The sequence below is a fragment of the Streptomyces sp. NPDC050988 genome (assembly GCF_044456225.1).
Taxonomy (GTDB): domain Bacteria; phylum Actinomycetota; class Actinomycetes; order Streptomycetales; family Streptomycetaceae; genus Streptomyces.
Genome location: NZ_JBITFQ010000024.1, coordinates 114,056 through 164,557 on the forward strand (window position 1 = coordinate 114,056; position 50,502 = coordinate 164,557).

General features: G+C 69.8%; 50 protein-coding genes (1 of these 50 running past the window's edge). 20 read left to right on the forward strand and 30 right to left on the reverse strand.

All coding sequences use genetic code 11. The annotated features are described in order from the left end of the window. From ACIBEI_RS35930 to ACIBEI_RS35960, 7 genes are all read right to left on the reverse strand, one after another. A protein-coding gene (locus tag ACIBEI_RS35930) for a cell division protein FtsK (RefSeq protein WP_398894613.1) crosses the window boundary here: on the reverse strand, positions 1-2,132 show its 5' portion. The gene continues 106 nt to the left of window position 1, outside the view; the window shows 2,132 of its 2,238 coding nt (coding positions 1-2,132); its start codon is at positions 2,130-2,132; its stop codon lies off the left edge, out of view. Between the two features lie 165 nt (positions 2,133-2,297). Further along, the gene (locus ACIBEI_RS35935) at positions 2,298-2,681 is read right to left on the reverse strand and encodes an RRQRL motif-containing zinc-binding protein (protein ID WP_398894615.1); all 384 of its coding nucleotides are present in this window, start codon (positions 2,679-2,681) and stop codon (positions 2,298-2,300) included. Then, a complete protein-coding gene (locus tag ACIBEI_RS35940) occupies positions 2,681-3,331 on the reverse strand; it encodes a GGDEF domain-containing protein (protein WP_398894616.1) in 651 nt (216 codons plus the stop codon). Before ACIBEI_RS35940 ends, ACIBEI_RS35935 begins: the two co-directional genes overlap by 1 nt. Beyond that, the gene (locus tag ACIBEI_RS35945) at positions 3,328-4,344 is read right to left on the reverse strand and encodes a DUF2637 domain-containing protein (protein WP_398894617.1); all 1,017 of its coding nucleotides are present in this window, start codon (positions 4,342-4,344) and stop codon (positions 3,328-3,330) included. The genes ACIBEI_RS35940 and ACIBEI_RS35945 overlap by 4 nt, the downstream gene beginning before the upstream one ends. After that, on the reverse strand, positions 4,341-4,787 hold the full coding sequence (locus ACIBEI_RS35950) for a Pycsar system effector family protein (RefSeq protein ID WP_398894619.1): 447 nt from the start codon (positions 4,785-4,787) through the stop codon (positions 4,341-4,343). Before ACIBEI_RS35950 ends, ACIBEI_RS35945 begins: the two co-directional genes overlap by 4 nt. Next, a complete protein-coding gene (locus tag ACIBEI_RS35955; protein WP_398894620.1) occupies positions 4,784-5,074 on the reverse strand; it encodes a hypothetical protein in 291 nt (96 codons plus the stop codon). The genes ACIBEI_RS35950 and ACIBEI_RS35955 overlap by 4 nt, the downstream gene beginning before the upstream one ends. A 112-nt stretch (positions 5,075-5,186) precedes the next feature. Continuing rightward, on the reverse strand, positions 5,187-5,960 hold the full coding sequence (locus ACIBEI_RS35960) for a DUF4097 family beta strand repeat-containing protein (RefSeq protein WP_398894621.1): 774 nt from the start codon (positions 5,958-5,960) through the stop codon (positions 5,187-5,189). Between the two features lie 607 nt (positions 5,961-6,567). On the opposite strand from ACIBEI_RS35960, the gene ACIBEI_RS35965 reads away from it, so the two are divergent. Further along, complete coding sequence (locus ACIBEI_RS35965; protein ID WP_398894622.1) at positions 6,568-7,335, forward strand: helix-turn-helix domain-containing protein; 768 nt, start codon at positions 6,568-6,570, stop codon at positions 7,333-7,335. After that, positions 7,335-7,808: an NUDIX domain-containing protein gene (locus ACIBEI_RS35970; protein ID WP_398894623.1), complete on the forward strand. Its 474-nt coding sequence runs from the start codon at positions 7,335-7,337 to the stop codon at positions 7,806-7,808. Before ACIBEI_RS35965 ends, ACIBEI_RS35970 begins: the two co-directional genes overlap by 1 nt. On the opposite strand, the gene ACIBEI_RS35975 is transcribed toward ACIBEI_RS35970, so the two are convergent. From ACIBEI_RS35975 to ACIBEI_RS35990, 4 genes are all read right to left on the reverse strand, one after another. Beyond that, positions 7,796-8,365 (reverse strand): HD domain-containing protein, encoded by a 570-nt coding sequence (locus ACIBEI_RS35975; protein WP_398894624.1) that lies wholly within the window; start codon positions 8,363-8,365, stop codon positions 7,796-7,798. The genes ACIBEI_RS35970 and ACIBEI_RS35975 overlap by 13 nt on opposite strands. Positions 8,366-8,376: 11 nt before the next feature. Then, the gene (locus ACIBEI_RS35980; RefSeq protein ID WP_398894625.1) at positions 8,377-8,823 is read right to left on the reverse strand and encodes a GntR family transcriptional regulator; all 447 of its coding nucleotides are present in this window, start codon (positions 8,821-8,823) and stop codon (positions 8,377-8,379) included. A 71-nt stretch (positions 8,824-8,894) separates the two neighbouring features. Continuing rightward, positions 8,895-9,872 (reverse strand): hypothetical protein, encoded by a 978-nt coding sequence (locus tag ACIBEI_RS35985; protein WP_398894626.1) that lies wholly within the window; start codon positions 9,870-9,872, stop codon positions 8,895-8,897. A 215-nt stretch (positions 9,873-10,087) separates the two neighbouring features. Continuing rightward, positions 10,088-10,219: a hypothetical protein gene (locus ACIBEI_RS35990; RefSeq protein WP_398894627.1), complete on the reverse strand. Its 132-nt coding sequence runs from the start codon at positions 10,217-10,219 to the stop codon at positions 10,088-10,090. A 135-nt stretch (positions 10,220-10,354) separates the two neighbouring features. Between ACIBEI_RS35990 and ACIBEI_RS35995 the strand changes: the two genes are divergently transcribed. The 3 genes from ACIBEI_RS35995 (at position 10,355) to ACIBEI_RS36005 (ending at position 12,845) form a co-directional block, all read left to right on the forward strand. Continuing rightward, on the forward strand, positions 10,355-11,083 hold the full coding sequence (locus ACIBEI_RS35995; protein WP_398894628.1) for a TIGR02391 family protein: 729 nt from the start codon (positions 10,355-10,357) through the stop codon (positions 11,081-11,083). Positions 11,084-11,497: 414 nt separating this feature from the next. Then, complete coding sequence (locus ACIBEI_RS36000; RefSeq protein ID WP_398894630.1) at positions 11,498-12,025, forward strand: hypothetical protein; 528 nt, start codon at positions 11,498-11,500, stop codon at positions 12,023-12,025. A gap of 484 nt (positions 12,026-12,509) precedes the next feature. Next, positions 12,510-12,845 carry an ankyrin repeat domain-containing protein gene (locus tag ACIBEI_RS36005; protein ID WP_398894631.1) on the forward strand — a complete coding sequence of 112 codons (336 nt, stop codon included), beginning with the start codon at positions 12,510-12,512 and terminating at the stop codon, positions 12,843-12,845. A 309-nt stretch (positions 12,846-13,154) separates the two neighbouring features. Here ACIBEI_RS36005 and ACIBEI_RS36010 read toward each other — a convergent pair whose 3' ends face one another. Next, positions 13,155-14,024 (reverse strand): helix-turn-helix transcriptional regulator, encoded by an 870-nt coding sequence (locus ACIBEI_RS36010; RefSeq protein WP_398894632.1) that lies wholly within the window; start codon positions 14,022-14,024, stop codon positions 13,155-13,157. Positions 14,025-14,223: 199 nt separating this feature from the next. Between ACIBEI_RS36010 and ACIBEI_RS36015 the strand changes: the two genes are divergently transcribed. Then, positions 14,224-15,096 carry an SDR family NAD(P)-dependent oxidoreductase gene (locus ACIBEI_RS36015; protein ID WP_398894633.1) on the forward strand — a complete coding sequence of 291 codons (873 nt, stop codon included), beginning with the start codon at positions 14,224-14,226 and terminating at the stop codon, positions 15,094-15,096. A gap of 188 nt (positions 15,097-15,284) precedes the next feature. Here ACIBEI_RS36015 and ACIBEI_RS36020 read toward each other — a convergent pair whose 3' ends face one another. Both ACIBEI_RS36020 and ACIBEI_RS36025 read right to left on the reverse strand, forming a co-directional pair. Beyond that, positions 15,285-15,617, reverse strand: coding sequence for a hypothetical protein (locus ACIBEI_RS36020; RefSeq protein WP_398894635.1), 333 nt, complete (start codon positions 15,615-15,617; stop codon positions 15,285-15,287). Between the two features lie 345 nt (positions 15,618-15,962). Continuing rightward, a complete protein-coding gene (locus ACIBEI_RS36025; protein WP_398894636.1) occupies positions 15,963-16,337 on the reverse strand; it encodes a hypothetical protein in 375 nt (124 codons plus the stop codon). 381 nt (positions 16,338-16,718) lie between these two features. Between ACIBEI_RS36025 and ACIBEI_RS36030 the strand changes: the two genes are divergently transcribed. Beyond that, positions 16,719-17,465: a DUF4142 domain-containing protein gene (locus tag ACIBEI_RS36030; RefSeq protein ID WP_398894637.1), complete on the forward strand. Its 747-nt coding sequence runs from the start codon at positions 16,719-16,721 to the stop codon at positions 17,463-17,465. 27 nt (positions 17,466-17,492) lie between these two features. On the opposite strand, the gene ACIBEI_RS36035 is transcribed toward ACIBEI_RS36030, so the two are convergent. The 6 genes from ACIBEI_RS36035 to ACIBEI_RS36060 all read right to left on the reverse strand — a co-directional run bounded on the left by ACIBEI_RS36035 (position 17,493) and on the right by ACIBEI_RS36060 (position 25,579). Next, a complete protein-coding gene (locus tag ACIBEI_RS36035; RefSeq protein ID WP_398894639.1) occupies positions 17,493-18,026 on the reverse strand; it encodes a MarR family winged helix-turn-helix transcriptional regulator in 534 nt (177 codons plus the stop codon). Positions 18,027-18,145: 119 nt separating this feature from the next. Further along, positions 18,146-19,234, reverse strand: coding sequence for a LacI family DNA-binding transcriptional regulator (locus ACIBEI_RS36040; RefSeq protein WP_398894641.1), 1,089 nt, complete (start codon positions 19,232-19,234; stop codon positions 18,146-18,148). Positions 19,235-19,341: 107 nt separating this feature from the next. Continuing rightward, positions 19,342-21,825, reverse strand: coding sequence for a beta-galactosidase (locus ACIBEI_RS36045; protein ID WP_398894643.1), 2,484 nt, complete (start codon positions 21,823-21,825; stop codon positions 19,342-19,344). After that, the gene (locus tag ACIBEI_RS36050; protein ID WP_398894645.1) at positions 21,825-23,591 is read right to left on the reverse strand and encodes a beta-galactosidase; all 1,767 of its coding nucleotides are present in this window, start codon (positions 23,589-23,591) and stop codon (positions 21,825-21,827) included. The genes ACIBEI_RS36045 and ACIBEI_RS36050 overlap by 1 nt, the downstream gene beginning before the upstream one ends. Before the next feature lie 81 nt (positions 23,592-23,672). Beyond that, a complete protein-coding gene (locus ACIBEI_RS36055) occupies positions 23,673-24,848 on the reverse strand; it encodes an MFS transporter (protein ID WP_398894678.1) in 1,176 nt (391 codons plus the stop codon). Positions 24,849-25,195: 347 nt separating this feature from the next. Further along, the gene (locus ACIBEI_RS36060) at positions 25,196-25,579 is read right to left on the reverse strand and encodes a hypothetical protein (RefSeq protein WP_398894646.1); all 384 of its coding nucleotides are present in this window, start codon (positions 25,577-25,579) and stop codon (positions 25,196-25,198) included. Positions 25,580-25,778: 199 nt separating this feature from the next. On the opposite strand from ACIBEI_RS36060, the gene ACIBEI_RS36065 reads away from it, so the two are divergent. Beyond that, positions 25,779-27,032 (forward strand): cytochrome P450, encoded by a 1,254-nt coding sequence (locus tag ACIBEI_RS36065; protein ID WP_398894647.1) that lies wholly within the window; start codon positions 25,779-25,781, stop codon positions 27,030-27,032. 436 nt (positions 27,033-27,468) lie between these two features. Here the strand turns inward: ACIBEI_RS36065 and ACIBEI_RS36070 are convergent, their stop codons facing one another. The 5 genes from ACIBEI_RS36070 to ACIBEI_RS36090 form a co-directional block, all read right to left on the reverse strand. Beyond that, on the reverse strand, positions 27,469-28,782 hold the full coding sequence (locus ACIBEI_RS36070) for a cytochrome P450 (RefSeq protein ID WP_398894679.1): 1,314 nt from the start codon (positions 28,780-28,782) through the stop codon (positions 27,469-27,471). A 62-nt stretch (positions 28,783-28,844) separates the two neighbouring features. Continuing rightward, on the reverse strand, positions 28,845-29,513 hold the full coding sequence (locus ACIBEI_RS36075) for a GTP-binding protein (protein WP_398894648.1): 669 nt from the start codon (positions 29,511-29,513) through the stop codon (positions 28,845-28,847). Then, a complete protein-coding gene (locus ACIBEI_RS36080; protein ID WP_055616678.1) occupies positions 29,491-29,850 on the reverse strand; it encodes a DUF742 domain-containing protein in 360 nt (119 codons plus the stop codon). Before ACIBEI_RS36080 ends, ACIBEI_RS36075 begins: the two co-directional genes overlap by 23 nt. Continuing rightward, on the reverse strand, positions 29,847-30,263 hold the full coding sequence (locus ACIBEI_RS36085; protein ID WP_398894649.1) for a roadblock/LC7 domain-containing protein: 417 nt from the start codon (positions 30,261-30,263) through the stop codon (positions 29,847-29,849). Before ACIBEI_RS36085 ends, ACIBEI_RS36080 begins: the two co-directional genes overlap by 4 nt. After that, entirely contained in the window at positions 30,260-31,789 is a 1,530-nt protein-coding gene (locus tag ACIBEI_RS36090; RefSeq protein ID WP_398894650.1) for an ATP-binding protein, read from the reverse strand. The genes ACIBEI_RS36085 and ACIBEI_RS36090 overlap by 4 nt, the downstream gene beginning before the upstream one ends. Positions 31,790-32,172: 383 nt before the next feature. Between ACIBEI_RS36090 and ACIBEI_RS36095 the strand changes: the two genes are divergently transcribed. Further along, positions 32,173-33,129 carry a helix-turn-helix domain-containing protein gene (locus ACIBEI_RS36095; RefSeq protein WP_398894651.1) on the forward strand — a complete coding sequence of 319 codons (957 nt, stop codon included), beginning with the start codon at positions 32,173-32,175 and terminating at the stop codon, positions 33,127-33,129. A 602-nt stretch (positions 33,130-33,731) separates the two neighbouring features. Here ACIBEI_RS36095 and ACIBEI_RS36100 read toward each other — a convergent pair. Then, complete coding sequence (locus ACIBEI_RS36100) at positions 33,732-34,733, reverse strand: Ku protein (protein ID WP_398894652.1); 1,002 nt, start codon at positions 34,731-34,733, stop codon at positions 33,732-33,734. 71 nt (positions 34,734-34,804) lie between these two features. On the opposite strand from ACIBEI_RS36100, the gene ligD reads away from it, so the two are divergent. Next, positions 34,805-35,686 carry a non-homologous end-joining DNA ligase gene (ligD, locus tag ACIBEI_RS36105; RefSeq protein WP_398894653.1) on the forward strand — a complete coding sequence of 294 codons (882 nt, stop codon included), beginning with the start codon at positions 34,805-34,807 and terminating at the stop codon, positions 35,684-35,686. 65 nt (positions 35,687-35,751) lie between these two features. Continuing rightward, entirely contained in the window at positions 35,752-37,053 is a 1,302-nt protein-coding gene (locus tag ACIBEI_RS36110) for a vanadium-dependent haloperoxidase (protein WP_398894654.1), read from the forward strand. Between the two features lie 38 nt (positions 37,054-37,091). On the opposite strand, the gene ACIBEI_RS36115 is transcribed toward ACIBEI_RS36110, so the two are convergent. Next, the gene (locus ACIBEI_RS36115) at positions 37,092-37,895 is read right to left on the reverse strand and encodes a nuclease-related domain-containing protein (protein WP_398894655.1); all 804 of its coding nucleotides are present in this window, start codon (positions 37,893-37,895) and stop codon (positions 37,092-37,094) included. Between the two features lie 90 nt (positions 37,896-37,985). Here ACIBEI_RS36115 and ACIBEI_RS36120 point away from each other — a divergent pair, with 90 nt between their 5' ends. The 7 genes from ACIBEI_RS36120 to ACIBEI_RS36150 all read left to right on the forward strand — a co-directional run bounded on the left by ACIBEI_RS36120 (position 37,986) and on the right by ACIBEI_RS36150 (position 44,827). Continuing rightward, entirely contained in the window at positions 37,986-38,492 is a 507-nt protein-coding gene (locus tag ACIBEI_RS36120) for a dual specificity protein phosphatase family protein (protein WP_398894657.1), read from the forward strand. Between the two features lie 177 nt (positions 38,493-38,669). Beyond that, positions 38,670-39,410, forward strand: a complete 741-nt coding sequence (locus tag ACIBEI_RS36125) for a hypothetical protein (protein WP_398894658.1) — start codon at positions 38,670-38,672, stop codon at positions 39,408-39,410. Positions 39,411-39,442: 32 nt separating this feature from the next. Further along, positions 39,443-40,675: an ATP-binding protein gene (locus tag ACIBEI_RS36130; protein ID WP_398894681.1), complete on the forward strand. Its 1,233-nt coding sequence runs from the start codon at positions 39,443-39,445 to the stop codon at positions 40,673-40,675. Positions 40,676-40,901: 226 nt separating this feature from the next. Beyond that, on the forward strand, positions 40,902-41,264 hold the full coding sequence (locus ACIBEI_RS36135; RefSeq protein WP_398894660.1) for an SH3 domain-containing protein: 363 nt from the start codon (positions 40,902-40,904) through the stop codon (positions 41,262-41,264). A 99-nt stretch (positions 41,265-41,363) separates the two neighbouring features. After that, on the forward strand, positions 41,364-42,782 hold the full coding sequence (locus ACIBEI_RS36140; protein WP_398894662.1) for an FtsW/RodA/SpoVE family cell cycle protein: 1,419 nt from the start codon (positions 41,364-41,366) through the stop codon (positions 42,780-42,782). A gap of 17 nt (positions 42,783-42,799) precedes the next feature. Further along, positions 42,800-44,257 (forward strand): peptidoglycan D,D-transpeptidase FtsI family protein, encoded by a 1,458-nt coding sequence (locus ACIBEI_RS36145; RefSeq protein ID WP_398894683.1) that lies wholly within the window; start codon positions 42,800-42,802, stop codon positions 44,255-44,257. Positions 44,258-44,302: 45 nt separating this feature from the next. Continuing rightward, complete coding sequence (locus ACIBEI_RS36150; RefSeq protein ID WP_398894664.1) at positions 44,303-44,827, forward strand: DUF3291 domain-containing protein; 525 nt, start codon at positions 44,303-44,305, stop codon at positions 44,825-44,827. A 42-nt stretch (positions 44,828-44,869) separates the two neighbouring features. Here the strand turns inward: ACIBEI_RS36150 and ACIBEI_RS36155 are convergent, their stop codons facing one another. Next, positions 44,870-45,976: a ferritin-like domain-containing protein gene (locus tag ACIBEI_RS36155; protein ID WP_398894666.1), complete on the reverse strand. Its 1,107-nt coding sequence runs from the start codon at positions 45,974-45,976 to the stop codon at positions 44,870-44,872. A 141-nt stretch (positions 45,977-46,117) separates the two neighbouring features. Here ACIBEI_RS36155 and ACIBEI_RS36160 point away from each other — a divergent pair, with 141 nt between their 5' ends. Next, positions 46,118-47,047, forward strand: a complete 930-nt coding sequence (locus ACIBEI_RS36160; protein WP_398894667.1) for a diiron oxygenase — start codon at positions 46,118-46,120, stop codon at positions 47,045-47,047. Positions 47,048-47,348: 301 nt separating this feature from the next. On the opposite strand, the gene ACIBEI_RS36165 is transcribed toward ACIBEI_RS36160, so the two are convergent. Next, a complete protein-coding gene (locus ACIBEI_RS36165; RefSeq protein WP_398894669.1) occupies positions 47,349-48,008 on the reverse strand; it encodes a response regulator in 660 nt (219 codons plus the stop codon). Further along, a complete protein-coding gene (locus ACIBEI_RS36170; RefSeq protein WP_398894670.1) occupies positions 48,005-49,183 on the reverse strand; it encodes a sensor histidine kinase in 1,179 nt (392 codons plus the stop codon). The genes ACIBEI_RS36165 and ACIBEI_RS36170 overlap by 4 nt, the downstream gene beginning before the upstream one ends. A 214-nt stretch (positions 49,184-49,397) precedes the next feature. Between ACIBEI_RS36170 and ACIBEI_RS36175 the strand changes: the two genes are divergently transcribed. Further along, positions 49,398-49,994 carry a DUF308 domain-containing protein gene (locus ACIBEI_RS36175; protein ID WP_398894672.1) on the forward strand — a complete coding sequence of 199 codons (597 nt, stop codon included), beginning with the start codon at positions 49,398-49,400 and terminating at the stop codon, positions 49,992-49,994. Positions 49,995-50,502 lie beyond the last annotated feature (508 nt).

Below are 50,502 nucleotides of genomic sequence, written 5' to 3' on the forward strand. Positions count from 1 at the left end.
TGGATGGTGGCGATGCCGTGCGGCTTGAGCGCCGCGGCGAGCGCGTCGGGGTCCCATCCCTCGTAGACGTCCGGGCGCAGTTCGGCGAGCCGGGACACGACCGTCTCGGACCACACCTTGAGTTCCTTGGCCGGGACGACGGCGAGGATGTCGGCGAGCAGGTCGTAGCCGGTGCTGACGCTGGTCTCCGGCTCCTGCCCGAGGGCGTATCCGGCGAGCGTGCCCGCCTTCTCGCGGACCGCGCGGGCCCGCAGCGCGATGCGTTCCGCTTCGACCGCGTCGACGAACACGGACCGCACGATGCGGGCGTCCGCTCCCTCGCCGACGAAGTAGCAGATGCCCTTGTCGGCCCAGCTGAACATGGTGGCCCGCACACCCCGCTTGTACGAGGACGTACCGAGGACCATGTCGTTCTCCAGCTGGCCCATGACCTTCAGGCACCACCGCGCGGACGCGTTCGCGCTGATCCCGGTGGGCAGCGACTTGGCGTCCGGGCGCTGCGTGGCAAGCAGGAGCACGATCCCGGTGGCCGGGCCGCGCTTGACCAGGTCGGTGCAGATCTCCTCGAACTCCCCGCCGTACTTGGGGTGTTCGAACCACTTCTGGCACTCGTCCACCCCGATCACGATCGGGTGCAGACCCAAGCTGGGCTTGTCGGCCAGCTCACTGGTGACCTTCGACTCCGGGCAGATGTCCCGCGGCAGTGAGCGGATCACCTTGGCGCGGCGGCGCAGCTCGCCACGCACCTCGCGCATGTCGGCCAGCGCGTACTCGAAGTCCTCTTCGTCCTCGCCGGCACGGTGCCGGTAGGCGACCGCGTCGCCGACCGGGTCAAGGTCGCCGGTGCCCTTCATGTCGTAGGTGTGCAGCTCCGCCCGCGGGTCCAACGCTGCGATGAGCATCAGCAGCCTGAGCAGGAAGGTCTTGCCCATGCGCGGGATCGCGCCGATGACGCCCGCGATGTACATCAGGGTGATGTTGACCCAGCGTCCGCGCTGGTCGGTGGCGAACGCGGCAGGCTTGAACAGATCCACCGTGCCCGCCTTGGCCAGCGGCCACGCAGGTGCCTTGGTCTTGGACATGTCCTGATCGCCGACCCACAGCACGAGACGCCCGGTGTGCTCATCCGGGACCGCTTCGGGCCACACGCAGCCGAGCGGGCGGCGCAGGCCCGAGGCGAGGCGCTCGCGGCGGTCCATCACGTCCGTGACCGTCACCCCGTACGGGAGGTCACCCTCCGCACGCCAGCCGGGACCGTCCCGGGTGATGGGCGCGGTGAACGCGAACCCGTCCCGACCCTTGCCCTGCGCCTGATTGATCGCGGGAATGCCGAGCGCACCCAGGGCCCGCAGCACGATGTCACTGGTGAGCTTGACCGCGGTGGGCAGCTCCACAGCCTTGTGGATGACCGGAGTATCAGCCTTACGTCCGGCGCCCCCGAGCGCCAGCGTGACCGCACCGACCGACACGGCCTGAAGCCAGTCCGGAGCGAGCACGTAGATAGCCAGCGCGGAGCCGAGCCCGATGAACATCGCCAGCACGGCCACCAGGGTGCGCAGCCGGACCCGACCGTCCCGCTGCCGGGACAGCTTCAGGTACTCGGCTGCGTCCTCGCGCCGGACGGCGGCGAGGCGGACCGGCTCACCCTCGCGGTCGGCCACCCACCGCATCGTGGCGCCCACGAACTTCGCGGCACCGGACGGCGCCTGGAAGGTGAGGCGGGCGGCGTAGACCGGGGAGCGCAGTGCGTGATAGCCGACCGAGTGGGCGTAGTGGCGGGCCACCCACGCCGACGCGGTCCGCAGTTCCGCGAGGGACTTGAGCCAGATGGGAACGACCGACCGGCGGCGGGCGCCTTGCAGGCGACCGAGGTAGCCCGGACCGGCCGCCTTCGCGGTCGGCTGGTCGACCATCACGGGGGCGGTCGGGTCGGCCGACTCGACCGCCGACCGGTCCGGCGCGGAGTCGGCCGACGGGTTGGTGTCGGGTCGGGCGGTCGGGTCGGGCGACTCGCTGCGGGCGGATCGGGCCTTGTCGAGGTCGACCACCTCGCCCCCGGACGGGGCGGTCGGGTCGGCCATCTCGGCTTCCAGCCGGTTGAACAGTTCGTTGTCGTCATCGGGGTGATTCACTGACAGTTCCTTCCACTTCAGGGTGTGAGGGAGAGCGGGCCCGGCCGTCGCTGTAGGAGGTGAGCGGTCGGGCCTGCGGATGAGCATGAAGTGCGGCAAGCAATTTGGAACGGGTCCGGCTGTCCGCAGTTGTCCGCAACTCAGCGGACAAACTGCGGACAGCCGTCAGGCGGCGCGCTGTTCTTCGAGGGCGATGCACAGGCCACAGATGCCGTACGAGGTGGGGATGCAGTAGCCGACATCGATCCGGCAGCGGGGGCAGGTGCGGCGGGCGAGCATCGCCAGCGCGAGCGCACCCCACTTGCGAGAGGTCATCGGGCGGACCGGCTTGGCCAGGTCTTCGCGGTACAGGTACGCGACGCGTACGCCACCGGCGCGCCGGTTGACCCGCATCACCTGTGCCGCGATCGGCTGCCCGCCCGGCCGCAGCCCCTTCACGCGGAGCTGACGGCGCGTCGCGTAGCCGTCCGGGGCGAGGCGCCACGGGTAGGTGGGCACGCCGTAGCGGGCGCCGGTCGGGTCGAAGCACTTGCCGTAGACGGCGGACATCAGGCCGCCACCTCGACGACCGGCGCCGCGGTGCGGGCGCCGGTGCGGCCGGACCGGCGGCCGGTGACCGTGGCGAACAGCCGGCCCAGTCCCGCGCGGCGCAGTCCTGCGCGGCCCTGCTTGGCCGCGTACATCGCCTCATCCGCCCGCCGCAACAGCCCCGACAGGTCATCGGCGGGGAAGTCGACGGCACGGACCCAACCCAGCGAGACCGTGGTGTGCACCGCAGCGTTCTGACCCTCGACCGGGCGAGCGAGCACACCGTGCAGGACGGCGAGCAGATCACCCGCGGTCCCGTGGTCGTCGATCAGCACGGCGGCGAACTCATCGCCCCCGAGCCGTCCCACAACCCCAGACGGGCCGACGTGATGAGCGAGGCGGCCCGCGGTCGCCTTCAACAGGGCATCGCCGGCGGCGTGGCCGTGGGTGTCGTTGATCTGCTTGAACTTGTCGACGTCGGCCAGCACCACCACCGCACGTGGGTCTTTGAGCAGGGCTGTGGCGCGGCGGGTGAATCCGTCGCGGGTGCGTAAGCCGGTGAGGGGGTCACGGCGGGCCGTGTGCAGGCGGGCGCGCAGCCACCAGACGTGGACTGCCCAACTCGCCGTGAGGGGCAGCGTGGACAGCAGGACCGTGGTCAGGGTGCTCATGCCGCTGCCCCCTCGCCGCTGTCGTCGGTCGCCTCGGGTGCGGCCTCTACGGCGTGCAGCGGGCGGCCGTTGGCACGTTCGGCTTTGAGTGCGTCGCGGAGCTTGCGGGCGTTGGCGGCCGAGCAGTGCACCGCGGTACGGACGGCTTCGGCGTTCAGCTCCGCATCCGTCCACGTCGTGGTGAGCGTGCGCGCCTCGCTCAGCAGCTCCTCAAAGGAGCGCTGCGGAGTGCCCTTGCCCTTCTGCTTGGGCTGACGGCGCGGGCGCGGGCGCGGCGTGGCCGCGGGCGGCTGTGCCGGCCGACTCTCCACCGGCGCCGGTACGGCAGTGTCCTGCTCGGTGGCGGGGGTCAGTTCACCCATGCGCAGCATCACGCGCTCGCGCCGCGGGGTCTTCGTGCGCCACTTGCGGCCGTAGCGCTCGCGCAGGTCCGCGCGGGCCAACTGCCGCTCCTTCTCCCGCGCCAGCGCCTCCGTGTAGGAGGTGACCTCCCACAGCGTCATCCGGCGCCACAGCGCGAACGTGGAGGGGAAGGCCAGCAGCCAGCGGGAGAACCTGATCTTTTCCATGCGGCGGCCGGTGGCCGCGCCGATGCGCACGGCGTAGATGTGCGCGCCGATCTCGGAGAACACGACCCACAGCAGCGGCATGGTGCCGTGGGCGACCTTGGCCCACACGTCGTGTCCGGCGGCGACGTTGAGCCCGCAGGTGATCAAGGTCAGGATCCAGGGCACGAACCGCACCCACGTGAGCGCCATGTCCATCCGGATCAACAGCAGGTTGGCCACGGTGAACACCGGGATAGCCACGTCGATACCGACCGGCAGCATCCACGCCTCGCTGAACCCCCAACGGGTCGCGGCCTCGGACACGGCGTCGAAGGAGGAGATCAGACCGAGCGCACCGACTCCGGCCGCGGCGAGCGCGCCGATACCGGCGAGCCCCATCTCAGGGCGGGTCAGCGGCGGCACCCCGGCCGCGGTCGCCTCGGGGGCGAGGGGCGTGGCGCTCATGCCGCACCTCCCGCCGTGATCAGGGCCGCGATGATGAGCAGCGCGCCGCCCGCACAGGTCAGGTCGACCGCGCGCTTCAGACCGGTGAACTTCGCGACCGCGATGCGGGACAGGCCCGCAATGTCCGCGGCCCGGTCGGTGGCCAGGGCGGCGGTGATCTGTTCGGCGGTGAGCGTGGCCCACAGCGGGAAGCCGTGCCGGCCGCGCAGGTTGGGGCGCACCGACCGCAGCAGCAGACCGGCCGCCGCAACCAGCAGGCCCATGCCGAGACCGCCCGCGATGCAGGCGGGCAGGGGCAGCGGCATGTCCTTGGCGACCGTCCACGATCCGGCGAGGACCGCGCCGACGAACGCGAGCAGGAGGCCGGTCTTGGTGTCGGTCCGCGTGATCTCCGCTTTCACCTCCGCGTGAGCGGCGGCGAGCAGGGTGTCGGGGGTGCTCATGCCGCTACCCCCTTGCGTGCCGCACGGTGGCGCCGGGTGGGGCGGGTCAGCGGGATGACGTCGAAGAGGTCGGGGTTGACCTCGATGATCTGCGCGGCCATGCGGATCAGGTCGTCGGTAAGGTCGGGGTCGTCGGCGAGGATGTCGCGTGCCGCGTCCTCGCGGGCCGCGCGCTCTTCGTCGCTCTCGCCCTCGACCCCGAGCCACAGCTCAACCGGGGTACCGAGCGCCAGTTCCGCGAAGTCCTCAGTGGAAATGGCCTGTTGGCGGCCGATGTACGTACGCATGAAAGATCTCCGGAGGGTGGAGGGACAGGGAAGGCCGGGCCGGTCGCGGTGGTTGGTGAGAGGCGACCGGTCCGGGGAGATGAGCGGCCCCGTGCGGGGCGGGTGGTACGGGTCAGCGGTTGCGGACGCGCCCGGAGACGCTGTTCGCGGACACGCTCAGGTGGCAGGCGCCGGAGATCCGGACGTCACCGGAGACGGAGCGGGCGCTCAGGGTGCCGGAAGCTGTGCTGGTGGCTGTCACGGCGATGTCGCCGGAGGTGGTGTTCAGGTTCGCGGCGCGGCCGTTGTGGAGGTGGACGTCGATGTCGCCGGAGACGGACTGGGCGGCGACCTGCTCGCTCACGCGGCCGACGCTGATGTCTCCGGAGGTGGTGTTCGCGGTGAGCTGCCGGACGCCCCCGGCGTCCAGGTCGCCGGAGACGGAGCGGAACTCCATCCGGTCGACGTCGCCGGACACGAACGTGTCCGCGGAGGTGGAGACCACCGCGAGGGAAGACCCGACGGGCAGCATGACCGTGGCTGTGATGGGGCTGACGGTCTGCATGTTGCTGCCGCCGCCGGAGACGACGCGGCCGTTGACGATGGTCACGCCGGTCACCGATCCGTAGACCGTGCCGACGCTCTGCGTGACGCGGTTGCCGCGGGTGCTCTGCACCACCACGTTGCCCGGCATCTCCGGCACCTCGATGGCGAGCGCCTGCCCGTCCTGGCGGGTGCGGGCCCGGTTGACCGCGTCGGCCGCGGGCCCCGTGCTGTCGTCGGTGTGCAGCGTGATGCGGGCGGTCGTGACGCTGCTGAGCACCTGCACACGGACGTCGCCGACCGGCAGCGACAAGCCCAGCACGATCGGGCCGGAGGTCTGCGAGGCAAAGGTGCGCTCGGTCATGGTCAAGCTCCTCAAAGGGGCGTTGGAGTGGGACACGGAACGTGCGAACGGGACGGCCGCGGTCGTGAAGTGGTGAGAGACGGCCGCCCCTCGATGTGGTCGTGCCTTGCGAGCCAACGGAGCGCGGCTCCCCCTCACCGCACCTGTGAGAGATGCGGATCAGGCAACCGGCCGGCGCACCAAGGTGCGGCGGAAGTTGAGGTGGTGCGTGTCTCCTTCATCGCGACCGCGCTCCCGTGTCAGGTAGAGCTGTCCGGCCTCGAAGTAGGCGTATGGAGACGTGACCTTTCGGTCTGAGCCCTCCGGTGAATGCCAAGGCGCCGGGTCGCCTCCCCCCGTCCAACGCGGGGCTCCTGGTCGTGCGCTCGTTCGGTTCGCTGACGCGACCCGAACAAGAGGAACATGTATTACGTGTTCCTCATCTTGCAGAGAGAGGTTCGCTCCGTCAAGCCCTTCGGCTGTTTGAGGTCTGCGGGCCCCTCGTGCTCGATGTACCTACAGACTGGCGTCGGCAGCGGCGACGATCGACTTCGCGGTTGTACGGCTCAGGTCGTTCCTAGCTACCGTGAAGTCGAACCAAGTCGTCCCAGGAAGTCGGAGGTTGGCCGTGGCGAACGAGCGACTGCGCGGCGCGATAGTGGACTTGGGCCTCACGCTCGATGAGGTCGCCGAACGACTCGGGGTCGCGGCCAAGACGGTCGAGCGATGGATCAACGAACCAGAGCGCAAGCCATACCGCCGCTTCCAGTTCGCAACAGCATCGCTGTTGAGGTGCGAGGTCTCGTACCTGTGGCCGGACGAGCGCACGTCAGCCGAGGTTGCGGCCGCCGGCAACGCGGAGTTGGTCAGGCTCTATCCGCACCGCTCCGTCGTGATGCAAACGCTCTGGACGAACCTCTACTCCAAGGCGACCCGTCAGTTCGACCTGTTGGTGTACTCCGGGTTCTGGCTCACGGAAGACGCATCGTTCCACCGCATCGTGAAAGAGAAGTCAGCCGACGGAGTGCCCATCCGCTTCCTCCTGGGGGAGCCCACGTCGCCGGCCGTGGCGGTGCGCGGCGAGGACGAAGGGATCGGCGCGGCGATGGCTGGCAAGATCCGAAACGCCCTCATCAACTACGGCCCGCTCTTCAGCCTCCCCGGAGTGGAGTTCCGGCTGCACGGTACGACCCTCTACAACTCCATCTACCGGGCCGACGACGAGATGCTGGCGAACGGGCACCTCTACGGCGTCGGCGCCTACATGGCACCCGTGCTGCACCTGCAACGCGTGCCCGGCGGTGAACTCTTCGACGCCTACGCTGAGAGCGTTGAGAAGGTCTGGGAATCGGCCCGCCCGATCTCTTCACCTGCCGATTGGGAAGGCACTGCCTGATGAGCCGCATCGACTACTTCCGCGACCCGAACGCCCCTCAGGCCAACTCGGTGGTGCCCTCGGTCACCGCGATCGTGCGAGACGACGCGGGACGGTTGCTGCTCATCCACAAGACGGACAACGATCTATGGGCACTGCCCGGCGGCGGCCACGACATCGGCGAGCGCATCGGTGACACCGCCGTCCGTGAGGTCGCGGAAGAGACCGGCATCGACGTTGAAGTAGACAGCATCGTGGGGCTCTACACCGACCCTGAACACGTGCTTGCGTACGACGACGGAGAGGTCCGGCAACAGTTCTCCATCTGCTTCCGAGCCCGCCCCGTCGGCGGTTCCCTGCGTACGAGCAGCGAGTCAAAAGAGGTCCGCTGGGTCGACCCAACGGACCTTGACGGGCTGGACATTCACCCATCGATGATGCTGCGCATCCGCCACGGCCTCGACGACTCGCGGCGAGAGCCCTACATCGGCTGACTGTCGGCAGAAGCCTGCGCCAACCGGCCGTCAACACGCTTCGCCGCCGCGTAGATCTCGGGCGCCGCGCGCTGGATGAACCGCCCGACGATCGTGTCCGGGCCGTAACGCTGCACGATCTCGTCCAGCCGCTCGGCCGGTGTGGTCTGCGTTCCGTCGGGCGTCGTCGTCATGTCGCAGAAGAGCAGGGCGTCGACCAGGTCCGGACGCTCTAGCTCGAACTCCCCCTCTAGCTCCTGCCTCAGCCCGCGTTCCTCGGCTTCGAGCAGGGCGCAGGAGTGGTGAGCAACAAGACGGATGACCCGCTCGTCGGCCCGCTCCTGGTCCCGGAGGAACCGCGCACCGTCCAAGGGGTGAAAGCCGGTCGAAGCGATGGCCGGCGAGTACCCGATGTCATGCAGCACCGCGGCAGCTTCCAGCAACTCGGCATCGTCCCCCATGATCGGGCCCAAGGAGCGAGCGCGCTTGGCGACCCCCAGCGAATGCGCCCACCGGCGCGGGAGCGGATCGGACAGCAGCGATTCGGAGAGCGAGTACGCCCACTCAATCAGTCCCATGGCGGCCAAGACTACGGCCGAACGGTGGGCGTCGGGAGAGCGCGCACGGTTCGCCCCTTGCCATGAACCGTGGCAAGCAGGCCGCTTCCCTCCATCTGGGCAAGGACACGACGCACAGCAGTGCGGGAGGCTTCGAAGCGCGCACACAGCTTCGCCTCGGACGGATACGTTTCACCCACTGAGAGCGACTCCTCTGCAATCAGGTCGGTCATACGCTCTACGAGAGAGCGTCGATCGCCGCCCTGAACAACGCGCCACCCAACACCAGGAACCGGCTCGACAACACCGTCAGTCTCCAGGACCTTAAGCGCGCGACGGATTGTGTTGCGGGAGACGCTATGAGAGCGCATAAGGGCAGCTTCCGACGGCAGGCTGTCGCCAACGTCACCCGATTCGATCTGCTGGCGCAGCGACTCAGAGACCTGCAAGTACGTACCCCGCGGGCTCGCCTGCGGCACGTGCCTTCCTTCCTTCGATGACTAAGACTCAAATTTAATTCGGCACGGAAATGCACTCATATCCATTACATCTAGGAAAGATCCCTCATCTCGTCGTGGTGCTCATCCCACCTGCATTGATCACATACTCCTTCACCGTGATCGGGCTCAAATAGACGAGCACACCGACCACACTCCTTGAGGTCGCGAAAAGCTCTAGCGCAGCTAAAGCAGAAGTCGACCAAGACCCGCAAGTCCGCCGCGATCGCAACATTTAGCGCAATTGCCTGATCGTTACACTCCGGGCAGGCAGGAACTGCCGAATAAGCATCACCCGCCGGGTGCCCAACTACCTCTACCGTGTACGCAACAGCCGCTTGATACGGCGTGTAACCTGCGCTGCAGAAATAGCACGCGGCATCCCGACTGTCATCCTCGTTAACAACCAGAGTCACCTGAAGGCAGTTAGGACACGTGACGGTGTAATTTTCCACGGTCTCCAAATGCCGACGCAGTCTTTGCATTCTCTTCTTAACGAAGATTTCAATATCAGTGAGCCCACCTCTGATGCGGTCCATATCCCCGGCGATCTTAGATCGATCTTCCGAGGGAAGTTTCCAAAGTAACTCTTCATCAAGGAAGCGGATCAGAAAATCTAGAACAGTAACGGCACGGGCTTCAATAGCTGGCGCCGAAGCCTTGAGCCCATAATGCTGGAGGGCGTTTCTAGTTCTTGCCAGATCATCGAGAGATTTGGCATCCTTGTCAGCAATTGAAATACCCACAATATCGCGCAGCCGACGCACAGTCTCGACTGTTGCAGCACTCTCGAAGTCAGCGTCTTGATATTGCCGCTTTTTCGCCTTACCTACATCCTTGAAAACCAAGCTCCAGTGCTCGATTTGAAGGCGCGCCTTAAGTAGAACTTCAGCGGCCGCTTGAAGGTGAAGTACGGCGTATTTCAGGTCCCTCGGTGTAGGCTTATATTTGAGGAGGTCGACAACACTAACTAGGTAGTCCACGCCGTTCAGGATGGGTGGGAAGTGAATGTCTTTGACTTCTGCGGTCATGCTGACGTGCGGGACCGACAGTTCACCACCCCTTCCCATTTCAGAATTGCCTGACTGTGAAGCGTCATCTTGAGACACTCAGATTCACCGCCTCTCGCTCCATCTTGCTTCAATCCCGATAAAGCCTATCGAGGCAGAGCATCGATTATTGTCTGCGACATAGAGTGCTGCCTGAGATAGGACGTCATAAACCGTGCTCTCTCCGGGCTACCCTCCTACTGGTCCAGGCTTGGCAAAGGACGCTTCAGGACCACGATGGCCGACGTGTATTCCTCGCGGACAAGCATCACTTCCCCTTGTCCGCCCGCACCCAACTTGCGGATCATGTGGAACCTCTCGTTCGCCATGTCGCGTCTCCTCGTCCACGGAAGGCCCTGTGGCCAGCACCCGCAGCTGCACAGGCAATGCTATCGAGCAAGCAGCGCGCCCCCGGCATGTCGGATCCACACCTCTCCACCACAGTGCACCCCTACGATCCGGTGGTGGACCACGCCTACGCGATAGAGAAGCTCAGCAAGTTCCTCGGCGGTGTCAACCAGCATCTGTCCGACCTGGACAGCGCGAACATGATGGAGGGGGTAGTACTACCTGATCCACCCCAGGAGTTGGAGCTTGAGGAAGTGCGGGCAAGGCTGATCGAGAGTGCCTATGTGCCCAATCTCGGAGGCTACGTCGCTGACGAGTACGGGCAGCGTCAGCGCTGGTGGATAGCCCGGGAGGCCGCCATCCAAGCCCTCGGCCGGGCTCAGTCGGCTGAAGAGATAGCGGCCTTTCTGCGGCCTGCCTCGCCCTCGATCGCTGCTGACGCCCTACACCCCTGGGTCTGGGAGCCGGCCGCGCAGCTTTGGGCAGCTGGAGCCCGTCAGGACGCCGTCCTGACGGCAGCCCGCACGGTCAATCGCCGCCTCCAGCAGAAGCTGAACCGCCATGACATCGGCGAGACGGATCTCTGCATGCAGAGCTTCGACATGAAAGCACCGGCCGAAGGCAAGCCCCGCTTGCGCTTCGCCGGGGACCGCAGCACCCCAACCTGGAAGGCTCGGCAAGACGGCGCCAAATACACGGCTGCCGGGGCCTTCCTGGCCATCCGGAACCTCGCTGCGCATGAGGACGAAGTAAGTTGGACCGAGCAGGAAGCATTGGAGTACCTGGCGACCTTCTCGGTCATCGCACGGTGGATCGAGGAGTGCATGGTCGAGGCGGCGCCATGACATCTCGTGCCGCGCGCGGTATGCGATAGAGCCTTGTCACGACGAAGATCTCATTCCGCGTATGCACAGGTCAGCGGCACTGTGCGAACTCATCTTGGCATGCCCTCCGGAGCCGTGTGCGCAGGTTCGAATCCTGCCGGGGGCACCCTGCATGAGGTGCCCGAAGACCCCGCCATCAGCGCTTCAGCTGAGGACGGGGTCTTGGCGTTTGTGCAGGCGGATGGCGCCGGAAGCAGCCCCATGACAGTGATCGCGTAATGATCTTGACGGTTCTTCCGCAGGTCAGCTTCCGCGTCCTCGCGTATTGATGTCCTGTCCCAGCGGACCCGGCCGAGCAGAGGGTCGTGCAGTGGCTCACCACCGCTAACGACTCTGCCGGATCAGGCATGCCGGCTGCGTCGGTATCGTCCAGCCATGGAAATAGGCGACGTGCCCGGTTGGGCAGCGCTCGTGGTGTCGATCGTTTCGGTGGCCATCAGCTACCGGCTCGGCGTACGTTCCGCTCACGCCTCCGAGAAGTCAGCTGACGCATCGCGGGTGTCCGCGCGGGAGGCTCGACGTTCGTCGGATGCGGCAGAGCGTTCGGCGAGCGCGGCGGAAGGCTCACTCGTCCTTCAGCGTCAGGAAGCCGAGGAGCGACAACGAGCGGCAGAGCCGCGGGTGGAGCTGCGAGTTGAGCATGCTGGGGGTACCAGTCGCTTGCGCCTCCGCAACGTCGGTGGAGCCGTGGCAAGGGGCGTGAAGATTCACGACACTCCGGGCGTGAGCACTCAGGATCGAGAATTCAACTTCCGGACTGGGGTCAGCAACGTGGAACTCGTGCCTGGAGCGGCACGTGTTTTCCTGATCTACCGGATCGGAGCGACGCGCATGCCGACACACCTCTGGGTCACATGGGAAGGGCAGGAAGAGCGGATCGCAATTGCGGTCCCGGCCCGATGACGTTCAGCGACGGCTTGAACCGCCGTGCCGGGGCGTGCCATGCGTATGCCAGATCGTGCGGGGAACCGCGGGACCACAGGGAAACACAGGGGAACACCGGGGAGTCAGCCGACCATCCGCAGAGCCCCGGATTGGCTCCCTCGCAGGTCAGGTGAGGAGTCGTACTCCGATGCCCTGGCTCCCCACGCCGAGGGCGCGAGTTCAGTTCTTGTCACCTGTCCAAAAGAAAACCCCAACCGGGGGGCTGAGGGGGGTTCTCTTTGCCCTGACCAGTGCCCCATCGGCGCCGCAAAGGCGAAGAGCTCCCCGGCTGGAGGCAGGAACACAGCAGGTTGCGCAGTTGCACGAAGTGCTCAGTCAGGGTGACCTCGTCGCGGAGAGTTGCTTCCGCCTCAGGCACCGTGTGCCCCCTGCCGCCCGCCTCAATGGCGATCAGAGGCTGGGAAAGCCGGCCGGGGCTGTGCCTTAGCGGTTGAATGCCGCTGTGGAGAACGCCTGGACACCGGCCCATCGAGCGGTGGAGGACGAGGACGCTGAGACCCTGGCTCAGTTGCTTGCCAAGGGAGTCGACCCCGATGAGGTGTGCGACAACCTGACGCTCCTGACGCACGCCATTGACTCGGAAGGCGACGGCGCCTTGCAGAGCGGCGGTCCCCTGACGGTGCACACCACAGCTGTGCTCCTGGCCTTCGGTGCTGACCCGCAGCTCCCTGGCCCTGACGGGCAAACGCCCATGGACGTGGCCCTTCACTACGACCATGACCTGGCAGTCAGGCTGTTGCAGAGGCACATCAGCGGACGGGGTGGCTCAGGGAGATGAGAGTGCGGGCGATGTTCGTGATGGCGAGGAAGTGTTGGGCTTCGGGGGTCTTGCGTTCGTGGCGGCTATGAAAGTGACGGTAGTCGGCCAGTCGGGCCACGGTCCGTTCAACGGCCCTACGGTGGTGGTCCAGCCGCTGGGAACTGCCGAATCCCCTTGCGGGCGATCCGGTGCCGGATGCCTCGTGCCGATGGACGTCGCCGCAGCTGGGCGCAGTCGTAGCGCTCGTCGTCGAACGCCACTTCCACTGTTCTCCGCGGACTCCTCGGGCCCCGGTCCAGGACGGTGCCGTCGGCGTCGCGGTTGGTGTCACTCGGCGTCCGTCGCGAAGCGGTCGGTGCCCAGCACCGTGAGCAACGTGAGTTTCTCGTGGCTTTCCGTGCCCGGGGTGGCCGTGAAGATGAGGAGGGACTGGCCCTCGTCCGGGTCCAGGAGGAGTTGGCAGTAGAGGTCCAGTCGGCCGACCTGGGGGTGGATGAATCTTTTGGTTTCGCTCCAGCGCAGGCCCACCTCGTGGCGCTCCCACAGGCGGGCGAACTCGTCGCTGGTGCGCAGCAGGATGTCCGCCAGGTCGGCCGAGGGGGAGCCGGGCCCGTCGCGGGTGACCGCCGCGCGGAGCAGGGCGACGTTGGTGCGGCTGTTGTTGTCGTGCTCCTCGGGGGCATAGCGCTCACGGGCCGCCGGATCGGTGAACCAGCGGTACGTCGCGCTGCGGGCGTTGCCCGTGTACTGGGTCTGCTCGCCGAGCAGTGCCACGGCTGACGGCGTCTGCAGCAGCGTCTCGCCCAGCGGGCCCATGACCTGCGCGGTGGTGTCGGACAGGCCGTCCATGACCCGCATCAGACCTGGGCTCACATGCTGAAGGCGCAAGTCACGGCGGGCCGTTCGGTAGCCAGCGAGCAGGAACAAGTGGTCGCGTTCATCGGGGGTGAGCCTCAGGCCGCGGGCGATGGCCGCCGCCATCTGTTCCGACGGCTGCGGGCCGTCGCCTCGTTCCAGCCTGGCGAAGTAGTCGGCGGACATCGTGCACAGCTCCGCCACCTCCTCGCGGCGCAGGCCCGGAGCGCGTCGGCGTTGTCCGCGGCGCAGGCCGACGTCCTCCGGTTGGAGCGCCGTACGACGGGTGCGCAGGAAGGCGCCGAGGGACGAGCGGTCGAACGTATGGTCCATGGTTCCCATCGTTGGCCATCCGGCGCGGCTGTGCCACGACCTCCCATTCAGTGGTTGAGCAGGTCCTTCCAGCGCCCGTGGTGAGGGGAGTTCACTGGCGATGCGATCACCGGACGCCGTGAATCCGTAACCGCCGGACGCTGTGAATCCGTAACCCCGGTCGCCGTGAACCCGTGGCCACACCTCACGAACCCTGGAGCCAAGTCCCATGAGCAGCAACGCCAGTTGGACCGCCAACGACCTCCCCGACCTCAGCGGCCGTACGGTCGTGATCACCGGTGCCGGCCGCGGCCTCGGGCTGATCACCGCAGGTGAACTCGCCCGTGCCGGTGCCCGCGTCGTGCTGGGGGTACGCGACCCCGGCAAGGCCCGCCGAGCCGTTGACGGCCTGCCCGGCGTCTTCGACGTCCGGCCGCTCGACGTGTCGGATCTGACCTCGGTGCGGGCCTTCGCCGACGCCTGGTCCGGCGACCTCGACATCCTGATCAACAACGCCGGTGTGATGGACATCCCCGCCGCGCGTACCGCCGACGGCCTCGATCTGCAGACCACCACCAACTACACCGGTCCCTACCTGCTGACCAACCTGCTGCTGGGGCACGTCACCGACCGCGTCGTGCACGTCACCAGTGAGCTGCACAAGCAGGGCAGGATCGACCTGGGCGACCTCGACTGGCGGACGCGCAAGCACAACGGGATGCAGGCCTACCAGGCGTCGAAGCTCGCTGTCGTCCTGTTCTCGCTGGAGCTGCAGCGCCGGTTGACCACCGCAGGCAGCCCCGTTCGCTCGGTGCTTGCCAGCCCCGGTATCGCCCGCACCTCGCTGGCGGCCCGGTCCCGATCGAACGTCATCAACCGGTTCACGTTCCTCACCAATGCCCCGGAGCGTGGCGCGCTGTCGCTGCTGTACGCCGCCATCGAAGACGTCCCCGGCAACTCCTATGTCGGGCCCGACGGCTTGGGCGGCTTCCGGGGCTCCCCTTCCTTTCGTCGGCAGGGCAAGGCCGGTCTCGACCCGGTCATGGCCGGCCGGCTGTGGGACGTGACCGCCGAGCTCGTCGGAGCGGCGGTCACGCGATGAGGCCTACGTCCGCACGGCTATCCGGAACAGACCGTCGGTCTCGGCGGGATCCGGATGAACCACGCCGTGGCCGGTGTTCCCGAACTCCCGGCCATGCTGCTCATCGCGGCGCAGACCGAGTCCCAGTGGGGCTACGAGGACGCACCCGCCCGAGCGACCGCACCCGACGAGGCCGACCAAAGCCCGGATCAGGTCTGCTGGTCGTACTGGAGGTCGGCATACCGTCGCGCGGCGATGACCTCCCGTGTGCCCACGATCAGGTTCATGGTGCATACGTCGTAGTCGATCGCCTGCCCGGCCGGCTGCGCGAAGAGTACGAGATCGCCCTCGTCCGGTGCCATGTCCCACGGGTCGGAGAACCCGCCCATCTGCACGCGGACGCCGGGGCGAGGTCCGCCGTAGGCCAGGTCGAGGACGGCTTCCCCGAACCTCTCCAACGCGTCCTCGGCTCCGTCGCCGTCCAGGAACGCACTGGTCTGCGGGCCCCCTTCCCACTCGCTGTCGAGGGTCAGTCCGGGCACGGGATACAGGGTGCGTGGTTCGTGGACCGTGACCTCCATGGCCTCACCCACGAATGCGTACGTCGCGGCGCGCTCCGTGGTGGGTGCTCCGGCAGTGCGGGGAGCCCGCCCGTTCGTGCGGCGGGTAGGGCGTTTTCCCGCCGGGACTCGGGCAGTTCCCTGTCCGGCACCAGATAGAGGCATGGCCGGGTCCGGGCCATCAACTCCTGTGCGACGGGGCCCGGAACGCCGTACTTGGCGGCTGTCTCCAGCACGAGGTTCGTCGGTCGATGTCATGCTCGCGATCGTGCCATGGGCCACTGACAGGTTGCGGATCGCGCGATACGACGGACTCGGCGGCGGTCCTCAGTGGTGGTTCTCGCGGACCACGTCGATGACGGGGGCCCATACATGCGGCTCGATTCCGTCGACGAGGGTCGCTTCCGAGCGGAGGACATGTCGGCCCGGTGCGAGGTCCGTCAGCCATGCCACCCACCCGCAGGCGGTGAAGGTCGCGGGCTGGGCGGGTACGTCCAGGAGATTGTCCGGCCGCAGCTGAACCGCCTGCTGCGGTGCGCATATGGCGAAGCGTCGCTTCTGGAGATCGACGGCCTTGCCGCCATCGACGGTGAGCCGTACCGACTCGGTGGTGGCACGGAGGTCGGCCCAGGCGCACCTGCGTTGGGCGGCTGGGCCGACCGCGTAGTACGGGGGCTCCTCGACGTCGTCGCAGACAGTCATGGTTCCGAGGACCAACACCGCTGTTCCTTCTTTCACGGTGCAGTTCTGCGGGGGGGCCGTTTCCGATGGCCAGGAGAACCTTTCCGGTGCGTTCGAGCTTCACGCACCGCTCTCCCTTCCCGAACCGGAAATCGACCACCTGGCATGGCGCAGACACGGCATGGCGCCCTTCCCCGAGCGGAGTTGGTGTGGGCCGTTCCCATGCCCGACCACCCTAGGGGCGGACTGGAGGGTACGCCCCGTCGGCGGGAGGACGGGACGAGTCGAGAGAGCTGAGGGAGCCACCGAAGCGAGAGAGTGCAAAATTTACCCTGCGCAATGATTGCATTGTGCTTCTCATCCGTACCTCCTGGGGACCAGGCCGTTCACCCAGGAGGAACCATGCGTGTAACGCAACGCACGGCAGGAACCGTATTCGTGATCGGTGGGCTGGCCGTGACGCTCACCGCGCTGGCCTACCCCGCCCTCGTCGGGATCGAGAAGACGGCGACCAACCAGGAACGGATCATCGCGAACACCCGGTACGGGCCGTTGACGGAGGCCGACCGGGACTTCGTCATCAAGGTTCGGGCGGCGGGGTTGTGGGAGCACCCGCTGGGGCTGATGGCCATGGAGCGGGGGACGACCCCGGAGATGAAGGAGGCCGGGAAGCATCTGGTCGCGGGGCACTCCGGGCTCGACGAGATGTGCCGGAACATCGCTCCCGAGCTGGGCATCACCCTGCCCAACCAGGCCAGCCCGCAACAGCAGCAGTTCGTGGCGACCGTGGACGGAAGCACCGGCAAGCAGTTCGACACGACCGCGGTGAACATCATGCGGGTGACGCACGGGCAGATCTTCCCGACCATCGCCAAGATCCGGGCCAGTACCAAGAACACCATGATCCGGCAGCTGGCCGACCTGGCCAACGACACCGTCCTCGACCACATCACCGTGCTGGAGAAGACCGACCTCGTCAACTACGACCAGGTCAACTTCCAGCAGACCACCCCGCCGAAGCTCCCCAAGGACGATACGACGCCGCCGGCACCGCAGCCGGGCTCGCCCGTCCTCGTACTCAACGAGCCTCCGGGGCTGGATGTGAACACGAGTTCCCCGACGCCGGCTCCCAGCCCGAGCGCCGGGTGATTCCGAGAGCGCCTCAGGAGAAAGGGCTCAGGCGTCGTGCGTCGCCGGCACGTCCACCCAGCCCAAGGGGTACGGCTCCGCGTCGTCCAGCGCCGGGGCCAGGGGTTCGCCGCCCGCCTCGTTGAATGCCGTCAGCGCGTCGACCAGCGCCTCACGCTGTTTCGGGGTGAGCCGTTCGACGATCGCGGAGATCTCGGCGCGCCTGCGGGCGGTCACGTTCGCGACCGTGTTCCGCCCCTCCTCCGTGAGCTGCAGCAGGGTCTCGCGGCGGTTGGTGGGGTTGGTCCGGCGGTCGGCCAGCCCGGCGGCGATGAGCCGGTCGATCATGCGCATGGCGGTGGACGGCGCGACCTGGAGCAGATCGGCGAGCGTGACCAGTTTGGTGGCGCCACGCGTGGCGAGCACCACCAGCATCCGCACCTGCGGCAGCGTCACGCGCTCCTCGACCTCGGCGAGCGAGCGCGCCGAGACCGCGACGAGAAGGCGGGAGGCGGTCATCACCGCATGGGTCACCGCGTCGACATCGTCCATGGCCCCGGCGGGGGTCTCGTGCTCCGGCATGTGTCCTTTCTATCCCGCCGAGGTGCCCGGCCACTCACCTGGTCCGCACAGATTTTCCTTCTCCATGACCTGCGTACGAGGTCGACGGCCCGGCCGCGGCCGGGCAGCCCGGGTCCGGCTCAACGGCCCGGGGCCGGCCCCGTACTCCTCCGGACGATCAGTTCGACCGGTACGACGCGGCCGACGGCCGGTTCGGGCGGGCCGTCCAGCTGGGACAGGAGCAGGTGCAGGGAACGGGTGCCGATCTCGGGGAAGTCGGTGCGGACCGTGGTCAGCGGGGGCAGCAGGTGCGCGGCCTCGGGGATGTCGTCGTAGCCGACGACGCTGACGTCGTCGGGGACGTGACGGCCCGCCTCGTGGAGGGCGCGGAGCACGCCCAGGGCCATCTGGTCGTTGGAGGAGAAGATCGCGGTGACGTCGGGGTTCATGGCCAGGCTGCGGCCCAGTTCGTAGCCCGAGTCGGCGCTCCAGTCGCCGATGAGGGGCTCGGGGGCCTCGGCCCCGGCCGCCTCCAGCGTGGCCCGCCAGGCCTCCACCCTTCTGTCGGCCGACAGCCAGCCCGTGGGGCCCGCGATGTGCCAGACCGTCGCGTGGCCCAGCGCCAGCAGGTGTTCCGTGGCCTTGCGCGCGCCCGCGCGGTTGTCCGCCGTGACGAAGGACGCGTCCTTGCCCAGGTCGTTCTCCAGCACCATGAGCGGGGTGTCCAGCTGTGCCTCCGCCAGGGCCCTGCCCACCCAGCGCTGCGGGGCGATGGCGATCACGCCGTCCGCGCCCTCGGCCGACAGCGTGTCGACGGCCCGTACGACGGTGGCCCGGTCCGCCGTGTCCAGCGCGATGGAACTCACCAGGTAACCGGCCTCCTGGGCCGCCGTGTTGATCGCGGTGAGGATCGAGGCGGGACCGAACCGCGCCGCGTCGAAGGAGATCACGCCCAGCATGCGCGTTCTGCCGCTCGCCAGGGAACGTGCGCTGCGGCTCGGGCGGTAGCCGAGCGTACGCATCGCCGTCAGGACCGACTCGCGGGTCTCGGGGCGGACGGACGGGTGGTCGTTCAGTACGCGGGAGACGGTCTGCTTGGAGACACCGGCCAGGCGCGCCACGTCGTCCATCACCGGCCGCGCTCCCGCGAAGTTGCGTCGGCTGCGGCCCTTGGGGAGGTCCTTGGAAGGGCCTTGGGGCGGCGCGCCGTCACCGGCACCTCGGGTCATGACGGGTGATGTCCTTCGGGTTCGTCCCGGCGGTCGTGCCCCGCCCGGCTGGCCCACAGGATAGGCCGCCGGGAGGGAGAGGGCCCCGGCGGCAGGGCCTCGGGGGCTCAGCCCGCCCGCATCACCCACGTACGGCCCGTCACCCACTCGACGCGCCGGATCCGCGCCGCCACCTCTCCTCCCTCGTCTCCGCCCGCCTCCGCCGCCACGTACACCCGGGCGTCCGCGTGCCGGGGCAGCACCCGCAGCCGCAGGCCCTCCTCCCGGAGGGCGTCCGCGGGGAGCCGGTCCAGGGCGATGTCCCAGACGCGCCCCGCGGCGAACTGGTCCGCCACGAGCGTGTCCCCCACGTACGCCCGCGCCACGTCTCCGGTCCAGTGGACGCGCAGGAGGGTGCCCGGGATCGGAAGTCCGTCCGGCAGGGCGACGGCGTACTCGGCGGCCGTCGCCGTGTCGAAGTACTTGTCCGCCGGCGCGCTCGCCCGGCCCAGCACGCCCGTCACCGGCTCGGGCGCCGGGCCCGCGGCGGCCCGGACCAGCGTGGCCGCCCCCTCCACGACGGTGTGACGGCCGCCGCCCTGCACGGTGTAGCGCGTGAGCACCCCGTCCGCCGCCTCCCGAACGACGGCCCCGGTCACGCCAGTTACCGCCCTCACTCCATTCGTCTCCGTCACCACCGGCGTCCGCTCCGGCGCGGGCAGCACCGCGAACGACAGGTCCCCGGCCTGCCGGCTGTGCACCCGCACCTCGTCCCGCCCCTGACCAGCCTCCTGCCCGTCCCCGTGCCCCCGGCCGTCCCCCGCCCGCTCGTCGAAGACGACACCGTCGGCGCAGAGCACCAGCCGCTCCGCTCCCCACGCGACGCCCCGGTAGGCGGTACGGGCCGTCGCCGCGTCCAGGACCAGGAGGCCGACCCGGTCGCCGTCCGTGGTGACGACCTCGACGAGAGCGTCGGTGCCGGGCCGCAGCCCGGTGATCAGGACGCGCCCGCCGACGGAGGAGACCTCCCGCGTCGGCGCGTAGACAGACCTCAACGTGCTTGCGTCCAGGGCGAGTTCGGGGTCGATCCCGTCGACGGCGGCCAGCACCAGGACCGTACGGCCGTCCGCGTCGACCGTGCAGACGGGCTGGGCGGTGGCCCAGTCGAGCCGCAGCCCGGCCACGTCGAGCCGTAACGGCCAGCAGAAATAGGCTCCTTGAGGGACCGTCACCGGTGCGCTGGGAAACGTCAGTTCACCGGCGTCCGGGAACTCCACCGTGAACGACGTGTCCGGATGGTCCGGCAGCGGCTCGTGCGGCTGATGGTTGTTGACGAAGAGGAACCCGGACCGTCCGTCCGCGCGGACCGCCCACCTGAGCGTCTCCCGGTCGTACTGCCCGGCCGGCCGCCGCTCGGGAAGCACGGACTCCATGGGCGCGATCAGCTGACCGAAGTCGGCCAGCATCAGGTGCTGGAGCCGGAGTTCGTCGTACGAGGGCCGGTACTGGCCGTACTCGCCGAGCGGTGACTGGAAGTCGTACGTCAGGACGGGGAGGTCGTTGGGATATCCGGTGGCGTGGGACTCCTGAAGGGTTGTCAGCTCGCCCTGCGGGTTGGTGCCGCCGTGGAACATGTAGTAGCCCTGCCACACCGAGCCGCAGCCGATCTTGGTGAGACCGAGGGCACCCACATCGGCCGTATCGACGTACGGGCGCCGGTGATAGGCGACCGCCATGCCGCCGCCCAACTCGCAGGTGACCCAGGGGAATCGGTCCGTGGGTGCCGGATCACCGCCGCGTACGGCGGTCGGTCGCAGGTCCGCGCCGATGCCCTCGTCGTCGCGCTGGTGGGTGAAGAAGAAGTGCTTGCGGCAGGTGTCGGGCCAGCCTCCGTCCGCCTCCGTCCAGAAGGTCTCGGGGTAGCCGCCGTAGAGCGGAAGCAGTTCGTCGGGCGGGAGTTGGACCCCGCCCCAGGCCGTCGACGTCCAGAGCGGGGCGCTCAGCCCGGCCTCCTGTGCCATGCGCTTCAGTGTGAGCAGATGGCCGGGCTGGTCGTAGAGCTCGTTCTCGATCTGGATCGCGACGATCGGGCCGCCGTGCGCACGGTCGAGCCCGCGCAGCTGCCTGGCGACCGCCTCGAACCAGGTCCGTACGGGGGCCAGGTAGGCCGGATCGTCCGTGCGCGGGGTGCAGCCGCGGGCCGGCAGCCAGTCGGGGAAGCCACCGTTGCGCACCTCCGCGTGGGACCAGGGGCCGATGCGCGGGATGAAGTCCAGGCCGTGGCGGCCGCAGAGTTCGGCGAACCGCCGCAGATCCCGGTCGCCGTCGAAGCGGATGCGGCCCTCGGCCTCCTCGTGGTGGATCCAGATGACATAGCTGGCGACGGCCGTCACCCCGCCCGCCTTCATCTTCAGGAGCTCCTCCTCCCAGTCCCGGGCCGGGTAGCGGGTGTAGTGGAATTCGCCGGAGACCGGGAACCAGGGGCGGCCGCCACGGGTGAGACAGCGGCTGGTGACCTCGATCGGGTCGGGGACGCCGGGGGCGTCGCTGAAGGGGAGATGGCCTGCTAACGGCGGTGCGACGGGCGCGGGAACGCGCAGGTGGTGGGGCATCAGGGCTTCACCGGGCCGAGGTCGGGGGTGTCGGTGAGCAGCGCGCGCGTGCCGGTCGTGGCCTGGAGCTCCAGCAGGACCAGCTCGTTGGTGCCGCGGCGCAGTACGGGGGCCGGGACGTACAGCGTGCGCTGTGGGCCGCGGTTCCAGTAGCGGCCGAGGTGGAAGCCGTTGACCCAAGCCTGGCCCTTGGTCCAGCCGGGCAGGGAGAGGAACGTGTCGGCCGGCGCTCGGACCTCGAAGGTGCCGTGATGGAAGGCGGGACCGGCGTCCGCGGGCGCCTCGGACGCCGGGACGAAGGGCACGGAGCCCACGTTGTCGAGAGTCAGCGGATGGCAGTCCCAGCCCTGCAGAGCCGTGCCCTTGAAGGTGACCGGGCCGAGCAGGCCCTTCGGCGCGCCGATGCGCGGACCGTAGTTGACGCCGCCCATGTTCTCCACGAGCACGTCGAGCGAGGCGCCGGCCCGCGGAACGCGTACGGGCAGGGCCTCCTCGTGGCGTTCACGTTCGAGTACGCCGACGGGGGCGCCGTCCACGAAGACCTGGGCGCGGTCGCCGACGCCGCCCGAGAAGTGCAGGAGTCCGTCGCCGTGGACCGGGACCGTGGTGCGGTAGAGGACGTAGCCCGACCGCAGGCCCAGCTCCTCCGCGGTCACCGGGTCGGCGTCGACGCGGACGGGCTTGGCCAGGGCCGTCGCGTTCGGGAGCAGTGCGGCCCGGCGGTCCAACTCCACCGTGGTGAGCGGGAGTTTGCGGGACGGCGCCGGGACCGGCTCGTCGGGGACCGGGGCGTGGCGGGCGATCACCTCGCGGAAGGCGTGGTACTTGGGTCCCGGGTCGCCGGACTCGGTGAGGGCGGCGTCGTAGTCGTACGACGTCACGATCGGCTCGTACGCGTGGTCGTGGTTGGCGCCGTTGGTGAAGGCGAAGTTGGTGCCGCCGTGGAACATGTAGATGTTGACGGAGGCGCCCGCCGAGAGGAGCCGGTCGAGATCTGCGGCGGCATCGTCGGCATCCCGCACGTGGTGGGGCTCGCCCCAGTGGTCGAACCAGCCGATCCAGAACTCCGCGCACATCAGGGGCCCTTCGGGCCGGTGTGCGCGCAACTGCTCCAGGGAGGGCGCGATTCTGCTGCCGAAGGTGCCGGTGCTGAGGATGCCGGGCAGGCTGCCTGCCGCCAGGTGCTCGGGGTTGGCCTGGTCGCAGGTGAAGAGGAGTTCCTCGATGCCGCGCGAGCGCAGGGACTGGGCGAGGTGTTCGAGATACGCGGTGTCGGTGCCGTACGCCCCGTACTCGTTCTCCACCTGGACGGCGATCACCGGGCCGCCGTTCGCGGCCAGTTGGGGCACGATCGGGGGCAGCAGCAGGTCGAGGTAGCGGTCGAGCGCGTCCGTGAAGCGGGGATCACTGCTGCGCAGCCGGATGTCGGGGTCGGTGGTCAGCCAGGAGGGCAGGCCGCCGCCGTCCCACTCGGCGCAGATGTACGGGCCGGGGCGCAGCAGGACGTGCAGTCCTTCGGAGCGGGCGAGCCGGAGAAAGCGCGGCAGGTCGAGGAAGCCGTCGAGGACGAGGGTGCCGGGCTCCGGCTGGTGGAGGTTCCACGGTACGTACGTCTCCACCGTGTTGAGGCCCATCAGGCGGGCCTTGCGGAGCCGGTCGGTCCACTGGTCGGGGTGGATGCGGAAGTAGTGCATCGCGCCGGAGATGATGCGGAACGGCTCGCCGTGGAGGAGGAAACCGTCGGACGACGTCGTCAGAGCGGACATGCGGAACTTCCTTTCGGTTCAACGGAGTTCGGGCACGGAGTTGGGGGCGGGGACCGGCTGGGCCGGGCCGGGGAGTCTTCGTCAGCGGATGTCGGTATCGGCATCGGCATCGGCATCGGCGGTCCGCGTCGCGCGGATCAGCCACACCGTCGCCGCCAGGCACAGCGCCGAGACCGCGCTCAGCAGAAGGGGCACCGCACGGACGCCGGACCACTCGATGGCCTTGCCGAGGGCGGGTCCGGCCGCGACTCCGCCGGCCATGGACGCGGCGATGACCACCGCTCCGGCCCTACGGGCCTTCGGGGCGGCCCTGTTGAGCCAGGGCAGCCCGGTGGGGAAGATCGGCGCGATGAAGAGACCGACACCGGCGTACGCGTAGGGGGCGAGGCCCGGTACGGCGGCCAGCAGCAGGCAGACCGTCATGCCGGCGCACGAGACGGTGATGATGGCCTGGGCGGAGTAGCGCAGCGCGATGGGGGCCACGAGGAATCGGCCGACGGTCATCATCAGCCAGTACACGGAGGTGGCGGTGGCGGCGACCCCGGCGCCGTAACCCACGGTCTCCAGATGAGTGGGCTCCCAGCCGCCGACGCCCGCCTCGATGCCCACGTGCAGGACGTAGAGGGTGACGAAGACGCCGAGTACGGACCCGAGGCTGCGGCCGAGCACCTGCCCGCCACGACCGGCCTCCGCACCGCCGGTGGCGGGATGCGGCACATGGTCGCGTACGCCCCTGAGGCAGAGCAGCAGCGGCAGGTTGGCGGCGGCGAAGACGAGGAAGACCGCCGGATAGCGCTCGGAGCCGACCAGGCCGATCAGGGCCGGGCCGAGGATCGCGCCGATGCCGAAGTGTGCGTTGAGGATGTTGAGCATGGCCGTCGAGCGATGGCCGAAGCCGACGGCGAACAGCTGGTTGAGCCCGTAGTCGATGCCGCCGAAGCCCAGCCCCGCGAGCAGGGCGGCGGCCAGGGCGAGCGGCCAGTTCGGCGCCAGCGCGAACCCGGCCGCGCCGACGCCCATCAGCAGATACGAGGCGCCGAGGATCTGCCGGTTGCCGAGCCGCCCGTACAGCCGGTCGAAGAGGAGGACCCCCGCGACCCCGCCGACGAAGTGGGCGCTCAGCCCCAGCCCGGCCGCCGAGGGCGAGAGCCCGAACTCCTCGCGGAAGGCGGGGATCGCGGGACCGTACAGCGCCTGGAGCGCACCGATGAGGACGAAGCCGACGCAGGAGGCGACGACGGCCGCCGGGCTGAACACGGGCTCTTCCGGGGCCACTTGGGCATGCTTCGGGACGCTCGCGACCGGTTGCGCGGTCGTCGGACCTGTCACGTGGTCACTCACGCGGGACTCCAGTGGACGGCCCACGCTCCCGTGGGCGACGAGCCGGCCCGGACGCCGGCGGCAGCGCTACGAGAACCATGATGTTACCGGTAACTCAAGGCGTCAAGATCTCTGCGGCAAGGCAGTGCGGGCAAGGTCGCGACCCGGCAGGGAGTTCGACCGGGAGTCCGGCCGGGAGTCCGGCCGGGAGTCCGGCCGGGAGTCCGGCCGGGAGTCCGGCCGGGAGTCCGGCCGGGAGTCCGGCCGGGGACGCCCGGAGCCGGTCAGGACAACGAGGCGCGCAGGGCGGCGTGGAGGCCGGCCGGATCCGTCCAGTGCCGGGTCCTGGTCGGCGGCACCCGCCAGTGCGGGCCGGGGGCGTACGTACGGTGGCGCGGCGGGATGGCCACATGGGAGCCGGAGCCGAGGATCTGGGCCGGAGGAAGGTTCCAGTCGGCGGCCTCGCCGGGCGGGACGAGCCAGTACAGAATGCCGCTGCCGCCGTAGCCGTCCTCGATGACGGCTCCCGTACGCGGCCCGAGGTGTTCGAGGATGCTCAGGCCCGTGGCCAGCGGAACCCGCACCGCGTCCCACCACTCGCCGGCAGGCAGCGTCCGCACACCCGGCCCGAGGGGCCGCAGCCACCTGGGGGCATCGCTGCTCGGCATGGTCCGGAACTCACCGCCTCTCGCACGGGAAGCACGACCCTAGGGCGGACCCGATTCACCAACTTGCCAGTACGCGTAGGGAACTTGTCGACATGCGCAGCACGTCCCGCGCGCTCTCGTTCGCGAACCCTACGGCCGCGTAACGTCACTCGCCGTATTGATGTTGTGCGGTTCGCGTTTCAGATACTGGGAGGCTCCCATGTCAGAGCAGGGCTCCATCGTCATCGACCCGTCCGGTCGCGACATCCACGGCGAGGCGGCACGGATACGGGAGCGCGGTCCGGTGACCCGAGTCGAACTGCCCGACGGTGTGGAGGCCTGGGCGGTCAGCAGTACGGACCTGCTGAAGAAACTGCTCACCGACCCACGGGTCTCCAAGGACCCGCGACAGCACTGGCCGCTGTGGATCAACGGGGAGATCTCCCCGGAGTGGCCGCTGTTCACCTGGGTCGCCGTACAGAACATGTTCACGGCGTACGGCGGAGAGCACAAACGCCTGCGGACCCTGGTGGCGAAGGCGTTCACCGCCCGCCGGACGGCCGCGCTCCAGCCGCGTGTCGAGGAGATCGCCAAGTCCCTGCTCGACCGTATCGACGAGGCCGGGCGGCGGAGCGAGGTCGTCGATCTGCGCGAGGAGCTCTGCTATCCGCTGCCGATCCAGGTGATCAGCGAGCTGTTCGGACTGCCCGAGGAGAAGGGCGCGGAGCTGCGGGCCGTCGTGGACGGCATCTTCAACACCGCCGCCACGCCGGAGGAGGTCACGGACATCTATACGAGGCTGTACGCGGCCCTCGGTGAACTCGTCGCCGCCAAGCGGGAGTCGCCCGGCGACGACCTCACCTCCGGGCTCATCGCCGCGCGCGACGACGAGGGTGACACTCGGCTGAGCGAGCAGGAGCTGCTCGACACGCTGGTGTTGATGATCAGCGCGGGGCATGAGACGACGGTCAACCTCATCGACAACGCGATTCACGCTCTGCTGACCCACCCCGAGCAGTTGGCGCACGTCCGGGCGGGGCGTGCCACCTGGGACGACGTGATCGAGGAGACCCTGCGGGTCCAGGCTCCGGTCGCCAGCCTGCCGTTGCGGTACGCCGTGGAGGACCTGGCGGTCGGTGAGCTGGGCGGGCCCGAGGGTGTGGTGATCGGCAAGGGTGAGGCGATCCTCGCGGCGTACGCCGCCGCCGGGCGCAACCCCGTCGACCACGGGGTGGACGCGGACCGGTTCGACGTCACGCGCCTCGGCAAGGAGCACCTGGCCTTCGGCCATGGCGTCCACTTCTGCCTCGGCGCGCCGCTCGGCCGTATGGAGGCCCGTATCGCGCTCCCCGCCCTCTTCGAGCGCTTCCCCGACCTCGAACTGGCCGTCTCTGACCAGGACTTGACTCCGGTGGCCTCCTTCATCTCCAACGGCCACCGGTACCTGCCGGTAAGGCTGAACCCGAACGGCTGACGGATGCGGCCGGGGCCACGCTGCGGGCCGGTGGGGGCCGGTCGCGCAGTTCCCCGCGCCCCTAAAAGCACCCGTGCACAGGCCGGTTCGACACGTGCGGGTCCGCCGTGGTTGCTCGCGCCGTTCCCCGCGCCCCTGAAGACGCCTGTGCACAGGCCGGTTCGACACGTGCCGGTCCGTCGTGGTTGCTCGCGCCGTTCCCCGCGCCCCTGAAGGGGCACCGGCCGGAGGGGACGTGGCGGGATGTGTGGCCGCAGCTTACGGGGACATGGGGAGGCGGTCGGCTTGGGAGTGTGGGTTGCGGTCTCCGCTGCGGGCGGACATTCCGACGCGGCCCCGCACCCGGACGACGAGCCGGAACCCCCAACCACCCCAGGGGCGCGGGGAACTGCGCGACCAGCCACAACGAACCCGCAGACAACCCACACGCCTCTACCTACTCACCCCGCCACCACGCCCGCAGCCGCGCCCACACGCCCTCCGGGCGGACCGGCGCAGGCGTCGGCGCCTCCGGCTGCCCGCCGCCGGCGAACGCGGGCGGCACCGGGCGCCGCACGCCCTCCCGACCCCCCACCGTCTCCCCACTCACCGGCGCCACCGGAAACCGCACCGGCAGCGAAGCCAACGCCCGGTGGAACGGCCCCGGCCGCCACTCCAGGTCACCCACCGGCACTGCGAGCTCCACGTCCGGCAGGCGGTCGAGCAGCTTCTCGACCGCCACCGCCGCGATCAACCGGGCAGGGCTCTGCGCGGGGCAGTTGTGCGGCCCGGCGCTCCACGCCAAGTGGGCGCGATTACCCGCACGCTGATCATTCGTCAGCGCCGGATCCGTGTTCGCGGCGGCGAGACTGATGACGACCGGATCACCGGCCCGTAGCAACGTCCCCTCGTACACGACGTCCCGAACCGGATAGTGCACCGCGTAGTTGGCCATCGGCGGATCGGTCCACAGGACCTCGTCGAGCGCGTCCTCGACCGGCAGGCTGCCACCGCCGAGGCTGCCCGCGAACCGGTCGTCGGAGAGCAGCAGCCGCAGCCCGTTGGAGATCAGGTTCTGCTGGGGCTCGGTGCCCGCGCCCATGAGGACAACGAGCTCGTGGATCATCTCCTCGTCGGTGAGGGCGGCCGGGTGGGCCATCATCCAGGACGTCATGTCCTGCCCCGGCCGGGCCCGCTTGAGCGCGACGAGGTCGAGCAGGGTCACGGTGAGCAGTTCGTTGGCCTTCTCCGCGTCCACGCCGTCGAAGATCCCGGACATGCCCTCGACCAGCCGCTCACCGAGGTCGGGCGGGCACCCGAAGAGCCGGTTGAAGACGAGCAGCGGCAGGACCTGGGCGTACTCACCGAGCAGGTCGGCCTCGCCGCGCGGCGCGATGAGGTCGATCAGCGTGTCGGCGCTGCGCTCGACGTATCCGCGCAGGGTGTTGGGCTCGACACGGGCCAGGCTGTCGGTGATGGCGCCGCGGAGCCTGCGGTGCTCCTCGCCGTCGGTGAACAGCGCGTTCGGCCGGTACATCATCATCGGCACGATCGGGCTGTCCGGCGCGACGGTGCCGTCGGCCAGGTCGCGCCAGCGGCGGGGGTCCTTGGAGAAGGTCTCGGGGCTGCGCAGGACGTGCAGCGCGGCCTCGTACCCGGTGACGAGGGTGGCACGCACACCGGGCGCGAGTTCGACGGGCGCGGTGTTGCCGTGCGCCCGCAGCTTGCCGTAGGTCGCGGCCGGGTCGGCGGCGAACTCGGGGCCGTACATGGGGTGGTGGAAGGGGCAGCCCTCAGGTGGCGCGGAGACGGGGCCGTGGGCTTCGGGGGAGGTCACGCGTGCTCCAGTTCACTGTCGCCGGGACTGCCGGCCGTGCCGGCCCTGTCGTCGGCGCTGCCGGCATTGCGGGTGAGGAGGTACTCGACGAGGGCGATCAGCGCGTGCGTGGAGGAGATCCGGTCGCGGGCGTCGCACCGTACGAGGGGTGTCTCGGGGAGCAGGTCGAGGGCCTCACGGACCTCTTCCAGGTCGTGCTCGGCACAGGCGTCGTCGAAGTCGTTGAGGGCGACGGCGTACGGCAGGCCCAGTTCCTCCAGGACGCCCATGACGTCGAAGGACTGGCCGAGGCGGCGCGTGTCGGCGAGGACGAGCGCGCCGAGCGCGCCGCGGGTCATGTCCTGCCACAGCTCGGTGAAGCGCTGCTGCCCCGGCGTGCCGAAGAGGTACAGCACGAGCGAGTCGTTGAGCGTGAGACGGCCGAAGTCGAGGGCGACGGTGGTGGTCGTCTTGTCCTTCGTGCCCGCCAGGTCGTCGACGAGCGCGCCGGCCTGGGTCATCACCTCCTCCGTGCGCAGCGGCCGGATCTCGGACAGCGCGCCGACGAAGGTGGTCTTGCCGACGGCGAAGTGCCCCACGATCAGGACCTTGACGGCGGTCTGCACACCGCTCGGCAGGTAGACGCCCCCGGCGGGGCTGTCTTCAGAGGCGGGCGCGGAGCCCATCGAGGACCTCCTGGAGGATGCGGGTCTCGGACGGCCGGGCGGACGGGATGGGGGCGCGGGTGACGACGTGGCCGCTGTCCATGAGGTCGGCGATCAGCACCTTGGTGACGCTGACCGGCAGCGCCAGATGTCCGGCCACCTCGGCGACCGACAGCGCGCCGGGCCTGCACAGCTCCATCAACGCCCGCTTCTCCGGGCTCAGTCCGGTCAGCGGCAGATCGTCGGCGGCGATCAGCAGCGTGACCAGGTCCAGGGTGTTGCGGGTCGGGTGGGAGCGGCCGTCGGTGACGACGTACGGCCGCACCAGCTTCCCTCCGGGACGCCTGGGCGGTGTCATGCCGGGCTGCCGGCGTCCCGACGCGCCGGGCTGGTCAGTTCCTTGCCGAGCCGGTCCACGAGCTTGTGCATGCGGTACGTGACGGCCTCCATGTCCACGTGCTCGGTGGTGGACACCGCGAGGTAGGCGCCCTCTCCGGCGGCCACGAGGAAGACGTAGCCGTGCGCGAACTCGATCAGGGTCTGCCGCCAGGGGGTCTGCGGGCTGCCGCAGAACTCGGCGGTGCTGCGGCTGATCGACTGGACGCCGGAGAGCCCCGCGGCAAGCCGTTCGGCGTCGTCCCTGCCGATGTCCGCGGAGTGGGCCCGGAGCATGCCGTCGGCCGAGAGCAGGATCGCGTGACGCGCCTCGGGGACCTTCAGGACCTCATCGAGCATCCAGCCCAACTCGTTGTTCGTGGTGGGCTCGATCATCCTTGGATGTTCCCTTCGTCTTCGTGGGGGGTGGTGTCCTGGGCGGCACGGCCGTGGAGCGTGCCGCGGGCGAACGCGCCCATGCGGCGGGCGGTCTCCTCGGCCGAGCGGTCACCGGGATCGTCCAGGGGCGCGGGCGGCTCCTGCGTCACGGCGGCGGGCTCCGCCTGCGCCTGGGCGCGCCGGCGCCGCTTGGGCAGCCCACCGGCCGTGGTGGCCGTGGCGGCCGCGGCCCCCGTCTCGGCGGGCAACGGCAGCCCTGCGGATCGGCCGGACACCGGCTCGTCGCCGGAGGCGGAGGCGGATGGAACCACGGAGGCGGAGCCGGCGGACGACGCGAGCGCCGCTTCGGACGCATCGGACGCTTCGGACACATCGGCGGACACGGGCGTACGACCGGGCTCGGCGATCCGGACCGACTCGGTCGTACGGGCAGACTCGGTCGTACGGGCAGACGCGGCCGGCGTACGGGAGGAGGCGGCGCGGGCGGGCGGTGCGGTCACGGGCGGCAGCTCCTCCGCGATGTCCCGGTGCGTGAGCAGGGCGGACGGCAGGAACACGACGGTACGGACGCCGCCGTACGGGGAGCGGGTGTCGGCGGAGACGCTGAACCCGTAGCGCGCGGCGAGCACGCCGATGACGGCGAACCCGAACTGGGGCGGGTCGTCGAGGCGGGTGACGTCCACCGCGTACTGCCCCGACAGCAGGGCGGCGGCCCGCTCGGTCGCGTGGGCGTCCATGCCGACACCCGCGTCGTCGATGATCACGCAGGCGCCGTTGTGCACGGACTGGACGTTGACCTCGACCTTGGTGTTGGGCTGCGAGTGGCGGGCCGCGTTGTCCAGCAGCTCGGCGATGGTGAGCACGACCGGCTCGACGGCCCGGCTCTCGACGGCGATGTCGGCCTGGCCGTGGATCTGTACGCGCCGGTAGTCGCGGATGCGGGAGGTGGCACCGCGGACGACCTCGATCAGCGCGGACGTGGAGCGCTGGCGGCCCGGCCAGGATCCGCACAGTACGGCGATGGCCTGGGCCCGGCGGCCGAACTGGGCGTTGGCGTGGTCGATCTCGAGCAGGTCGCGCAGCACGTCGGGGCGGTCGTGGCGGTCCTGCATGTCGGAGATGGCGACCTGCTGCTCGTTGGCCAGCGCCTGGATCGAGCGCATCGACGACTTCAGGGCGGCCTTCGCGGACTGGTCGGCGCGGGCCTGGGCGTGCTCCACGGCGTTGGCGAACCGCTCCAGGACGTGGTCGAGGGACTTCGCGAAACCGCTGCCGGAGAGTCCGGCGTCGAGCAGGCCCACGCCGGCGAGCGGCTGCTGGGGGCCGTGCTCCTCCATCGCGGGCAGGCGTACGGCGACCAGGTGCCGCACCTCGTCCTCCCGGGTGCGCACGTCCTCGGCCAGCTCGGTGGTGCGTCGGCGCAGCCGCGCGGTGATCCCGCGCTGGCGCACCAGCAGCACGGTGACGGCGAGCAGGCCGACGGCCACGCACCAGAACACCGCCTCCGGTATCTGTTCCTTCATGGAGTCCTCGAAGTTCTCAAAGGCGGGGAGGGCGGTGATCGGGGGGGTGGGTGTGTTGGGTGTGCGGGATGAGGGGCGTGGGGGATGGGGGACGCGGCGCCCGACGGTAGTCGCGAGCGGGCGCGCGCACTTTTCCGCGCGCGCAAGGAAGTTGCCGTGAGGCGCACCGTGGCACGCGGGGCGCACGGATGGCTTCGCACGCCACTGAGTACGTGCGGATGCCGTCCGCCACTCACATGTTCCGCTCGCACTCACATGTTCCGCTCGAACCGCATAAACGGAATGTGTGCACTACGCTTACGAGCCGTAACTGCCGTGGCCAGAACTCCAGTTGATCAGGCGTGTCGGCCTCGGCCGGGCACACTCTGGGCGGAGGAAACGCATTGCCCGCGGGAACCTACATCGTGGAGTCGCAGACGACCGGTGAGGTGGATCCGCGTGAGCGGACCGACTTCTGGAGCGAGCATGTCGGGTCGTACCAGACCCGGATGGACTTCAGATACGCGAGCCCCGAGACGTTCCGCGGCGAGATGGTCCGGCAGGGCACCGACACGTACCAGATCGTCGACTGGAGTTGCGACAAGATCGAGTACGTCCGTACGCCGCGGCTCGTGCGGCAGGAACCCGATCCCGACTATCGGTTCCTGCTCCCGCTCTCCGGGGAACTGGTGCTGCGACAGGACGACCAGGAGGCGCGGCTCACGCCCGGTGCGGGGAGTCTGATGACGCTCGGGGCGCCGTTCGAGCTGCTCCACGACGCGTCGTTGCGGGGGATCATCTTCTCCATACCGGCCCGTGAGATCGACGGGCCGCTGAACCGGAAATCGCCCTTGGCGACCGGTATCGATCTGACGACCGGGCTGGGGCGGGTCGTCGGCGCCATGATCGAGAGCCTGTCGGCGGAGCGGGACAGTCTGACGACGACCGAGTTCAACGCCGTGTCCGACCGGATCGTCGAGCTGCTGTGCATGATCGCTGTCGGGGACGACCGGCCCGACTCGTCCGGGCATCTGACGGAGGTCGAGGCGGTGGTACGCCGTCATGTGCGGGAGCACGCGGCGGATCCCGGGCTCACCGGGACGTCGATGGCGCGGGCGCTCGGGTGGTCGTTGCGGCAGATTCAGCTGGCGTTGCAGCGGGTGGGGACCACGCCGCGGGAGTTGATCCGTGAGGAGCGGTTGCGGCTTGTGCGGGATCGGCTTCAGTGCGGGGAGTGTGAGCACATGACGATCACGGATCTGGCGTATGCGTCGGGGTTCTCGTCGGCGAGTGCGCTGAGCACGGCGTTCAAGCAGCGGTTCGGGGTCAGTCCTCGGGAGATGCGGCACGGGGTGCGGTGAGGGTTGTTTGTTTGCCTGCGGGTGGGTGGGGGCTGGTCGCGCAGTTCCCCGCGCCCCTGGGTGGTTGGGGGTTTCGGCTCGTCCGTCAGGTGCGGGGACGCGTCGGAATGTCCGTCCGCAGCGCAAGACGCACCCCCCGTTGCCACCCGGTGACCGCAACCCAGTCTCTCCGTAAGCTGCGGCCACACATCCCGCCACGCCCCCTCCGCCCGGTGCCCCGTAAGGGGCGCGGGGAACGGCGCGAGCAACCGCGGCGGCCCGGCACGTGCCAATCCGGCCTGGGCACCGGTGCTTTTAGGGGCGCGGGGAACGGCGCGAGCAACCAGAACGAACCCGCACGTGGTAACCGGACCTAGGCCACGGGCTTTCAGGGGCGCGGGGAACGGCGCGAGCAACCAGAACGGACCCGCACGTGGTAACCGGACCCAGGCCACGGGTTTTCAGGGGCGCGAGGAACTGCGCGAGCAACCACGACGGAGCGGCACGTGCCAATCCGGCCTGGACGCCAGTGCTTTTAGGGGCGCGGGGAACTGCGCGACCAGCCCCCACCGGGCCCGCAGTCGTCGAACCAACCTCATCCCCTACCCACCCCCGGCGGCCTGTCAGGCCGAGGCTCGTTTGCGTGGGGGTGTCTTCTTGGCCGGGGCCTTCTTCGTGGCTGTTTTCTTTGTGGCGTCCGCAGTTGTTTTCTTGGTTGCCGCCGTTTTCTTGGCGGCAGTCTTCTTGGCTGTCGGCTTCTTGGCGGACGCCGGCTTGGGCGAGGCCTTGCGGGCAGGACCCTTGCGAAGGGGCTTGACGTCGGCGGCGGAGTCGGCGGCGTCCTCGCCACGGGCCACCTTGGCCTGCCGCACGCTGCTTTCGAGCGCGGCCATGAGGTCGATGACCTTGCCACCGCCCTTCTCGCCGGAGGCCGCGGCCGGCACCTTCTCGCCGGAGGCCTTCGCCGCGATGAGCTCCTCGACGGCCTCGCGATAGTCGTCGTGGAGGTCGTTGAGGTCGACCTCACCAAGGGTGTCCATCAACGCGTCCGCGAGATCGAGCTCCTTGTCCCGCACGGTGACACTGGAGTCGGGCGCGACACTCTCGGGCGTACGGATCTCGTCCGGCCACAGAAGCCCGTGCATCGCGATGACGTCGTCGACGACCCGCAGCATCCCCAGCCGCTCACGCCCACGCAGGGCGAACTTCGCGATGGCGACCTTCTGGCTGCGCTTCAGCGCCTCCCTCAGCAACGTGTACGGCTTGGCCGCCGGCACCCCGTTCGCCGCCAGGTAGTACGCCGTGTCCATCTGGAGCGGATCGATCCGGTCGGCCGGCACGAAGGCCACGATCTCGATCGTCCGGGCGGTCGGGATGGGCAGGGACGCCAGGTCCTCGTCCGTGATCGGGATCATCGACCCGTCCGCGTCCTCGTACGCCTTGCCGATCTCCGGCGACGACACCTCGCGCTCCTCCAGCTCGCACACCTTGCGGTAGCGAATGCGGCCCCCGTCCTCCAGATGGATCTGGCGGAAGGAGATCGAGTGGCTCTCGGTGGCGTTCACGAGCTTGATCGGGATGCTGACCAGGCCGAAGGAGATGGCGCCGTTCCATATGGATCGCACGTGCAGCACCTTTCCGATCGGTTCGGGATGAATTCTGAGGTTTCAGTGAGAAATCGTGGAATTGTCATCCTATGACGCCTATCACGGAGGTGGAGGGGCGAAGGCTCGCGCTGAGCAATCTGGAGAAGGTCCTCCATCCGGCGACCGGCTTCACCAAGGGCGAGCTGCTGCACTACTACGCGACGACCGCCGAGGCCCTGCTGCCCCACCTCCGCGACCGGCCGCTGTCCTTCCTGCGCTACCCGGACGGGCCCGACGGCCAGGTCTTCTTCGCCAAGAACGTGCCGCCGGGTACGCCCGAGTGGGTCACCACGGCCGAGGTGCCGCGGTCGGAGGGGCCGGCCCGCATGGTGCTGGTCCAGGACCTCGCGAGCCTCGTGTGGGCGGCGAACCTCGTGACGGAGTTCCATACGCCCCAGTGGCTGATCGACGCCCCCGGCGAGGCCGACCGGCTCGTCTTCGACCTCGACCCGGGGGCGCCCGCGACCGTCGTCGAGTGCTGCGAGGTGGCGCTCTGGCTGCGGGAGCGGCTCGCGGCGGACGGGATCGAGGCGTACGCCAAGACGTCGGGGTCGAAGGGGCTGCATCTGTTGGCGGCGCTGCGGCCGACGCCCTCGGGCCGGACGACCGAGTACGCCAAGCAGCTCGCGATGGAGGCGGAGAAGGCGCTGCCGCGGCTCGTCGTGCACCGGATGACGCGCAGCCTGCGGCCCGGCAAGGTCTTCGTCGACTGGAGCCAGAACGCGGCACGGAAGACGACCGCGACCCCCTACACCCTGCGGGCCCGGGCGGAGCCGACGGTGTCGGCGCCGGTGACGTGGGCCGAGGTCGAGGAGTGCCGGTCCGCCCGCCCGCTCACCTTCCTGGCCCCGGACATCGCGCAGCGGCTGCGGGACCACGGCGACCTGCTGGCCCCGCTGCTCGATCCGGAGCGCGCCGGCCCACTGCCCTGAGCGCGGCCGGCCGGGGGCGGGACCCACACCGAAGACGAGGGGGGACCTCACAACAAAGGAGCACCATGGAAGCACCACCGCCCTCCCGTACCGTCCGCCGCTCGCTCGTCGTCGGGCTGACGGCTCTCGCCCTCTGCGCCCTGCCCTGGGCGCCCACGGCCGCCACGGCCTCCCCGGACCGGGCCTCGGCACGGGTCCCGGACGCCGGGGTGATCACCGACTGGAGCGAGACCGCCGCCGCCGTGGTCAGCGTGGACGCCGGGCGCCCGACGGCCGAACCGTTCCTCTGGTACGGCTTCGTCTCGGCCGCCGTCTACAACGCGGTCGTCGGCATCGAGGGCCGCTACACCCCGTACAAGTGGCACGTACGCGGTCCCCGCGGCGCCTCCTCCGAGGCGGCCGCGGCGGCTGCCGCCCGCCGGGTCCTGCTGACGTACTTCCCCGCCTCGAAGGCCCGGATCGACACCGCCTACGCCGCGTCGCTCGCGAGGATCCCCGACGGAAAGGCCGAGGACCGGGGCGTCCGCTTCGGGGAGCGCGCCGCCGCGCGGATCGTCGAGCTGCGGGAGAACGACGGGCGCGACAACCCGGTGACGTACGACAAGAAGCCCGCCCCCGGCGTCTGGCGCCCGACCCCGCCCGGCTTCCGGCCGTTCGCGAACCCGTGGCTCGGGAAGCTGCGGCCGATGCTCTTCGACTCGCCGGACCGGTTCATGCCGGGGCCGCCGCCCCCGCTGACGTCGAAGCGGTACGCCCGGGACTTCGCCGAGGTGAAGTCGATGGGTGCGAGGAACAGTCCTGGGCGGACGGCCCGGCAGACGGAGACCGCGCGCTTCTTCTCCGACCCCCTGCCGCAGCAGCTCCAGGCGGCCTACCGCGACCACACGGCACGGCACGGACTGGACATCGTCGAGGCGGCCCGGTTGTTCGCCGCCGCCAACACGGCCAGTGCCGACGCGACGATCACCACGTGGAACTCCAAGTTCACCCACGCCCTGTGGCGTCCGATCACCGCGATCCGGCTGGCCGACACCGACGGCAACCCCGCCACCGAGGCCGACCCGTCGTGGGAGTCGCTGCTCACCACACCCCCGTACCCGGAGTACATCGGCGGCCACTGCGCCAACGACGGGGCCGTCATGGCCGTACTGGACCGACTGACCGGCGGTGACATCGACCTCCGCGTCAAGTCGGCGGTGACGGGCACCACCCGTACGTACACGAGGTCCGCCGACTACAACCGTGACGTGATCAACGCGCGGATCTGGAGCGGGATCCACTTCCGCACCGCCGACGTCGTCGGCAACCGGATCGGCCGGCACATCGGCAACTGGGCGCTCGACCACCACTTCGCGCCGCTGCCCTGATCACGTGGTTCGAGCCGCGGTGCCGGTCCTGGGGGTCCTCACACCCGCGTCCACGTGTGCCGGTCGCGCGCCATCGCGTGCAGTGCCTCGACGTCCGCCGGTTTGAGGGTCCCGCCGAGGCGGGTCAGCGTCGGGAGGTCCGTGTCGGTCAGGACGCGGGCCTCCCTCAGGGGGGCGGTGATGTCGAGGGAGGACGGGGCGAAGACGGCCAGGACGGGTCGGACCTCGGCGGTCAGGGCGTACGAGGCCCGGTCGGCGTCGGCCCGTACGGCGCGGAGCAGGGGGTGCGCCTCGCGGCGGCCCACCGTGACCATCGGGTCGGCCACCAGGACCCGCTGCTTGCGGGCGTAGAGGGCGCGTACGGCGAAGAGGCCGCCGGGGCCGATGACGAGATGGTGGATGCGGTCGCCGCCCGGGAGCGGGACCGAGTGCAGGGTGTGCCAGCCCGCGCCGTCCAGGCGGTCCAGGGCCTCCCCCACCGCCTGTTCCGCCATGAGCGCGCGCCGGCGTGGATCGGGGCGCATCCGGCGCGGGGCGGCCGGTTCGCGGTCGAGGGCGATCTGGAGCGCCTCGCCGGGCCGGTTCGGCGCGAGGTCGTCGTCCGGGTGGAGGGACAGCCGCGCCAGCTCCGCGGGTGTGGGCACGGGTGGCGGACCCACCGTCACCTCGCCGGTCAGGAACGGCCCGAGCACGTCGAGCACGTCCTCGCGCCGCTCCTCGCTGAGCAGGTTGACCCTGGCCGCCTCCCTGTCGTACCAGGCGACGTTCCTGCCGTCCGTGTGACAGACGTAGAGCCGCTCCTGGCCGTGGCGCCAGGTCGGTATGACGCGCAGTCCGCTCATGCACCATCACCCCACGACCATGGGAACAGGCGGGGTGCTCCAGGGGCAAGAAGCCGGTTACCTTTGGGGACAGTGGTGGGGGAGGCGCCGTTGCGGGATCGCGGGAAGCAATCCAATGCGCCGGCCCCGGACAGCCCGTGGAGCGAGATCGTGCCCGGCCTGTGGATGGGCGGGCACGAGTACACGGGCCGGTCGGGACAACCGGAGTTCGCCGTCGTACGAGACGAGTTCGACCTGGTAGTGACCCTGCTGCGACTACCCGGCCACGGCCCCGACCCGGGCGTGGAACACCATGTGTGGCCGATCCCCGACGGACCGCTGGACGGCACCCAGCTGGCCGGTGTGATGCGGCTCGCGCGGACCGCGGACGAGGCGCGGGACGCCGGCCGGCGCGTCCTGGTCCGCTGCTACCACGGCTACAACCGCTCGGGCCTGGTCGTCGCCCACGCCCTGATCCGCGCGGGCAGCACCGCCGAGGACGCCATCCGTCTGATCCGCTCACGCCGTTCCCCGTGGGCGCTGCACAACGAGTTGTTCGTGGACTACCTGCACGCCGGGCTGGACACGGCCCGGCTCCTCGAAGAGCTCGCCGAGTAGCCCGTTCCGGCCGGCGGACAACGCCGGTGAACAAAAAGGACTTCCGTACGAATAGGGTGTACGGGCGGCGGTAATCGGCCATGGCCGGTGACCGCGGCACGACCCCGGCGCCACGCCGGCACCACCTCGGTCCACGCCGATCTCGCACCGGGCGAGCGGCCCTGACGCAGGAGCGCAGTGATCCACAACCGCCCCGCGGGCTCCCGCCGCCTCGCGCGCGCGGCGCTCGCGCTGCCCGCCGCCGCCCTGCTCCTCGCGGGCTGCGGCGACCCGGGCGATCTGCGCGGGTCGGGCCCGACGTCCACCGCCGTGGGCCCGACCCGGCTGTGGCCGGAGGTCCCGCCCGCCGCCTCGCCCGCCCTCGACTACGGCGAGGCGGACACCGAGACCGTCCAGGGCATCACCGCGCCGGGCGACGACATCCACAAGGTCGACCCGGTCGCCGTCTTCCGCGCGGAGATCGCCCGCCATCCGGATCTCTACACCGACGACGGGGCCTCGTACGCGCAGACGGCCCAGCGGACGGAGGAGTGCGGCAAGAAGGGTGAACGTGGCCGGAAATGCCCGGTCCTGCGCCCGTACTACCGCGACATCACCGGCGACGGCCGGGACGACATGGTGCTCGGCGTGCGGATGCCCTCGAACCAGCTGGGCGTGCGCGCGTACACCTTCATCGGCCACCGGCTGGTCGAGGTCATGGCCACGACGGACAGCACGCTCAGCGTCCAGATCGCGAACCATGACGTGATCATCCGTTCGCCGTCGACGCTGGCGGGCTACGAGTACCGCACGGTGTGGTCCTGGGACCGCCGCCAGAAGGCGATGCTCGCGGCGAAGGACGAGATCCTGCGGGTGGGGTCGAGCGCCACGCCCAGCGGCCCCGCCCCCACGCGTTCCCCGGCCGCGGACTCCCGGTGAGGCGCCCGCGGCCGGCCGGGCCGCCCACCGGGATGCGGCGCCTGCGCCACTGGACGGCCACCCTCACCTGGAAGGCCGCCGCCTTCATCGCCGTGATGTGCTGCGGTCTGGCCGCGCTCCTCGGCACCCTCGTGCATGTCTCGGTGACCAACCAGACCGTCGGCGAGGCCCGCGACCGCGCGCTCGACCGGCTCACCGAGGCGACGGAGGCGTACGAGGCGGGCGACCGGCTGCCGCACGGGGCGGGCGTCGACCTGGCGGGGCTGCCCGTCGAGCTGCGCACCCTCGCCGCCGGCGGGGACCGCGGCACGATGGTCGGCAGCGACGACCCGCACCCCACGATGTGGGCGGCCGGCCCCGCGAGCGGCGGGCACGCGCTCGCCGTGCGGGTCGACTACTCACAGGGGGTCCGCACGATCGACGGCCTCGACCGGGCGATCCTCGGCTCCTCGGCGCTGGCGATCGGTGTGACGCTGCTCGTGGGCGCGTTCGCGGTGACCCGCGTGACGCGGCGGCTGCACGGTACGGCCCAGGTGGCGCGGCGGATCAGCGCGGGCGACCTGGACGCGCGGGTGAACGATCCCCGGGCCGAGGACCCGACGCGCCCCCAGGACGAGGTGGCCGCGGTCGCGGGCGCCCTGGACACGATGGCGTCCTCGCTGCAGAGCAAGCTGCAGAGCGAGCAGCGCTTCACCGCGGACGTCGCCCACGAGCTGCGGACCCCGCTGACCGGGCTGCACGCGGCGGCCGAACTGCTGCCGCCCGGCCGACCGACCGAGCTGGTCCGCGACCGGGTCGCCGCGCTGCGCACGCTCACCGAGGACCTGTTGGAGATCTCCCGGCTCGACACGCGCAGCGAGCGGCTGGACGTGGACGCGGTGCGGCTCGCGGAAGTGGCCGAGCGGGTGGTCCGGGCGTCCGGCACGGACACCGAGGTCCGGGTCGTACGGGACGCGGTCGTGGAGACCGACCGGCGGCGTCTGGAACGGGTGTTGGGCAATCTCGTCGCCAACGCGCACAAGCACGGGCGGGCGCCGGTGTCGCTGACGGTCGACGGGCACCTCGTCACCGTGCGGGACCACGGTGACGGCTTTCCGGCGTACCTCGTCGAGCACGGGCCGCAGCGGTTCCGGACGGAGGGGGGCTCCAAGGGGCATGGGCTGGGGCTGACCATCGCGCTGGGGCAGGCGGGGGTGTTGGGGGCGCGGCTGGGGTTCGCGAACGCGGCGGATGGTGGGGCTGTCGCGTCGCTTTCGCTCCGCTGAGCCCCGGGGGACGGGGGCCGGGGGCCGGGGGCGGCAGAGCTCGGGGGTGCGGATGGAGTTGGCCACTGCGGGTGCGTTGTGGCTGGTCGCGCCGTTCCTCGCGCCCCTGACGGGGCTGGGGGTGAGCGGTTGCTTGTCTCTGATGGCCCAGCGTGGCGGGCGCGCCACGCAGAGCGCTCATAATGTGGCGATAAGTCAGCTCTGCCCCCTTCTGGAGGAGCCAGCAATGTCACTGCGTACCGCTCTCACCCGCATCGGCATAGCCGCCGCCGGCGGCGCCCTCGTCGTCGGAGCCGCGAGCCCCGCTCTCGCGAACGACGACTGGGGCCACCACCACAACGGCAGTCACCACAAGCTCTACAAGGGCGTCGTCACCGCGCCCGGCGGACTGAACCTCCGCGACAGGCCGACCCGCGGCAGCGCCATCGTCGGCTTCGTCGGCCACAACCAGAAGGTCTCCATCTTCTGCAAGACGAGCGGCGAGAACGTCCAGGGCAACCACCTCTGGTACCTCCTCGCGGACGGCACCTGGGCCTGGGCGACGGCCCGCTTCATCGAGAACATCGGTCCGGCGCCCCGCTGGTGCTGAAAGCCCGGCGCCCCTGAAGGGGCGACCGAGGTGCACCCGAGAAGCCCGTTTGACCCTCTATAGCGGGACATGGACTGTTTCGCTTGCTACGTTCCGGACATGCTCTCGCCCGGAACGACAGCGCAGGCGGACCCGCCGACTCCCGTCGTCCCCCTCCCCCGGCGCCGTGGCATCGAGTTCACCCTCATCGTCCTGGCCGTCCTGCTCTCCGTGTACGGCTACTGCGACGTGGGCATCGCCCGGACCGGATCGGTCCCGCCCGGCGCCGTCGGCTACGGCGCCGGGCTCGGCGTACTCGCGCTCCTCGCGCATCTCGCGGTGCGGCTGCGGGCCCCGTACGCCGATCCGCTGCTGCTGCCGATCGGCGTCCTGCTCAACGGACTGGGCCTGGTGCTCATCTACCGGCTCGACCTGGAGACCCCGGACGACCCGGCGGCCCCGACACAGCTCGTCTGGTCGACTCTGGGCATGGGCCTGTTCATCGCGGTCGTGGTGCTGCTGCGCGACCACCGGGTGCTCCAGCGCTACACGTACGTGTCCGTCGTGAGCGCGCTCGTCCTGCTCGTCCTGCCGATCTTCTTCCCCTCCGTGAACGGCGCCCGGATCTGGGTCAGGGTCGCCGGATTCTCCATCCAGCCGGGCGAGTTCGCGAAGGTCCTGCTCGCGGTGTTCTTCGCCGGCTACCTCGCGGCGAACCGCAACGCCCTCGCGTACACCGGCCGTCGGGTCTGGCGGCTCCAACTGCCCACCGGGCGGGTCCTCGGCCCGATCCTCGCGATCTGGCTGCTGAGTGTCGGCGTGCTGGTCCTGGAGCGGGACCTCGGCACCTCGCTCCTCTTCTTCGGCCTGTTCGTGATCCTGCTGTACGTCGCCACGGGCCGCACCGGCTGGATCGCGGTGGGCCTGCTGCTCGCGGTGTGCGGGGCCGTCGCCGTCGGCTGGCTCGAACCGCATGTGCACAGCAGGGTCGAGGACTGGCTGCACCCGTTCGCGTCGATCGACGCGGGCCGGGGTCCGAACCAACTCGCCCAGTCGCTCTTCTCGTTCGCCGCCGGCGGGATGCTCGGCACGGGACTCGGCCTCGGCCACTCCATCCTCATCGGCTTCGCCGCCAAGTCTGACTTCATCCTGGCCACGGCGGGCGAGGAACTGGGCCTGGCCGGCCTCTCCGCGATCTTCCTCCTGTACGGGCTGCTGGTCGAGCGCGGCTACCGGACGGGCCTCGCCCTGCGCGACCCCTTCGGCCGGCTGGTCGCCGTCGGGCTCGCCTCGATCGTGGCCCTCCAGGTCTTCGTGATCGCGGGCGGCGTGACGGGGCTGATCCCGCTCACCGGCATGGCGATGCCCTTCCTGGCACAGGGCGGTTCGTCGGTCGTCACCAACTGGATCATCGTGGCCCTGCTGATGCGCCTCAGCGACTCGGCGCGTGGCCGGTCCGGGACGGCGACGGCGACGGCGACGACGGCTTCGGCTTCGGCTTCGGCGGCCGAGGGGATCGAAGGAGGGGTCACGCCATGACCGGGAACGGCCGTCCCATGACCCGGTACATCCGGCATGCCGCCGCCTTCTGCGCCCTGCTCCTCATCGCCCTCCTCGTCAACGCCACCCGCATCCAGCTCGTCCAGGCCCGCTCGTACGACGAGAACCCGGCCAACCGCCGACACACGATCGCCCGCTACGGCCAGCCGCGCGGCGACATCCTTGTCGGCGGCAAGCCGGTCACCGGTTCCAAGGATTCGGGCCAGCAGTTCCGCTACGAACGGACGTACAGAAACGGCCCGTTGTACGCGCCCGTCACCGGCTTCGCCTCGCAGGTGTACGGGACGAATCTGCTGGAGGGCGCCGAGGACGACATCCTGGCGGGCACCGACCCGCTGCTGTCGCCGCTCCCCCTGTGGAACGACCTCACCCGGGCCCGCAACCCCGGCGGCCACGTCGTCACGACCCTCGACCCGGCCGCGCAGGAGGCGGCGTTCGCGGGGCTCGGCGACCGGCGGGGCGCGGTGGCCGCGCTCGAACCGTCCACGGGACGGATCCTGGCACTGGTCTCCACCCCCTCCTACGACCCCGAGGAGCTCTCCGGGACGGACTCGGGGGTGGCCCGGGCGTGGACTCGCCTGAACCAGGCGGCCAACAAGCCGATGCTCAACCGGGCCGTGCGGCAGACCTACCCGCCCGGCTCGACCTTCAAGGTGGTCACCGCGGCGGCGGCCCTCGACGCGGGTGTGGTGGAGGACGTCGACGAGCCCACGAAGTCCCCCGACCCGTACCGGCTGCCGGGCAGCTCGGTCCGGCTGACGAACGAGGTCGAGGGGTGCGCGGACGCGTCCCTGCGGTACGCCTTCACGTGGTCGTGCAACACCGTCTTCGCCAATCTGGGCGTGGACGTGGGGGTCGTCGGCATGCGGGCCGCGGCGTCCGGATTCGGCTTCAACGAACGGCAGTTGAGGATCCCGTTCCGGGTCTCCCCCAGCACCTTCGACACCCGGGTGGACCAGGCGCAGCTCGCGCTCTCCTCCATCGGCCAGTACAACACCCGGGCGACGCCGCTCCAGATGGCGATGGTCGCCGGGGCCGTCGCGAACAACGGCTCGGTGCGTACGCCCCACCTGGTGGAGCGGACGACCACCGACGACGGCGACACCGTGTCGGCCACCGGGCAGCGCACCCTCCGGCAGGCCATGAACCCCGCCACCGCCGTACAGCTGCGCGAGCTGATGACGGACGTGGTGGAGCGGGGCACCGGAAAGAACGCCGCCATCCCCGGCGCCACGGTGGGCGGCAAGTCCGGCACGGCCCAGCACGGCATCCACAACTCCGGTACGCCGTATGCCTGGTTCATCTCCTGGGCGAAGGCCGACGACGCGATGGAGCCGGCCGTGGCCGTCGCGGTCGTCGTCGAGGACGCGGAGGCCGAACGGGGGGACATCAGCGGGGGCGGGGACGCGGCGCCGATCGCACGGGCTGTGATGGAGGCGGCGCTCACTCCGTGAGACGGGGGGTGTTGCGCTCCCGTCTCCCGACCTACCGTTCGGTTCATGACTCAGCCCGCAGCCGCGTACGAACTCGCCCAGGTGAACATCTCCCGACTCAAAGCCCCGCTGGACTCCCCGCAGTTGAAGGACTTCGTCGACGCCCTCGCCCCGGTGAACGCGGTCGCCGACGCCGCGGACGGTTTCGTCTGGCGTCTGCAGAGCGACTCCGGCAACGCGACGGACACGTCCGTCTTCGGCGACGACTGGCTGATCATCAACCTGACGGTGTGGCGGGACGCCAACGCCCTGACCGCGTTCATGTACCAGGGGCAGCACCGTGAGCTCCTCGCCCGGCGCCGGGAGTGGTTCGAGCGGGTCCAGGAGGCGATGACGGCTCTGTGGTGGGTGCCGGCCGGGCACCGGCCGACGGTCGCCGAGGCGGAGGAGCGGCTGGTGCATCTGCGGGCGCAGGGGGCGACTGCGTACGCGTTCACGCTGCGGACGTCGTTCCCTGCCGGGGAGGCGGTGCCTCTCGCCGGGGCGGGGGCGACGGACCGGGTCCTGCCGGATGTGGAGTGCCCGGCTTAGAGCCGGAGGAGTTTAGAGCCGGAGGAGTGTTGACCGCCCGGGCTAGGGCTTCGCTCCGGCCTCGATGGCCTCCTCGACCTCCGAGACTCGTGCCTCTTCCTCCGCGGCGAAGCGTTCCGCGTCCAGTTTTTCGGCCAGTTCCTCGTCCTGGGCCATGAGGAGGTCGAGGTTGGAGTTGCTCATGTCGAAGACGCCCATGTCGACGTAGGCCTGCTGGAGGCGTTTGCCCCACAGGCCGATGTCCTTGACGCAGGGGACGATCCGGGAGAACAGCAACTGGCGGAACAGCGCGAGGAATTCGGACCGCTCGCTGTACTCCTCCGCCTCCGTCTTGGGGATGCCGAAGTTCTCCAGGACCTCCACGCCGCGCAGCCGGTCGCGCATCAGGTAGCAGCCCTCGATGACGAACTCCTCGCGTTCGCGGAGTTCGGCGTCGGTGAGCTGCTTGTAGTAGTCGCGCAGCGCCATCCGGCCGAAGGCCACGTGACGGGCCTCGTCCTGCATCACGTACGCGAGGATCTGCTTGGGCAGCGGCTTGTCCGTGGTGTCCCTGATCATGCCGAACGCGGCCAGCGCCAGGCCCTCGATGAGGACCTGCATGCCGAGGTAGGGCATGTCCCAGCGGGAGTCGCGGAGGGTGTCCCCGAGCAGCGATCGGAGGTTGTCGTTGACCGGGTACAGCATCCCGATCTTCTCGTGGAGGAAGCGGGCGTAGATCTCCGCGTGCCTGGCCTCGTCCATGGTCTGGGTCGCGGAGTACAGCTTGGCGTCCAGGTCGGGGACCGATTCGACGATGCGGGCCGCGCAGACCATGGCTCCCTGCTCGCCGTGCAGGAACTGGCTGAACTGCCATGAGGCGAGGTGCTTGCGGAGTTCGCCCTTGTCGCGGTCGGTCATCCTCGCCCAGTGGGGCGTGCCGTAGATCGAGATCGACTCGTCGGGAGTGCCGAGCGGATCGTACGGGTCCACTTCCAGGTCCCAGTCGATCCGTTTCTGGCCGTCCCACTGCTTGTCCTTGCCCTTCTGGTAGAGGGCCAGCAGACGGTCGCGCCCTTCGTCGTACTCCCAGCTGAACCGTGCCGCGCCGGTTGCGGGCACCTGCCAGAGGGGGGCTCCGGGGTCGTTGGCGTACAGGTCGTAGGTGGGCATGTCTCGCAGGCTCCTACGTAGTAGACGACGGGTCAACAAGTTGCGCGCGAGGGATTGACGGCCTTGCTGACAAGCAGTCTCATAAGGAGTGACCGGCGGTGACCCTGAGGTTTCTTCCCGTACGACGAGGTGGGCACAGCCATGACGACCGTTACGGAGGCCGAGGTGCTGCGCGACGCGCTCGGTCTGCTCAAGGACCGGGAGCAGGTGGCCGAGCGGCTGCTCGACTCCTCCGCGAAGCACTCCTTCGACCCGGACAAGGAGCTGGACTGGGACGCGCCCTTCGAGGAGGGGAAGTGGTTCTGGCCGCCGGAGTTGGTGTCGCTGTACGACACTCCGCTGTGGAAGCGGATGGGTGAGGAGCAGCGGATTCTGCTGTCGCGGCACGAGGCCGCTGCGCTGGCCTCGCTGGGGATCTGGTTCGAGATCATCCTGATGCAGTTGCTGGTGCGGCATATTTATGACAAGGCGGCGACGAGTGCGCATGTGCGGTATGCGCTGACCGAGATCGAGGACGAGTGCCGGCACTCGAAGATGTTCGCGCGGCTGATCGCGTCCGGTGGGACGCCCTGGTATCCGGTGAGCCGGGCCCATCAGAACCTCGGGCGGTTCTTCAAGACGGTGTCGACCACGCCGGGGTCGTTCACGGCGACGTTGCTGGGTGAGGAGGTGCTCGACTGGATGCAGCGGTTGACGTTCCCTGACGAGCGGGTGCAGACGTTGGTCCGGGGGGTGACGCGGATCCATGTGGTGGAAGAGGCGCGGCATGTGCGGTACGCGCGGGAGGAACTGCGTCGGCAGATGGTTACCGCGCCTCGGTGGTCGCAGGAGTTCACGCGGGTTACGTCCGGGGAGTTCGCTCGGGTGTTCTCTGTGGCCTTCGTCAATCCCGGTGTGTACGAGAACGTGGGGCTTGACCGGCGGGAGGCGGTGGCTCAGGTGAAGGCGAGTGGGCATCGGCGGGAGGTCATGCAGACGGGGGCTAAGCGGTTGACTGATTTTCTGGATGACATTGGGGTGTTGCGGGGGGCTGGGCGGCGGCTTTGGAGGTCTTCGGGGTTGCTGGCGTGAGGTGTCGGGTGCGGGTTGTGTGGGGCTGATCGCGCAGTTCCCCGCGCCCCTGGGGTGGTTGGGGGTGCGGTCCGGTTGCAGGGTGCGGGTTCTGGTCGGGCGGCCGTTGTCGTGGGGGCCGGGGACGGGCCGGGGGTATCCGTCCTCGGTCTGGCGCGAAATCGGTTGCTTTCAAGGGCGCCCGAGTTGACACGCCATCCGCTGCGGGCGGACACCCCCGCCCCGTCCCCTCCGGCACGATGCCGGCTGCGGGCGCGACCGTCCTCGCTCCCTCATTGGGTGACAGCCCCTCGCGCGGGGCTCAGGGGTAGAGGCCTGCGCGGAAGGTGAATGAGACGAGTTGGGCTCGGTCGCGGGCGCCGACCTTTGTCATGGCCCGCACTGCGTGCGTTTTCACGGTGAAGGGGGACACGGAGAGCTGGGCTGCGATCTCGTCGTTGCCGAGGCCGCTCGCGACGAGGACGATCACGTCCCGCTCCCTGGGTGTCAGGGCGTCGAAGCGTCGTAGCAGTTCCTGGTCGATCAGCGGGGGCGGGCTGTCGGTCATGTGGCCGATGAGCGCGGCCGTCGCGGCGGCCGACAGTGCACCGCCGCCGCCTACGACCTCGGTGATTCCGGCGACGAGTTCGGTGGGGCTCACGGTCTTGCTCAGGAAGCCGTTGGCGCCCGCGCGGAGGGCGGCGAGAACGATGTCGTCCTGGTCGAAGGTGGTCAGCACGATCACCCGCAGCTCTTCGGGTGCGTGCTCCTTGCGGATCCGGCGGGTGGCCTCGACACCGTCGATGCCGGGCATCCGGATGTCCATCAGGACCAGGTCGACGGGGTGGTCCCGGAGGTAGGGGACGACCTGGAGTCCGTCGGAGAGATCGCCCGTGACGACAAGGCTCGGGTCGAGCCGGAGCATCGCTTTGATGCCGGCCCTGATCTCTTCCTGGTCGTCGACGATCAGAATCCGTGTCATCGGACGGTGGCTCCCAAGGGGCTGAACTCCGCGTGGACGCGGAATCGCCCGTCGTCGCTGTCGATCGTCAGCCGGCCGCTGGAGGACTCGACGCGTTCGCGCATGCCGACGAGTCCGAGTCCGCTGCCCGAGGCGCGCGGTGAGTGACCGACGTGGTTCTCCACGGTGACGCAGATTCTTCCGTCGCGCTCGCGCACGTCCACTGTTGCCGCCCCCTCGCCATGGCGGTGGGCATTCGTGAGGGCTTCCTGGACGACCCGGTAGACCGTCACGCCGACACTGGGCTCCACGAAACCGGCCGGGATGTCGATGGAGGGACGGACGTCGAGGCCGATGCTCTCGAAAGAGGCGATGAGGCCTTCGAGGCCGCTGAGTGCCGGGGTCGGCCGGAGTGCCTCGTCGTCGGAGATGTCGTCTCCGAGGCGGAGAAGCGCGAGGATCCGTTGTGTTTCGACGACGACGGTACGGGCGCTGGACCTGGCCGAGACGAGGGCCTGCCGGGAGGACTCGGCGTCCTCGGGCAGCCCGATCTCCGCGGCACCGAGATGCATGCTCAGCATCGCGACCTGGTGGCCGATGACATCGTGGAGGTCCCGGGCGATGCGGAGTCGTTCCTCGGTCACCCGCCGAGTGGCCTCGATCTCGCGGGTGGCGATGGCGATCTCGGCCCGTTCCTCCAGGATGAGCCAGTGCTCGCGATGGATGCGCAGCGCGGCCCCTGTCGCGCCTCCCGCTATGGCCGAGAAGAGCGCGGCGGCTCCAACGATCGCGCCGCCCCTGAATCCTCCCAGCGTCATGAACGCACCCAGGAAGAACGCCGCCACGATGCCGGTTCCGACCAGCGGTTGCTTCCCCCTGACGGTGACCGAGAAGAGGACCAGGACCGCCATCATCCACACCGAAAGGGGGTCGTGGCCCACCGCTGTGACGGCGAAGGACGCCGCGCTCGTCACGACCAGTCCTGCCCACGGCATCCGCCAGGAGAGGGCGACGCCGCCACCGGCGAGGAGCACGGAGAGGGCCGTCGGCCAGTCCGACCCTCGCAGGATCGCTGCCACGATCTGGCCGGTGAAGACCAGCGCGGCCAGGGAATAGGCGATGAGGTGCAGGGCCTCGGGGCGGCGGACCCACAGGGGCGCCACGGGCTCGTCGTGGTTGTTGTGCGCCTTGGCCATGGCTTGATTCTCGTCCACGTGTGCCGCGGCCGCGTACTTCGAATGAAGTAGACGGCGGGCCCCCGGGCCGGGTGCTGGGAACGGCAGGAATCGTTCGATTCGAAGTGGATGGCAGAACTACTTCGTTCGAAGTACGCGGTCCCTCACGAGGCCGCCGAGACTCCTCGTCGAGGCGACCGCCTCACACCGTCACAATCACAAAACGGGACACCTGATGACTCAGACCGCTGTAACTCCGAGCACGACCACACCCTCGACGACGCTCCCCGGCCTCCGATCGCTCTACCTGATCCGGGTCGCCTTCTCCCTGGTCTGGGTGGCACTCGTCGTCGCGACCTCCGCCTCGCTCGTGTCGCCCGACAAGCCCACCGTGATCGCGGCCGTGCTGCTCGTCGTCTACCCCCTGTGGGACGTCGTCGCCACGGTCCTGGACGGTCGGATGGCCGGCACCGGCTCCAGGGACCGCGTCGCCACGATCAACATGGCTCTCGGCCTGGCCGCTGCAGCAGGGATGATCACCGCCGTGTTCTCCACCATCGGGACGACCCTGCTCGTGTTCGGCATCTGGGCCCTCCTTTCCGGAGCGATCCAGCTCGTCGTGGCGATCCGGCGCCGGCGCACCGTCGGTGCCCAGTGGCCCATGGTCATCAGCGGCGGACTGTCCGTCCTCGCCGGTGCCTCCTTCGCTGCCATGTCCTCCTCGGAGACGAGCGGCCTGTCCACCCTCGCCGGCTACTCCGCCTTCGGCGCCTTCTGGTTCCTCGTCTCCGCCATCACCCTGAGCATCCGCGCCCGACGCGAAACCCGTTGACCACCGCCGCCAGGGGGGTGCGCCGCGTCCGTGGCCGGCTCCTGGATCATCCGCTCGACCAAGCGCACCATCCGCGGCCGGCTCCCGGATCACCCGCTCGACCAAGCGCAGCGTCCATGGCCGGCTCCTGGATCACCCGCTCGACCAGGGGCAGCGTCCGCGGCCGGCTCCCGGATCATCCGCTCGACCAAGCGCAGCATCCGTGGCCGGCTCCCGGATCATCCGCTCGACCAAGCGCAGCATCCGTGGCCGGCTCCCGGATCATCCGCTCCACCAAGGGCCGCGCCGCTCGCAGCAACTCTTGCGAACATGCCGGTCAGGCCCCCACCCCCATCAGCGCCGACCGGCTATTCAGCCCGTCCGGCGTTTGAGGACGAGGCCGTTCAGGCCGATTCCCCACCCTCCCAAGGCGAGCCAACCCCCCCCCCCCCCCCCCCCCCCCCCCCCCCCCCCCCCCGGGCCGGCACCCCCCCCCGGGCCCCAAAGACCACCACCCCCAAACAAACAA

Excerpts from the sequence above, each read along its gene's own strand:
- ACIBEI_RS36035 (WP_398894639.1), bottom strand. The coding sequence starts at position 18,026 with ATGCCGGAGCACGAGACCCCCGCCGGGGCCATGGACGATGTCGACGCG.
- ACIBEI_RS36025 (WP_398894636.1), bottom strand. The coding sequence starts at position 16,337 with ATGACTGTCTGCGACGACGTCGAGGAGCCCCCGTACTACGCGGTCGGC.
- ACIBEI_RS35945 (WP_398894617.1), bottom strand. The coding sequence starts at position 4,344 with ATGAGCGCCACGCCCCTCGCCCCCGAGGCGACCGCGGCCGGGGTGCCG.
- ACIBEI_RS35970 (WP_398894623.1), top strand. The coding sequence starts at position 7,335 with ATGAGCCGCATCGACTACTTCCGCGACCCGAACGCCCCTCAGGCCAAC.
- ACIBEI_RS35955 (WP_398894620.1), bottom strand. The coding sequence starts at position 5,074 with ATGCGTACGTACATCGGCCGCCAACAGGCCATTTCCACTGAGGACTTC.
- ACIBEI_RS36135 (WP_398894660.1), top strand. The coding sequence starts at position 40,902 with ATGTCACTGCGTACCGCTCTCACCCGCATCGGCATAGCCGCCGCCGGC.
- ACIBEI_RS35960 (WP_398894621.1), bottom strand. The coding sequence starts at position 5,960 with ATGACCGAGCGCACCTTTGCCTCGCAGACCTCCGGCCCGATCGTGCTG.
- ACIBEI_RS36090 (WP_398894650.1), bottom strand. The coding sequence starts at position 31,789 with ATGAAGGAACAGATACCGGAGGCGGTGTTCTGGTGCGTGGCCGTCGGC.
- ACIBEI_RS36010 (WP_398894632.1), bottom strand. The coding sequence starts at position 14,024 with ATGGGAACCATGGACCATACGTTCGACCGCTCGTCCCTCGGCGCCTTC.
- ACIBEI_RS36015 (WP_398894633.1), top strand. The coding sequence starts at position 14,224 with ATGAGCAGCAACGCCAGTTGGACCGCCAACGACCTCCCCGACCTCAGC.
- ACIBEI_RS36130 (WP_398894681.1), top strand. The coding sequence starts at position 39,443 with ATGCGGCGCCTGCGCCACTGGACGGCCACCCTCACCTGGAAGGCCGCC.
- ACIBEI_RS36110 (WP_398894654.1), top strand. The coding sequence starts at position 35,752 with ATGGAAGCACCACCGCCCTCCCGTACCGTCCGCCGCTCGCTCGTCGTC.
- ACIBEI_RS36165 (WP_398894669.1), bottom strand. The coding sequence starts at position 48,008 with ATGACACGGATTCTGATCGTCGACGACCAGGAAGAGATCAGGGCCGGC.
- ACIBEI_RS36075 (WP_398894648.1), bottom strand. The coding sequence starts at position 29,513 with ATGGGCTCCGCGCCCGCCTCTGAAGACAGCCCCGCCGGGGGCGTCTAC.
- ACIBEI_RS36065 (WP_398894647.1), top strand. The coding sequence starts at position 25,779 with ATGTCAGAGCAGGGCTCCATCGTCATCGACCCGTCCGGTCGCGACATC.
- ACIBEI_RS36080 (WP_055616678.1), bottom strand. The coding sequence starts at position 29,850 with ATGACACCGCCCAGGCGTCCCGGAGGGAAGCTGGTGCGGCCGTACGTC.
- ACIBEI_RS36060 (WP_398894646.1), bottom strand. The coding sequence starts at position 25,579 with ATGCCGAGCAGCGATGCCCCCAGGTGGCTGCGGCCCCTCGGGCCGGGT.
- ACIBEI_RS36115 (WP_398894655.1), bottom strand. The coding sequence starts at position 37,895 with ATGAGCGGACTGCGCGTCATACCGACCTGGCGCCACGGCCAGGAGCGG.
- ACIBEI_RS36040 (WP_398894641.1), bottom strand. The coding sequence starts at position 19,234 with ATGACCCGAGGTGCCGGTGACGGCGCGCCGCCCCAAGGCCCTTCCAAG.
- ACIBEI_RS36140 (WP_398894662.1), top strand. The coding sequence starts at position 41,364 with ATGCTCTCGCCCGGAACGACAGCGCAGGCGGACCCGCCGACTCCCGTC.
- ACIBEI_RS35935 (WP_398894615.1), bottom strand. The coding sequence starts at position 2,681 with ATGTCCGCCGTCTACGGCAAGTGCTTCGACCCGACCGGCGCCCGCTAC.
- ACIBEI_RS36170 (WP_398894670.1), bottom strand. The coding sequence starts at position 49,183 with ATGGCCAAGGCGCACAACAACCACGACGAGCCCGTGGCGCCCCTGTGG.
- ACIBEI_RS35940 (WP_398894616.1), bottom strand. The coding sequence starts at position 3,331 with ATGAGCACCCTGACCACGGTCCTGCTGTCCACGCTGCCCCTCACGGCG.
- ACIBEI_RS36175 (WP_398894672.1), top strand. The coding sequence starts at position 49,398 with ATGACTCAGACCGCTGTAACTCCGAGCACGACCACACCCTCGACGACG.
- ACIBEI_RS36150 (WP_398894664.1), top strand. The coding sequence starts at position 44,303 with ATGACTCAGCCCGCAGCCGCGTACGAACTCGCCCAGGTGAACATCTCC.
- ACIBEI_RS36050 (WP_398894645.1), bottom strand. The coding sequence starts at position 23,591 with ATGTCCGCTCTGACGACGTCGTCCGACGGTTTCCTCCTCCACGGCGAG.
- ACIBEI_RS36160 (WP_398894667.1), top strand. The coding sequence starts at position 46,118 with ATGACGACCGTTACGGAGGCCGAGGTGCTGCGCGACGCGCTCGGTCTG.
- ACIBEI_RS36145 (WP_398894683.1), top strand. The coding sequence starts at position 42,800 with ATGACCCGGTACATCCGGCATGCCGCCGCCTTCTGCGCCCTGCTCCTC.
- ACIBEI_RS36000 (WP_398894630.1), top strand. The coding sequence starts at position 11,498 with ATGGAAATAGGCGACGTGCCCGGTTGGGCAGCGCTCGTGGTGTCGATC.
- ACIBEI_RS36085 (WP_398894649.1), bottom strand. The coding sequence starts at position 30,263 with ATGATCGAGCCCACCACGAACAACGAGTTGGGCTGGATGCTCGATGAG.
- ACIBEI_RS35975 (WP_398894624.1), bottom strand. The coding sequence starts at position 8,365 with ATGGGACTGATTGAGTGGGCGTACTCGCTCTCCGAATCGCTGCTGTCC.
- ACIBEI_RS35985 (WP_398894626.1), bottom strand. The coding sequence starts at position 9,872 with ATGACCGCAGAAGTCAAAGACATTCACTTCCCACCCATCCTGAACGGC.
- ACIBEI_RS36155 (WP_398894666.1), bottom strand. The coding sequence starts at position 45,976 with ATGCCCACCTACGACCTGTACGCCAACGACCCCGGAGCCCCCCTCTGG.
- ACIBEI_RS35950 (WP_398894619.1), bottom strand. The coding sequence starts at position 4,787 with ATGAGCACCCCCGACACCCTGCTCGCCGCCGCTCACGCGGAGGTGAAA.
- ACIBEI_RS36030 (WP_398894637.1), top strand. The coding sequence starts at position 16,719 with ATGCGTGTAACGCAACGCACGGCAGGAACCGTATTCGTGATCGGTGGG.
- ACIBEI_RS36045 (WP_398894643.1), bottom strand. The coding sequence starts at position 21,825 with ATGCCCCACCACCTGCGCGTTCCCGCGCCCGTCGCACCGCCGTTAGCA.
- ligD (WP_398894653.1), top strand. The coding sequence starts at position 34,805 with ATGACGCCTATCACGGAGGTGGAGGGGCGAAGGCTCGCGCTGAGCAAT.
- ACIBEI_RS36070 (WP_398894679.1), bottom strand. The coding sequence starts at position 28,782 with ATGTACGGCCCCGAGTTCGCCGCCGACCCGGCCGCGACCTACGGCAAG.
- ACIBEI_RS35990 (WP_398894627.1), bottom strand. The coding sequence starts at position 10,219 with ATGGCGAACGAGAGGTTCCACATGATCCGCAAGTTGGGTGCGGGCGGA.